Annotated in this window: 45 protein-coding genes (1 of these 45 only partly in view); 30 read left to right on the top strand and 15 right to left on the bottom strand. The window is 63.0% G+C overall.

What is annotated here, in order from left to right; genetic code table 11:
* A protein-coding gene (locus tag ACUSIJ_RS04835; RefSeq protein WP_449307235.1) for an SH3 domain-containing protein crosses the window boundary here: on the bottom strand, positions 1–115 show its beginning. It extends 347 nt beyond the left edge of the window; 115 of the gene's 462 nt are visible here — the first part of the coding sequence; its start codon is at positions 113–115; its stop codon lies beyond the left edge, outside the window.
* A gap of 700 nt (positions 116–815) precedes the next feature.
* On the opposite strand from ACUSIJ_RS04835, the gene ACUSIJ_RS04830 reads away from it, so the two are divergent.
* Entirely contained in the window at positions 816–2,375 is a 1,560-nt protein-coding gene (locus ACUSIJ_RS04830) for a glycosyltransferase family 4 protein (RefSeq protein ID WP_449307234.1), read from the top strand.
* Between the two features lie 172 nt (positions 2,376–2,547).
* Positions 2,548–2,670, top strand: coding sequence for a hypothetical protein (locus tag ACUSIJ_RS04825; RefSeq protein ID WP_449307233.1), 123 nt, complete (start codon positions 2,548–2,550; stop codon positions 2,668–2,670).
* 248 nt (positions 2,671–2,918) lie between these two features.
* Here ACUSIJ_RS04825 and ACUSIJ_RS04820 read toward each other — a convergent pair whose 3' ends face one another.
* Positions 2,919–4,286, bottom strand: a complete 1,368-nt coding sequence (locus ACUSIJ_RS04820; protein ID WP_449307232.1) for an aminotransferase class I/II-fold pyridoxal phosphate-dependent enzyme — start codon at positions 4,284–4,286, stop codon at positions 2,919–2,921.
* A gap of 364 nt (positions 4,287–4,650) precedes the next feature.
* On the opposite strand from ACUSIJ_RS04820, the gene ACUSIJ_RS04815 reads away from it, so the two are divergent.
* The 7 genes from ACUSIJ_RS04815 to ACUSIJ_RS04785 all read left to right on the top strand — a co-directional run bounded on the left by ACUSIJ_RS04815 (position 4,651) and on the right by ACUSIJ_RS04785 (position 10,298).
* A complete protein-coding gene (locus tag ACUSIJ_RS04815; RefSeq protein WP_449307231.1) occupies positions 4,651–5,394 on the top strand; it encodes an ABC transporter permease in 744 nt (247 codons plus the stop codon).
* Complete coding sequence (locus ACUSIJ_RS04810; protein WP_449307230.1) at positions 5,391–6,158, top strand: ABC transporter permease; 768 nt, start codon at positions 5,391–5,393, stop codon at positions 6,156–6,158. Before ACUSIJ_RS04815 ends, ACUSIJ_RS04810 begins: the two co-directional genes overlap by 4 nt.
* The gene (locus ACUSIJ_RS04805) at positions 6,155–6,943 is read left to right on the top strand and encodes an ABC transporter ATP-binding protein (RefSeq protein ID WP_449307229.1); all 789 of its coding nucleotides are present in this window, start codon (positions 6,155–6,157) and stop codon (positions 6,941–6,943) included. Before ACUSIJ_RS04810 ends, ACUSIJ_RS04805 begins: the two co-directional genes overlap by 4 nt.
* Positions 6,944–6,972: 29 nt before the next feature.
* Positions 6,973–7,950, top strand: a complete 978-nt coding sequence (locus ACUSIJ_RS04800) for an ABC transporter substrate-binding protein (RefSeq protein ID WP_449307228.1) — start codon at positions 6,973–6,975, stop codon at positions 7,948–7,950.
* Positions 7,951–8,043: 93 nt separating this feature from the next.
* Entirely contained in the window at positions 8,044–8,379 is a 336-nt protein-coding gene (locus ACUSIJ_RS04795; RefSeq protein WP_449307227.1) for a YdhR family protein, read from the top strand.
* A 23-nt stretch (positions 8,380–8,402) separates the two neighbouring features.
* Entirely contained in the window at positions 8,403–9,767 is a 1,365-nt protein-coding gene (locus ACUSIJ_RS04790) for an NtaA/DmoA family FMN-dependent monooxygenase (RefSeq protein WP_449307226.1), read from the top strand.
* A gap of 45 nt (positions 9,768–9,812) precedes the next feature.
* On the top strand, positions 9,813–10,298 hold the full coding sequence (locus ACUSIJ_RS04785) for an OsmC family protein (protein WP_449307225.1): 486 nt from the start codon (positions 9,813–9,815) through the stop codon (positions 10,296–10,298).
* A gap of 245 nt (positions 10,299–10,543) precedes the next feature.
* On the opposite strand, the gene ACUSIJ_RS04780 is transcribed toward ACUSIJ_RS04785, so the two are convergent.
* Complete coding sequence (locus ACUSIJ_RS04780) at positions 10,544–11,530, bottom strand: zinc-dependent alcohol dehydrogenase family protein (protein ID WP_449307224.1); 987 nt, start codon at positions 11,528–11,530, stop codon at positions 10,544–10,546.
* 102 nt (positions 11,531–11,632) lie between these two features.
* On the opposite strand from ACUSIJ_RS04780, the gene ACUSIJ_RS04775 reads away from it, so the two are divergent.
* Positions 11,633–12,535 (top strand): LysR family transcriptional regulator, encoded by a 903-nt coding sequence (locus tag ACUSIJ_RS04775; RefSeq protein WP_449307223.1) that lies wholly within the window; start codon positions 11,633–11,635, stop codon positions 12,533–12,535.
* 378 nt (positions 12,536–12,913) lie between these two features.
* On the opposite strand, the gene ACUSIJ_RS04770 is transcribed toward ACUSIJ_RS04775, so the two are convergent.
* Entirely contained in the window at positions 12,914–13,516 is a 603-nt protein-coding gene (locus ACUSIJ_RS04770; RefSeq protein ID WP_449307222.1) for a short chain dehydrogenase, read from the bottom strand.
* 109 nt (positions 13,517–13,625) lie between these two features.
* Here ACUSIJ_RS04770 and ACUSIJ_RS04765 point away from each other — a divergent pair, with 109 nt between their 5' ends.
* The 8 genes from ACUSIJ_RS04765 (at position 13,626) to ACUSIJ_RS04730 (ending at position 21,589) form a co-directional block, all read left to right on the top strand.
* The gene (locus ACUSIJ_RS04765; protein WP_449307221.1) at positions 13,626–14,525 is read left to right on the top strand and encodes a LysR family transcriptional regulator; all 900 of its coding nucleotides are present in this window, start codon (positions 13,626–13,628) and stop codon (positions 14,523–14,525) included.
* Positions 14,526–14,780: 255 nt separating this feature from the next.
* Positions 14,781–15,611, top strand: coding sequence for a MurR/RpiR family transcriptional regulator (locus ACUSIJ_RS04760; RefSeq protein ID WP_449307220.1), 831 nt, complete (start codon positions 14,781–14,783; stop codon positions 15,609–15,611).
* A 67-nt stretch (positions 15,612–15,678) separates the two neighbouring features.
* Positions 15,679–16,827 (top strand): ABC transporter ATP-binding protein, encoded by a 1,149-nt coding sequence (locus ACUSIJ_RS04755; protein ID WP_449307219.1) that lies wholly within the window; start codon positions 15,679–15,681, stop codon positions 16,825–16,827.
* Between the two features lies 1 nt (position 16,828).
* Positions 16,829–17,785, top strand: a complete 957-nt coding sequence (locus ACUSIJ_RS04750) for a carbohydrate ABC transporter permease (protein ID WP_449307218.1) — start codon at positions 16,829–16,831, stop codon at positions 17,783–17,785.
* Positions 17,782–18,615, top strand: coding sequence for a carbohydrate ABC transporter permease (locus tag ACUSIJ_RS04745; RefSeq protein WP_449307217.1), 834 nt, complete (start codon positions 17,782–17,784; stop codon positions 18,613–18,615). Before ACUSIJ_RS04750 ends, ACUSIJ_RS04745 begins: the two co-directional genes overlap by 4 nt.
* 141 nt (positions 18,616–18,756) lie before the next feature.
* On the top strand, positions 18,757–20,016 hold the full coding sequence (locus tag ACUSIJ_RS04740; RefSeq protein WP_449307216.1) for an ABC transporter substrate-binding protein: 1,260 nt from the start codon (positions 18,757–18,759) through the stop codon (positions 20,014–20,016).
* Between the two features lie 62 nt (positions 20,017–20,078).
* Entirely contained in the window at positions 20,079–20,888 is an 810-nt protein-coding gene (locus ACUSIJ_RS04735) for a phosphodiesterase (protein ID WP_449307215.1), read from the top strand.
* Complete coding sequence (locus ACUSIJ_RS04730; RefSeq protein WP_449307214.1) at positions 20,885–21,589, top strand: HAD family hydrolase; 705 nt, start codon at positions 20,885–20,887, stop codon at positions 21,587–21,589. The genes ACUSIJ_RS04735 and ACUSIJ_RS04730 overlap by 4 nt, the downstream gene beginning before the upstream one ends.
* Positions 21,590–22,157: 568 nt before the next feature.
* On the opposite strand, the gene ACUSIJ_RS04725 is transcribed toward ACUSIJ_RS04730, so the two are convergent.
* A complete protein-coding gene (locus tag ACUSIJ_RS04725; RefSeq protein WP_449307213.1) occupies positions 22,158–23,789 on the bottom strand; it encodes a hypothetical protein in 1,632 nt (543 codons plus the stop codon).
* Between the two features lie 401 nt (positions 23,790–24,190).
* Between ACUSIJ_RS04725 and ACUSIJ_RS04720 the strand changes: the two genes are divergently transcribed.
* The 3 genes from ACUSIJ_RS04720 to ACUSIJ_RS04710 are packed head-to-tail and all read left to right on the top strand — an operon-like array spanning position 24,191 to position 28,270.
* Positions 24,191–24,841, top strand: coding sequence for an ABC transporter ATP-binding protein (locus ACUSIJ_RS04720; RefSeq protein WP_449307212.1), 651 nt, complete (start codon positions 24,191–24,193; stop codon positions 24,839–24,841).
* The gene (locus ACUSIJ_RS04715) at positions 24,838–27,213 is read left to right on the top strand and encodes an FtsX-like permease family protein (protein ID WP_449307211.1); all 2,376 of its coding nucleotides are present in this window, start codon (positions 24,838–24,840) and stop codon (positions 27,211–27,213) included. Before ACUSIJ_RS04720 ends, ACUSIJ_RS04715 begins: the two co-directional genes overlap by 4 nt.
* The gene (locus ACUSIJ_RS04710) at positions 27,203–28,270 is read left to right on the top strand and encodes a lipocalin-like domain-containing protein (RefSeq protein WP_449307210.1); all 1,068 of its coding nucleotides are present in this window, start codon (positions 27,203–27,205) and stop codon (positions 28,268–28,270) included. The genes ACUSIJ_RS04715 and ACUSIJ_RS04710 overlap by 11 nt, the downstream gene beginning before the upstream one ends.
* Before the next feature lie 165 nt (positions 28,271–28,435).
* On the opposite strand, the gene ACUSIJ_RS04705 is transcribed toward ACUSIJ_RS04710, so the two are convergent.
* Entirely contained in the window at positions 28,436–29,395 is a 960-nt protein-coding gene (locus ACUSIJ_RS04705) for an alpha/beta fold hydrolase (protein WP_449307209.1), read from the bottom strand.
* Positions 29,396–29,476: 81 nt separating this feature from the next.
* Here ACUSIJ_RS04705 and ACUSIJ_RS04700 point away from each other — a divergent pair, with 81 nt between their 5' ends.
* A complete protein-coding gene (locus ACUSIJ_RS04700) occupies positions 29,477–30,169 on the top strand; it encodes a TetR/AcrR family transcriptional regulator (RefSeq protein ID WP_449307208.1) in 693 nt (230 codons plus the stop codon).
* Positions 30,170–30,561: 392 nt separating this feature from the next.
* Here ACUSIJ_RS04700 and ACUSIJ_RS04695 read toward each other — a convergent pair whose 3' ends face one another.
* Positions 30,562–31,260, bottom strand: a complete 699-nt coding sequence (locus tag ACUSIJ_RS04695) for a response regulator transcription factor (RefSeq protein WP_449307207.1) — start codon at positions 31,258–31,260, stop codon at positions 30,562–30,564.
* Positions 31,261–31,414: 154 nt separating this feature from the next.
* Here ACUSIJ_RS04695 and ACUSIJ_RS04690 point away from each other — a divergent pair, with 154 nt between their 5' ends.
* The 3 genes from ACUSIJ_RS04690 to ACUSIJ_RS04680 all read left to right on the top strand — a co-directional run bounded on the left by ACUSIJ_RS04690 (position 31,415) and on the right by ACUSIJ_RS04680 (position 43,291).
* Positions 31,415–33,472: a sensor histidine kinase gene (locus ACUSIJ_RS04690; protein WP_449307206.1), complete on the top strand. Its 2,058-nt coding sequence runs from the start codon at positions 31,415–31,417 to the stop codon at positions 33,470–33,472.
* A gap of 651 nt (positions 33,473–34,123) precedes the next feature.
* Complete coding sequence (locus ACUSIJ_RS04685) at positions 34,124–36,520, top strand: S8 family serine peptidase (protein WP_449307205.1); 2,397 nt, start codon at positions 34,124–34,126, stop codon at positions 36,518–36,520.
* A gap of 39 nt (positions 36,521–36,559) precedes the next feature.
* On the top strand, positions 36,560–43,291 hold the full coding sequence (locus ACUSIJ_RS04680) for a hypothetical protein (protein ID WP_449307204.1): 6,732 nt from the start codon (positions 36,560–36,562) through the stop codon (positions 43,289–43,291).
* Between the two features lie 295 nt (positions 43,292–43,586).
* Here the strand turns inward: ACUSIJ_RS04680 and ACUSIJ_RS04675 are convergent, their stop codons facing one another.
* On the bottom strand, positions 43,587–44,354 hold the full coding sequence (locus ACUSIJ_RS04675; protein ID WP_449307203.1) for an SDR family NAD(P)-dependent oxidoreductase: 768 nt from the start codon (positions 44,352–44,354) through the stop codon (positions 43,587–43,589).
* A gap of 136 nt (positions 44,355–44,490) precedes the next feature.
* Between ACUSIJ_RS04675 and ACUSIJ_RS04670 the strand changes: the two genes are divergently transcribed.
* The 5 genes from ACUSIJ_RS04670 to ACUSIJ_RS04650 all read left to right on the top strand — a co-directional run bounded on the left by ACUSIJ_RS04670 (position 44,491) and on the right by ACUSIJ_RS04650 (position 49,332).
* Positions 44,491–45,381: an AraC family transcriptional regulator N-terminal domain-containing protein gene (locus ACUSIJ_RS04670; protein WP_449307202.1), complete on the top strand. Its 891-nt coding sequence runs from the start codon at positions 44,491–44,493 to the stop codon at positions 45,379–45,381.
* 294 nt (positions 45,382–45,675) lie between these two features.
* Positions 45,676–46,671, top strand: a complete 996-nt coding sequence (locus ACUSIJ_RS04665; protein WP_449307201.1) for a helix-turn-helix domain-containing protein — start codon at positions 45,676–45,678, stop codon at positions 46,669–46,671.
* A gap of 90 nt (positions 46,672–46,761) precedes the next feature.
* The gene (locus tag ACUSIJ_RS04660; RefSeq protein WP_449307200.1) at positions 46,762–47,892 is read left to right on the top strand and encodes a methyltransferase; all 1,131 of its coding nucleotides are present in this window, start codon (positions 46,762–46,764) and stop codon (positions 47,890–47,892) included.
* Complete coding sequence (locus tag ACUSIJ_RS04655) at positions 47,889–48,869, top strand: class I SAM-dependent methyltransferase (RefSeq protein ID WP_449307199.1); 981 nt, start codon at positions 47,889–47,891, stop codon at positions 48,867–48,869. The genes ACUSIJ_RS04660 and ACUSIJ_RS04655 overlap by 4 nt, the downstream gene beginning before the upstream one ends.
* Before the next feature lie 163 nt (positions 48,870–49,032).
* Positions 49,033–49,332, top strand: coding sequence for a putative quinol monooxygenase (locus tag ACUSIJ_RS04650; RefSeq protein ID WP_449307198.1), 300 nt, complete (start codon positions 49,033–49,035; stop codon positions 49,330–49,332).
* Between the two features lie 245 nt (positions 49,333–49,577).
* Here ACUSIJ_RS04650 and ACUSIJ_RS04645 read toward each other — a convergent pair whose 3' ends face one another.
* The 7 genes from ACUSIJ_RS04645 to ACUSIJ_RS04615 all read right to left on the bottom strand — a co-directional run bounded on the left by ACUSIJ_RS04645 (position 49,578) and on the right by ACUSIJ_RS04615 (position 57,237).
* Positions 49,578–50,780 carry an acyl-CoA dehydrogenase family protein gene (locus ACUSIJ_RS04645; RefSeq protein WP_449307197.1) on the bottom strand — a complete coding sequence of 401 codons (1,203 nt, stop codon included), beginning with the start codon at positions 50,778–50,780 and terminating at the stop codon, positions 49,578–49,580.
* A gap of 33 nt (positions 50,781–50,813) precedes the next feature.
* Positions 50,814–51,608, bottom strand: coding sequence for an SDR family NAD(P)-dependent oxidoreductase (locus ACUSIJ_RS04640; RefSeq protein ID WP_449307196.1), 795 nt, complete (start codon positions 51,606–51,608; stop codon positions 50,814–50,816).
* 62 nt (positions 51,609–51,670) lie between these two features.
* The gene (locus ACUSIJ_RS04635) at positions 51,671–52,054 is read right to left on the bottom strand and encodes a YybH family protein (protein ID WP_449307195.1); all 384 of its coding nucleotides are present in this window, start codon (positions 52,052–52,054) and stop codon (positions 51,671–51,673) included.
* 106 nt (positions 52,055–52,160) lie between these two features.
* Positions 52,161–53,021: a helix-turn-helix domain-containing protein gene (locus ACUSIJ_RS04630; protein WP_449307194.1), complete on the bottom strand. Its 861-nt coding sequence runs from the start codon at positions 53,019–53,021 to the stop codon at positions 52,161–52,163.
* A 1,099-nt stretch (positions 53,022–54,120) separates the two neighbouring features.
* Positions 54,121–55,278: an iron-containing alcohol dehydrogenase gene (locus ACUSIJ_RS04625; RefSeq protein WP_449307193.1), complete on the bottom strand. Its 1,158-nt coding sequence runs from the start codon at positions 55,276–55,278 to the stop codon at positions 54,121–54,123.
* A gap of 125 nt (positions 55,279–55,403) precedes the next feature.
* The gene (locus tag ACUSIJ_RS04620; RefSeq protein ID WP_449307192.1) at positions 55,404–56,699 is read right to left on the bottom strand and encodes a TRAP transporter large permease; all 1,296 of its coding nucleotides are present in this window, start codon (positions 56,697–56,699) and stop codon (positions 55,404–55,406) included.
* A 16-nt stretch (positions 56,700–56,715) separates the two neighbouring features.
* On the bottom strand, positions 56,716–57,237 hold the full coding sequence (locus ACUSIJ_RS04615; RefSeq protein ID WP_449307191.1) for a TRAP transporter small permease: 522 nt from the start codon (positions 57,235–57,237) through the stop codon (positions 56,716–56,718).
* Positions 57,238–57,554 lie beyond the last annotated feature (317 nt).

Here is a 57,554-nt window from a genome sequence, read left to right as displayed (position 1 = left end):
TGCGTGAGTTGGTAGAGGGAGAGGCGCGGAGCCTCACGGCGGTGGTCGTGTAAAGAGTCCGCTGCGCAGGCTCTGACGGGGCGGCGACTGGCGGGGAAGGGGATTGGCTCGTCATTTGCCGCTCCGGCGTCTGCGTTACAGCGGGCGGTGGCGTCGATGGTTGCTCGGTGCCCGGTAAGGTCGCCGTTGGCAGTAACGGCGGCGAGCGTTCTTTGCCTCGATCTGTGATCCAGCCAATTAAGACTAGACCCGCAAGACCGTACCCGATAAGCGCTTTCTTGTTCATTCATGCCCCCAATGAAGGAGCGAAACACAAGCAGAGCTAGGAGTCGATTCAGTCTTTCTGGTGAAATGGCGGTGCGGTTATTTGATAACCGCGAGGTTGCAAGGATGAGCTGACCGTCACGGGCGGCAAGGGCAAGCACCGCCTGTGTTCTATATTTGTTCTGTATATCGTTGAGCGGATCGAAAGGCGGCAGCAGCAAGTCAAGCTTGGCAGTGCCTAGATAAGTCGACTTGGCTCTCCGCGGGGAGAGCAGCTGTGAGGCAGGTTGAGCACCATAGGATCACGTATACAGCTAAGTCGATATCGCTTGGCGATGTTATTGATGTGCTTGCAGCGCATCAGAAACTTTTGCACGAGGGAGCAATAATAATCTCGCGCAACAGTTCAAATTTGCCACGAACTACGGCCCACCATCGATCATGATGACGCGCACTAGTTGGTTGTCGAGGCGAAAAGTTCCAGTTCGTTGTTCCTGTAGCGCGACTGTGATAGGTATCGCATAGATAAGTATCACGTGGATAAGTGTCTTATGATCACGCGCCCGCCCCGTCGCATCCTGCTGACCAATGTCCGTCTGGATGGGCGCTCCGGCACCGAGATTGCGACGATGGAGATCGCGCGCGGCCTGATCAGCCGGAGCCACTGCGTGGCGGTCTATGCAACATCCGCTCTGGGGGAAGTGGCCAGGGAGATGAGTCAGTCCGGTGTGATCGTGACGAACCGGATCGAGGCGCTTGAGGGTTTCAATCCCGACATCATCCAAGGCAATCACAGTTCGCCCTTCCTGATTGCCCGCGCCCTGTTCCCCGACTGCCCCGCACTCTGGTTCTGCCACGATGTCCTCTCGTGGCATGATGAACCAGCGGCTCTGCCGGGAACGGCTCTTTTTGTCGCGTACTCCCCTGCGATCAGGGCGCGCCTTCTGACGGTGCCGGGCATCACCGAGGACCGGATCGCCATGCTGCCCAACGCATCCGGACTGGAACCGGCCGAGGGGCCGCCACCTGCCCGGCTGCGTTGCGTGCTTGTCGTCGCAAAATACCATGCGAAACATGTCTCCCCGGTTCTCGAGGCCTGCAGGCGTCTGGACTTGGCGGCCGAGGTGGTTGGCGGTGGAGTGGGCGAGGTCGCAAATGACCTGGCCAAGCGCATGCGTGCCGCCGATCTGGTGGTGGCGACCGGCAAAGCCGCGATGGAGGCAATCGTCCTGAACCGGCCTGTTCTGTGTGCCGACGAGCGCGGCCTTGCCGGGCTCGTCACCCATGACGTGGCTTCCGCATGGGCCACACGCAATTTTGGCGGCAGCCTCCTGCGACAAAAAGTAGAGGCGGATTCGGTCATGGCCGAGATCGGCCTCTATGACCCCGACGATTTCACCCGCACGCGTGAGCGGATCCTGGAGCGGTTGCTGATGCGCCGCTATCTTGACGAACTGGAGGCGCTGCACGACCGGGTTCTCGGGCATCGCTTCGAGGCGGACCGAAAGGCTTTTGCCGTCGCTCTGGAGGCGGCGATGCCCAGCTACCGGCCGGGCGGGCACTATCCGTTCCAGGCCTATGATCTGAAGCGCAAGGCCGAGGCGCGCGCAGCCGAGTTTGCCGGGGACCTGTCTGTGCTGCGGCTGTCGCAGTTCGACTTCGGGCCGGGACCTGATTTCAGCAAACTGGAATTCACCGCTGGTGCTGCCGGAGCGGCCTTGTTGGGCACGGGCTGGCGCGACGGCAGCTGGCTGCAGGATCGTGGCCACCTGGTTCTGCCCGTCACAACCGGCTGGAGCAGCGGGAGGGGATTTAAGGTCGAAGGCAAGCTGGCTCTGCCCGAAGCCGCTACCCTGCTGGGCGGCGCGCTTCTTCCTATCGCGGTCCGAGTCAATGGCCAACCGGTCGAAATTCACACTACACCGGAGCACCGCGGGCGGCGCCGGGGCTACGTCTATTTCTGGTTTGACACCCCGCTGGAGGTCGACCCCGGGGCGGACGTCACGCTGGAATTCGCTCATCACGGTTCTGACGGGCCAGAGTATCCCGCATCTGCGCCGGGTTTTTTCCGCCTGGACGGCTTGACCTTGGCGCGTCGTCTGGCCGCGTAGACGCTGGTGTCTACATCTCGCAGATCGACGCCGGAAAAAGGGTGATCCTCGGCGCGGCAGCGTGAGGGGCTTTGTTAAGGCTCGGCGTGTCGCGTCGAGGTCAGTCGCGGCCGACATAGTGCAACGGGGGCGTGGTCTTTACCGCGCCCTTTTTCTTATGGAGATGATCGGTATGACCAGATATGCATTCTACGATGAATTGTGGACTGACGAGGCGACGGTTCGGGTGCTGAACATCGTCGACGTCATGACGCGAGAATGCTCGGCCGTGATCGAGGCCAGATGGAAGGTATAATTTGCTCATCTGCCCGTTATTCTCCAGTTCATGCAGTTTCGTTGGCTGCATATTTCTCAATAATTGCACATTATATTTTAGTATTAATAATTAATAATACAACATAAACATGTTTTAATCCGGCAATATTAATTGAGTCAAAGTTTATAAAATGTCTCATACAGTTCGCGCGCCCAAGATCGGCTATCACTCCAGCCTAGGACATCAATCGTCAGACTAAAGCCCAAATTTCTACAAGTCTGCGCACTTCAAGAAGTGCTGATTGCCTCGGCAATGATCGCCGCCAGCCTTCTCAACTGACTCGATTGATCGGGCATCAGGCCGATTGCGATCCGGACGTGATGGGCGGCTGGCGTCTCGAAGAAGCACCGGGTGCCGGGAGACGCCGGCACACCCTGCGAGTCCAGCCTGGCAAGAGCGGCACGCTCGTCCTTGACGGGAACCCAAAGTTCCAGTCCTTCTCCTTCGTCGCTCAAGCCGTTGATGCCGCATCGCCTCAGGGCTGCGACGAGCGTCCTGCGCCTGTCCAGATATGTCCTGCAGGCCTCGGCGAGGATCAGGTCGGCGTCCTTGCTCGTTACCAGATAGGCGAGGGCGCCTTGCAGAATGCCGCTCGTTACGCCGATGCCCCTGAAATGGTGCCTTCGTGTCCGCGCGATGATGGAGCCGGCACCGCCGATGATGCCGACCCTCAGATCTGTTCCGTAGGCTCGACCGTACATGCGAACGAGAATGGTGCGCGAAGGAAGGTGCACGCCGATGCTTGCCGGCCTGGCAGATGACAGGGGTCCAAGGCCGTCGTCTTCGATGATTGCGATGTTCGGCTTCATGCGCAGGATGTCCGCGAGCTGACGCGCGCGCCTTGCCGATATCGCATGTCCAAGAGGGATGTGGCCGCAGGGTTGATAGAGGAGTGCCCTCGGATCATGCTTGAGCACACGCGCGAGTTCGTCCGGCAGGGGGCCTTCGCTGTCGCAGGCGATGGGCAGAGGCCGAAGGCCCAGCCTGGCGATGATCTCGACAACACGTGGGCTTGTCGGCTGCTCGACGGCGATGGCTCCTTCCGGAGGGACTGTCGCCTCCACAGCCAACAGGAGGCCCTCCGTGCCGCCTCCGACTGCGACCCAGGCTTCAGGCCTGAAAGGCCACGTCGGCGCAACGGCATCGACGAGCGGCTCGATGATGTAGCCCTGCGGTTCGGCATATTGTGCACGCATTTGAAGCCCGGCGAGGATCGCAGCCTCCAGCGAGGGTTGAAGCTTGGGATCGGCCGCGGCAAGGGCGGGGCTGCGCTCGGGCCAACTGTCAGTGCTGTTGCCGCGGTTCCAGGAGCGGACGATGCGGATTGCTGCGAACGTTCCTCCGCGCCGGCGCGTCTCGATCAATCCTTCCTCGCGCAGGCGCCCCCAGGCGGCGGCGATGGTGCCCGGGCTGACCGACATACGACGGGCGAGCGTGCGTACCGTCGGCAGACGTGCGCCCGAAGGAACGCGGCCCTCGTAGATCAGGCTCGCAATCGTATCCGCGACCGAGGCGCCGCTTTGCTCAAGGCAGCGTTCGGCAAGCCAGGCCGCATCCACCTCCGTCCATGCCTTCGACATTTCGGCCTTCGACATTTCGCGCGCTCCTGAACATATAATCTTTTGTGTCAAAAAAAGAATTTGACGCTTTGTATTATCAGATTATTATTTCTATAGAAATAGAATTTTAATTATCGCCCTCTCCGAAGGCAGAGTTCGGTCTGCGAGTATGCGCGAGAAAAGAGAAACGGATGCCTCCCTCGTCGATCATGGAAAGCGGTACCGCACGTATCCGGTGGTTGCGCTGCGGGGTCACGCGATGACGAGTCTGCCTCCATCCGGCGCGTTCGTCTCGGCACCTTCAGAGGGAGCGGCGCGGTTTAGTGCCTCATGGGCTCTCGGGATGATGCGTCGGCCTGCTGCGTTCTTGTCCGGCGCGTTCCGGCCGCGAAAGGCCGTCGTGGCCCCCGCCGCGGCCATCCTGGCCCTGGCCGTGGGGCAGGAACTGGCGCTCGCCGCGGACCTGCTCGACGCTCATAGATTTCCCGCATTGAGAACGATTCTCGGCGAGTTTGTCGCGCAGATTGCGAGCGGCGCTATTCGTGCACCGCTGGAGCGCACGCTTCTGACCTGGATCTCCTCCCTGATCATCGCGTTCCTGATCGCCATCGCTCTTGGAATACCGATCGGGCGAAGCCGCAATTTCCGCGCCCTCACGGCGCCGCTCATCGAGTTTCTGCGGCCGATACCATCCACCGCGTTGATACCGCTCGTGATCCTGGCAATCGGCGCCAACATTCAGGGCGCGCTCACGCTCGTCGTCTTCGCGACAGTATGGCAGGTTCTGCCGATGATCATTCGCGGCTCAGCCACCGTGGACCTGATGGCGCTCGATACCGCGCGGGTCTTCGGACTGAGCGATTGGCAAAGGCTCAAATGGGTCATATTGCCGAGCATGGAGCCTTATCTCCTGACCGGTTTGCGGATCGGAACAACGATTTCCCTGCTCGTTCTCATCAGCATGGAACTGTTTGTCGGCGTGACGGGAATTGGCCGTGTCATCGCGATATCCTATGCGGGCGCGAACATGCCGGTGATGTACACCTACATCATCATTGCGGGGCTCCTCGGCGCTACGGCCAATCTGATCCTCATCAGAATCGTGAGGCTTCGGTCGAGGGCCTTGAAAGGGGCGCCGCAATGACCGAGCGTGTCTACCGGTTTGTCCTTGGCAGCGCCGGCCTCGTTTTGGTCATTGGCGCCTGGCTCACGCTGAGCTGGAACTCGACGGACCCCTATTTTCCGCCCCTGCGGAACATGGTCCCGGCCGCGATCGACTACTGGAGTTCGGAAAGCGGCATCGACAGCATCGTATCCACGGTCAGAAATCTGATCATCGGTCTCGTGATCGGGATTGCGGCCGGCGTATTGATGGGCTTGATCATCGGGCAGATCGAAAGCCTCGACATCACACTCACCCCGCTCATCGAGTTTCTTCGCGCAACCCCCAAGACCGCGCTGCTCCCCGTCTTTGTCGCCATGTTCGGCGTGGGCGCCGAGATGAAAGTATTCAGCATCGCGTTCGGCATCACGTGGCTTCTGCTCATCAGTACCGTGGATGGCCTGAAAAGCATTCCGTATCAATGGAGAGACACGGCGAAGATATATGGTCTCACACCGTTCCAGGAGCAGGTGGGCGTCGTCATTCCTGCCGTCCTGCCGCGCATTCTTGCCGGCATTCACATTGCCATCCCCACCAGCCTGATCTTTGCGGTCACGAGCGAGCTGATCGGCGGAAGCACGGGCATCGGCGCGGTTATTCTCAATGCCCAGTTCACCTATGAGGTCGATCTGATGTGGTCCGGGATCCTGCTCCTCGGAATCATCGGATGGATCATGGCCACGCTGTTCTCCTTCGCTCAAAGACGCCTGAACACCTGGGATACCGCGGACGAGAAACTGCTATGAGCGCGATACTCGAAATCCGACATTTCAAGAAGTACTATGAAAGTGCGGTCGGCATCACGCGCGCCGTCGAGGACATTTCGTTCACGGTTCGGAGGTCGGAGTTCGTTTCGATTGTCGGGCCGTCGGGCGCCGGCAAGACGACGTTGCTCCGCGCGCTGGCCGGCCTCATCCGGCCGACCTCCGGGAGTATCCTCTACGAAGGGCAGGAGGTGCTTGCGCCGCAGCAGGACTTCGCCGTCGTGTTCCAGGACTACTCGCGCTCCCTCTATCCGTGGTTCAGCGCGGAGAAGAACGTCCTCCTTCCGCTGGTCAACAAGATACCGGATGCGGAGAGCAGACGGCGGATCGCCCAGCAGACGCTCGAGAAGGTCGGCCTCGGAGATCTGGGAAAGAAGAAGCCTCCCCAGCTTTCCGGCGGCCAGCAGCAGCGGGTGGCGATCGCCCGTGCTCTCGCGTTCGCTCCGAAAGTCCTGATCATGGACGAGCCCTTCGCGTCGGTCGATGCGCAGACGCGCGCGGATCTGGAAGATCTCGTGCTGTGGCTGAAGGCAGAGCACGACACCACGATCCTGTTCGTCACGCATGACGTGGACGAGGCCGTGTACATGAGCAATCGGGTTATCGTCATGACCAAGTCGCCGAGCGTCGTTGCCGACGACATCGCCATCCAACTTCCGAAAGAACGGGATCAGATCGCCACCAAGGCGCTTCCCGAGTTCGCATCGGCGAGAGCCGCGATTCTGACCTTGGTGAGAAACGCACTGGCGCCGGTGGCGGCGGCCTGATCCTTCAAGCTTAGCAGGAGACAAATACGATGATTCATTCCTGGACACCGACACGTAGGACCGTAGCTTCGCTGCTTGCCGCATCTCCCTTCATGCTGGGACGGACAACGGCGAGGGCAGAGAGCCAGGTGGAGACGATCTCGATCTCCATGCTGCCCATTCTGGACGCCGGCCCGGTGCTGCTGACGCAGAAGCGCGACATCTTCGAGAAGCACGGGCTTGATGCCAATGTGAGCACGGGCGGCAATGGCGCGACGAACATCCCGCTCGTTTTGAGTGGGCAGTTCGATATCGCCTATACGAATGTCGTCAGCAGCCTTCTCGCGGTCGACAAGAAGCTTCCGATCGTTCTCGTACATCCCGCCTACGGTCACGTCAGCGATCCGTCCAAGGATCCTTATCGAGTCTATGTCGATCCCAACGGACCGATCCAGAGGCCGGAGCAGCTTGCCTCCGCGAATATCGGGACGGCTTCGCTGCGCAGCCTGTCCTACTGGCTCATCAAGAAGTCGCTGGACAACCTGGGCGCCACCGATCACAGCAAGCAGCAATGGACGAGGGTGCAGCACGAGGACGGAATTATCGCCGTCAAGAACGGCCAGATCGACGGGATTTGGCTCGCCGAGCCGCATGGCGTGAGAGCGGTCCGCGCCGGCCTCGTGCCGATTCTGGCGACCAATGCCGGCTCGCTGCCGGGAGCAGTCGGCGGATACTTCATCGCCAGCAGCACCTACGCGGCAAAGAACCCGTCCGTGCTGCGGAAGTTCAAGGCGTCGCTGTCGGAAACGTATGACTTCATTGCTGACAAGCCGGACGTCATTCGCGATGCGGTGATCGAATCCCTGAATTTCGACAAGGATCTCGTCTATGCGGCGAATCTGAACGTGTACCCCAACGAGACCGATCTGGCGAAGTTCCAGGTGATTGCCGAGGATCTGGTGCGCTACGGTCTCATCAGTGCGGCGCCGAACCTTGCCGATCTCTTCTGGAAAGACCCCGCGGTCTGATCTCGTCCGCAGGGCCGCCGAGCGTCAGGGATCGGACGCCGGCGCCGGATACCACCCCTATCCACGAACCCAACAGATGGCAGGAGACGACCGATGTCTGTGGCCTTGATCGTGAATTACAAGTGGAATGTCGACTGGGAAACGGCGAAGTATCCCACGCCCGAGGAAGCCGCCGTGACCGCCAGGGGACCCGGCATTCAATGGAAGCTCTGGCTGCGCGATGAGAAGAACAAGCGAAGGGGATCGGTCTATCTGTTCGTGGACCGGCGGTCGGCGGAAGCGTGGCTTGCAAAGGTCATCGATCGTTTCCTGGAGCGCGATCCGGATTTCGTGCCGTACATATTCGATGTCGATGAAGTCAATAGCCGCGTGACCAGAGCGCCCTTGGACGTCCAGCCTGAGACGTTTCTTGAGGCGAGTGCAAGCTGACGGTTCCGGGGAGTGCCCAAGACATGTCGAGTGGAAGAAGAAAGCGGCTGATATTTTCTGCGTTCACGGAGAACAAGCACGGAGGATACTGGGCCGGCCTGTGGCGACACAAATGGGGCTGGACGCTCGATGCCAACGATCTGGACGACTGGATCGCCTATGTGAAACTGCTGGAGCAGGGCAAGTTCGACTTCCTGTTCCTGGCCGATGTGCTGGGCGTCTACGATGTCTACGGCGGAAGCATGGATGGAGCGCTCAAACACGGAATCAGCATTCCGGTGAACGACCCGGCCGTCTTGATGAGCGCGCTGGCCGCGGCCACCAAGGATCTCGGCCTGGTCTTCACAAGCGCCCCGATGCAGTCGCCTCCCTACGATTTTGCGAGAAAGCTGTCCACGCTGGACCATCTCTCGAAGGGGCGCGTCGGCTGGAACATCGTTACGGGGTTCACCCACAGCGGTGCCCGAAATTTTGGCGCCGAGCGGCAGCTGGATCATGCTGACCGCTATCGCCTCGCGGATGAGTATGTCGATGTTCTCTATCGGCTCTGGGAGGGAAGTTGGGAGGACGATGCTTTCGTGCGCGACGCCGGACAGGGCGTCTTCGTCAACCCAGCAAAGGTGCATCCCATCGACTTTTCCGGCGCGTTCTACAAGGTGGCGGGACCGCACCAGACCTCTCCTTCTCCGCAGCGTACGCCGTTCCTGTGTCAGGCTGGCGCCTCGGAGGCGGGGCGGGCATTTGCTGCCCGCCATGCCGAAGCGGTTTTTCTGCCGACACCTTCGCAGGAAAGCACGAAAGCGCGCATCGACGATATCAGGCGACGCGCGCAAGTGGACTATGGGCGGAAGGCCAGCGACATCGTCTTCTTGAAGGGCGCCTGGTTCGTGATCGGTGGGACCGAGGCAGAGGCCAGACGAAAGCATGCCGACATTCTTGAAAAGGCTGACATCGAGGCTTTGCTCGTGGACAGCAGCGGAAAGTCCGGAATTGACTTCAGCCAGATCGACCTCGACGCCGATCTCGCGGATATCAAGACTGATGGCATTCAAGGCGTCCTGCAGTCGTTTCTCAACGACAATCCCGGCCGCAGCTACAAGTTCAGGGACTATGCGAGGTACAAGCTTACGCGCGTCTTCGTTGGCACCCCGGATCAGATCGCCGATCAGCTCGAAGAGTGGTCGGATACCGGCCTCGACGGGTTTCTCGTCTTCGGTTTGCCTTCCACCGAGGCCATCAAAGACTTCGTCGAGGGGCTGTGCCCTACGTTGCAGGAGCGTGGATTGATGCAGACCCACTATGCGGAGGGAACCCTGCGCGAAAAGATATTCGGGCTCGATCGGTACCTGCCCGATACGCATCCGGCAAGATACTATCGCCGCCGTTGAGGCGAGTTGCGGTCGCCGAGTACTGGTATTTATCAGGGGTTGTCGATGTCTTCCGGAATCAGCGTTGAACAGGTGAAACCAAAGCAAGTCGAGATTCGTAGCACGGACGTTCATGGGCGCTACATCGTCGATGTGGGTCATGCGGTTTTTGTTGCCGATTCCACGGCCGGGAAAAATCCCGCCTTCGATGGAACCGCGAAAGCGCCATTGCCTTCATATCTCCTGCTCGCAGCATTGGGCGTCAGTGCCTTCGGCCTCATCGAGAAGCGGGCCAGGGAGCTGGGCGTGACGTTGATTGGCGGCAGGATAGGCGGCACCGTGAGGCGCGACGATGAGGATTGCACGAGATACAGCAGCATCAAGCTCGATATCAGTTTCGACCGGATTGATGGTGAGTTCTCTAACGAAATCGTGGATGCCTTTGCGAAAACATGCCCTATATATAATACCATCGCTCGCGTTGTAGATATTTCTACATCGGTTACAGTAGGCGGAAAAGAATTATGTTATACTAGCGGCCTCTCCGATTGATTTATTAACTGTTCCTTCATCGGGTATGTCGTGATCGATCTGCGTATTGCCAGATACTGCCTTGAGCGCGGCTGGCACGTGATCGCAACAATACGTACACCACGGGAAGACATGGGAAACGTAAGGCAGGCGTGATTGCCGAACACCGCCGATTGCCGCCTATCGCCGCGGGCTTCCGCACGAGCATCATCGCTGTTGGCAGTTTCTTGCGCTGCGCCCGCGAAGCTGGCCAACTTTCGCATCTTTCAGATTGTTACTACGATCTTTCCGAACTGCTCATTGGACTCCAGATACCGGTGCGCATCGATAATCTCGTCGAAAGTGAAAGTTTTCGAGATGGTCGGCCGGAGTTTTCCGCTTGTCAGCCCGTCGAGGATAAAGCGCTTAGCCGTCTCCAGACGCTCGGGGGTGCCCGTGATCTCATGGACGAGATAGCCACGAAGCATCAGGCTCTTACCCAGCACGGCCGGAAGCGGGAACGGTGTCGGCTGCCCGCTGAGCCCACCATATTCGATGAGGATGCCGCCCCGTGCCATGGCTTCGGTGAGCGGCTCGAAGATCGGCCCGCCGACGGGATCAAGCACGACACGGACGTCCGCCGAACCAGCGATCTCCCGCAAGCGTAGCGCCAGGTCTTCCTCATCCGTGGCGATCACATGCGCAGCGCCGGCACCGAGCAACGCCTGCCGCTTGGCGGCTCCGCGCGTGACCGCGATCGGGACCGCCCCGATCATGTTGGCTATCTCGATCGCCGCAAGTCCCACACTGCTGGACGCGGCGGTGATGACCACCACCTCGCCGCAGCGGATTTTCGCGATGTCGATGAGGGCGCCGAAGGCCGTCAGATACTGCATCCAGACAGCCGCAGCGTCCTCCCAGCTCAGCGTCGGCGGATGCTTGACGACGCGTTCCGCCGGCACGCTGATGTATTCGGCATAGGTTGGCCACCGGGCCATCGAGATCGGTGGGATGATGCTGACCGCATTGCCCGGCTCGAAGCTGGTCACCCCTTCCCCCAGTCCTTCAACGATACCCGCCGCCTCAAGTCCGAGCCCCGACGGCAGGACCGGTGTCTCGATGTATGTACCCGCCCGCATCAACGCATCGGCTCGGTTGAGTCCCAATGCCTTGACCTTGATCCTCACTTCATTCGCGCGGACCGGTGCCGCCTCTGCTGTCTCGAAGCGCAGGACCTCTGGGCCTCCATGACGATGAAAACGGACCACACGCATATGAACCATCCATAATTATTGATTTCTAATTGGCTTTATCGAATCCGGAATCAGGGATAAATTCGCCGGTATGCACGACAGAATTAACGAATAGTTCTCAATATGGATCGTCTCACAAGCATGGCCGTGTTCGTCAAAGCGGTGGATCTCGGCTCGTTCGCCGCGGCTGCCGACGCCCTCGGCCTGTCCGCGCCGATGGTTGGCAAGCATGTTCGCTTCCTGGAGGAGCGCTTGGGCGTTCGTCTGATCAATCGCACGACGCGACGGCAGAACCTGACGGACTTTGGCCGCGAGTATTGCGAGCGCTGCCGTCTGATTCTGGCCGAAGCGTCTGCCGCCGATGCTCTCGCTGCCACTCAGCTCGCCGAGCCGCGCGGCAAGTTGCGCGTGACGACGCCGGTTCACTTCGGTCGGTGTTGCGTGATGCCGATCCTGATGGCGCTGATCGGCAGATTTCCCGACCTGAAGCTCGATCTCTCCCTCAACGATCGCCTCACCGATCTGGCCGAGGACGGATACGACCTAGCCGTGCGAACAGGCGATCCTGGAAACCAAGGCGGCGTTGTGGGACGCCGGGTTGCCCGCCAACGAATGATCGTATGCGGCTCGCCTGGTTACCTCGAAGCCAATGGGTGCCCAGGCGTCATCAATGATTTGAGACGGCACAACGCTATCGTCTACCGCCGGTCGGGGATCGTTCCGCCATGGCAGTTCCCTGGCCCGGAAGGCTCTCCAATCGAAGTGCTGCCGGCTTTCCGCGTCTGGATGGACGATCTCGCCGCGATCGCGGATGCCGCTACGCAAGGCGCCGGCCTCGCATGGCTTCCCTCGTGGCTCGTTCGGGAGCGGCTTGATGCAGGCTTGCTTGTCGAGCTACTACCGGAACAATCAGGTTTCCCCTACGACGTATACGCCTTATGGCTGTCGACATCTGCCGTGCTGCCCAAAGTGCGCGTCGCTATCGATGCATTGGCAAGCGAGTTGCCGAAATTCATGAGCCGATGACGACATAGACGCTCCCGGAAAACTGAGCATCGGTAAGCGGTGTCCAAATCGGCCGTTTGCACACTTCGTCAAAAGTGAACCAGCAGGAAACCACTCTGTTCGTCATGTGGTCGCAGCGCTATTTTGGAGGGGTGGGGCTATAGTGTAGACGTAGTTCTCCATTCCGTCGTTCTCGGCCCGCTATTGGCCGCCGATAACCGCATGGCTCGACGTGTCTCTGGCAACCAGTTGCGGTCGAGGTCACGCTCTTCAGGTATCGTGCGGTAGAATGGATAGTATAGACGCCGCTGAAGCCACCAACGGCGAGCCGTGTCCCAGAGCGTCAGGTGCATGGTTGTGGCACGCAGCGAGTATGATCCCATCTCTCTCAGCAACTGACTAGCCATACATCCTAATGACTCCACCCGTTTCGCTGCCCTCCACGCAACCGACATAGGCCTCGATCAGCCGATCCATCGGCACCGGCGTCATGCCCGGAAAAAGATGACCGAAATCCTTGATTGAGTCGGCGACCATCGTCGGGCTCACAGCATTGATGCGTAGGTTCCGTGGCAGTTCGACGGCAGCCGACAGGACAAAGCTGTGCAGGCCACCATTGATGACGGCGCCCCCCGTCACTCCAGGCCAGGCTGCATCCGCGAATATGCCGCTGGTCAGCGTGAACGAGCCGCCGTCCGAGAGGTGGCGTTGGCCGACCAGGACGAGATTGATCTGACCGAAGAATTTCCCGCGCATGTTCTCATGCAATGCGGCCTCGGTCAGTTCGGCAAAATTGTCCAGCGCCCCGGACGCGGCAACGCAGATGCAGGCGTCCACATGCCCCACTGTCTCGTACATCCGTTCGATGCTTTCAGCCGACGTGACGTCGACCGAGACATCCCGACCGGAACGACCGGCGGCAATCACTTCGTGACGTGTTTCCAGTTCCGCGCAAAGCGGCCGACCGATCGTACCGGATGCTCCGACGACGAGAATTCGCATCGCAATCTCCTGTTCATGCAATCACATGGGCTGGCGGATAAGATTGCCTCCTGCATTTAAGAAGAGAATGCTCTATTATGTGAAACGGCTTTGAGGAGAACGATGCATAATGCGCGGCAGCGAGTTTGCCGATCTCAAGGCGTTCGTCGCCATCGCGGAACGCGGCAGCTTCTCCGCCGCTGCAAGGATGCTGGCTATTTCGCCGTCCGCATTGAGCCAGCGAATGCGCGAGTTCGAGGCACGGCTGGGGGTGCGGCTGCTCAATCGCACGACCCGCAGCGTCGCTCCGACTGAGCAGGGGCAAGCGCTGCTCGACAGGATCGTGCCGCTCTTCGCCGGTTTCGATCAGGCCATGGCTGAGCTGATCGCCGAGCGCGCCGAGGTGGCCGGTTTGCTGCGGCTCAATCTTTCACGCGTTGCCGCCATGTATCTGCTGGCGCCGCATCTGGACGTTTTTCACCGGGCCCATCCGGCCGTGACCCTCGACGTCACGATCGACGACACCTTCGCCGACGTCGTTGCGGGACGGTTCGATGCCGGCATTCGCTTGGGAGAAACCCTCGAAAAAGACATGGTGGCGGTTCGACTGGGTGGCCGGAGGGAGTCCGTGGTGGTCGCCAGTCCTGTGCTCATCGAGCAGCTAGGCAAGCCTGAAAGCCCATATGACCTGTACCGGTTCCCCTGCATTCGTTTCCGCTGGCCCGGTGCCATGCATCTCTATCGCTGGGAGTTCGAGAAGGAGGGCGATTCCGTCGAAATCGATGTTGAAGGTCCTCTGATCGCTAATGACACCGCCATGATGCTGGCGGCCGCGGAGCAAGGGCTCGGACTTGCCTATGTTCTTGATATCGAGGTGCGTGAGCGCGTCGACAATGGCAGGCTGGTGCGGGTCTTGGCGGATTGGACGCCTCCGTTCACCGGCTTCTACCTGTACCATCCCAGCGCGAGACAGATGCCACGGCAGCTCAGAGCATTCATCGATTGTCTCAGTAGCCAAGTGGTTGCCTAAACAAGTGGCTGCCTAAAGCAGCGTCCCATAAATCTGACCTGGCGCTTCAGGCCATGGTCAGCACGAGTTCGGAGCAGATTTCAACCCGGAAGGCTGCGGTGAGGTGCCCAATTGCCTGGATCGCCCCGAAGGGGCGGCCGTTTCGGAGGCTGTGATTTTATCACCCCCCGTGTGGGGTAGCGGGCAAGTGCACTCTGGCGCATCTCTATGGAATGTCGCAATGTTTCCCGGCGAGCATTTTGGAGACATCGTATAATGGTTCAATATGGCAGCCCGCCGGCGACGACTGCGATACGGCATGGAAGCATCCTCGTCCGCCTTCAGGAGGAAATAGACCGGCTGCCCAATGCGCTTGCGAGGATCGCCAAGTATATCCTCGAAAATCCGGAAAAGGTGCTGCACCAGTCGGTAGCGGAGCTTGGTGAATTCGCGGGCAGCGGCGAGGCAAGCATCCTGAGGCTCTGCCGTCAGATCGGTTTTTCCGGTTTCCGGGATTTCAAGCTGGCTCTGGCAGCCGAGGTCGGGCGTCCAAGTCTCGCCACTGCGGGCAGTGCCGGCCCCAATGCGGCCATCCGGTCATTGCACGACACCATGGTCGAAAACCTCGTCGTCGCCCACGGTCATGTCGATACCGCGACTCTCGACAAAGTCGCTGCAGCTCTCGTTGCCAGCCGGCGGATCGACCTATATGGGTCGGGCATGTCGGGGGTGACGGCGGAAATGCTCGCCTATCGCCTGTTGCGGGCCGGCTTGACCGCCGTGACGTTTCGCAATTCCGACATGGCGCATGAAGTCGCCAATGGTCTCGGACGGGGGTGTGTCGCGATTGGCTTGTCGATCTCAGGCCTGACGGTCGACACTCTGCACTTCCTGAAAGGAGCCCGAGCCGCAGGCGCAACGACGGTCGCCATCACCAACCGCGCCCGCAGCCCGATCGGCGAGGCGGCGCATTTCACCCTTCAGGCTGCGGGCCTGAACCCGATCGGTGGCACGCTGGCGCCGATGGTCGGCAAGATCTTCCTCATCGAGTGTCTGATGCTGGCCCTTGGCCAGGAGATGGAGCGCCTCGGGCCTGAAATGAAATAAAACTCCATATCGTCATTTATATGAAATAAAACACCAGTACGCATGCTGCCGTCCAAAGGAGCTCGGGATGGCGGCGTCAGACCTTCTCATCGATGCGATCAGCAAGCGTTTCGGCGCGGTGGACGTATTGCGTGACGTCTCGCTGCATATCGCCGCGGGCGAATTCGCAACCCTGCTCGGGCCGTCCGGGTGTGGCAAGTCCACTCTGTTGCGCATCATTGCCGGGCTTGAGCGTGCCGATCGCGGCAGGCTGAGCGCCGGGGGCAGGGCGCTCGATCATGTCGCGCCGAAGGATCGCGACCTTGCCTTCGTGTTCCAGAGCTACGCGCTTTATCCGCATCTCAGCGTCTACGACAATATCGCCGCTCCGCTGGTCATGCGCGAGTTGACGAGTCTCCAGCGCCTTCCCGTCATTGGCCGTCTGTTGCCGGGCTCCAAGGCGCTCCACCGTTCGATAGAGACGCGCGTGCGGCAGACGTCGGCGCTTCTCAAGCTCGATATGCTTCTCGACCGCCGGCCGGCGGCGTTGTCAGGCGGTCAACGGCAGCGCGTCGCGCTGGGGCGGGCGCTTGTGCGCCAGCCGAAGATTTTTCTGATGGACGAGCCGCTCGCCAATCTCGATGCCGGTCTGCGCATTCATACCCGCGGAGAGATCACCCGTCTTCACAAGGAGATGGGCACGACGACACTGTTCGTCACCCATGACCAGGCGGAAGCGACCGCGCTTTCCGATCGGGTGGCCGTGATGTTCGGCGGTGAGATCCGTCAAGTCGCGGCGCCGGCCGAGCTCTATCGCAACCCGATAGATCTTGACGTCGCCCGTTTCCTGACCCAGCCGTTTCTGAATGTGCTGGCCGTGGCAGCCCCGGTCAACGGAGCGCTGACTATCGGCAGCCAGCAGATTGTTATCCGTGATGCTCTCGGCTCCGGCGAGCCCGGCACCCTGGCGTTTCGGCCCGAACATGCCGCACTGGTCGGCCCGGAGCAGCAGGCGGCGCTGCCTGCCCGGGTTTCACGTGTCGAGCATGCGGGGACTGACGCCCATGTCTTCGTCCAGACTGAGGTGGGAGCGGAGGTCGTCGTGCGTATCACCTCCGAGCGTGCCGCGACATTGCGTGCCGGTGAAGGCGTGGGCCTGACGATCGCCCCTGAGAAGGCATGGTTCTTTCCGCTGAACGGTTCGCGCCGGCAACGTGATTACAGCAAGGTGGCGTGAGATGACGGTCATCAACGACGCGCTGCGTTACCCCACGGCGGAAGCCCCACCGCATACGTTCGTGGCCGAGCGTGCGCAGGCGCGGGTCGGACTGGTTCTGGCCATGCCGGCGACCCTATTGCTCGTCGCGCTGCTGATCGGGCCGGCCGTGCTGGTTCTCCTGCTGTCCTTCACCGATGCCTCGCTCGGCCTGGCTGGCATGCGCTTTGTCGGGCTCGGCAATTATGAGCGTATGATCATGGATGCCGGCTTTGGTGTCAGTCTGCGCAACACGGCACTTTACGTCCTCATCGTCGTACCCGTATCGATCGGCTGGGGCTTGCTGGTCGCCTTGCTCATCGCGCGGCAAACGCGGTTCACTTCCTTTTACCGCACGGCTTATTTCCTGCCGGTTGCCGCCACGCTGGTCGCGCTGGCGACGGCGTGGGAGGTGATCCTTCATCCGGGTTTCGGCTTTGCCAATGCCGTGCTGGATCTCTTCGGCGTCTCTCCTGTGCGCTTCCTGTCAGATCCCGCAACGGCCATCTATGCGCTGGCGGCGATCGGCGTCTGGCAGCTTGTCGGCTTCAACATGATCCTGTTCCTGGCCGGGCTTTCCACTATCCCCGAGGATCTCTACGAGGCGGCCGCGATCGATGGTGCCGATGGCGGTCTGAAGCGCTTCCTGCTCGTGACGTGGCCGATGCTGGCGCCGGTGACGCTGTTCGTCACGGTGATGACGGTCGTCCGTGCCTTCTCGGTTTTCGAGACGGTCGCGGTGCTGACCCAGGGCGGGCCGATGAAATCGACCATGGTCATACTCTACACCTTCTATGAGGAAGGTTTCCGTTTCTTCCGTGTCGGCTACGCCTCGGCGATCGCTGTCTCCTTCCTGCTGTTCGTGACGCTCCTGTCGCTCATGCAGATACGCGTGTCCGAGCGCCGGGCAGGCGGAAATTCCGGGGAGGGCCGGCGATGATCGTAGCGCAAACGCCCGTATCCCGGTTCGTGTCCCATGGCATCCTGGTGGCCGGCGCGGCATTCACAGTGTTCCCCTTCCTGTGGATGCTGCTTGCGTCGCTGACGCCGCAGAGCGAGATCTTCAACGGCGGTCTCATGCCGAGGCCAACGCTAGGCGGCGCAATCGAGAACTACGGCACGGCGCTTTCGGCTATTCCGCTCCTGCGGTACATGGTCAATGGCGTGATCGTCTGCCTGGCGATCCTCGTCCTGCAGATCGCGATCGCCGTTCCCTGCGGCTATGCGCTGGCCAAGCTCGCCTTTCCCGGCCGGCCGCTGCTGCTCGCGGCCGTCCTGCTCGGCCTGCTGGTGCCGGTACAGATACCCACCATACCCATCTACATCGCGCTTGCCAGGCTGGGCCTTCTCGACAGCTATACCGCGCTTGTCCTGCCCTGGATCATCTCCGTCTTCGCCATCTTCCTCTTCCGGCAGTTCTTCGTCACCTTTCCGGACGAGGTGCTCGATGCCGCCAGGCTGGACGGTTTCAGCGAGCTTTCGATCGCCTGGCGGATCATGCTGCCCGTAGCCTGGCCGGCGATCGCCTCCTTTTCGATCTTCTCCATCGTGGCCCACTGGAATGATCTTTACTGGCCGCTGGTGGCGATCACCAATCCCGACATGATGACACCTTCGCTCGGCATCGCCTATTTCCGCCAGTCCGGCGAGGGTGCAGGTCAGGTCGGTGCGCTCATGGCCGGAGGCGTGCTTGTGACCGCGCCCTTGGTCGCTCTTTTCCTTGCCATGCAGAAACATTTCATCCGGGGCCTCGTGCTCGGCCGGCGCTAGAGCATGATCCGGTCATATCGGATCATGCTCTGCAAGTCTTTGATCTTGGACGAATTTCCGCCGATCAAATGACCCCGTTTGATCGAAGGGCGCTCTGCGTCCCATCCGCCACTCCATTCCATCAGAATTCAGGAGAGCAGTATGAAAATAATCCCTACGATCCTTGCCGCCGGTCTTGTCGCCTCCGGCATCGCCGTGCCCGCAGCCAACGCGCAAACCAGGCTCGACGTTTTCTATGCCTGGCCCGACCACGAGGTGTTCCACAAGCCGATCGCCGAGCGGTTCACGGCCGCCCGTCCGGACGTGACGATCACGTTCCGGGCCGCCGCGCCGAGCTATGACGAAGCCATCCAGACGCTGATCCGCCAGAGCATGGCCGGACAGCTGCCGGATGTTCACTATGTCGGCTTCAACGTGTTGCGGCCGCTCGTCGGCCGCGGTCTCATCAAGCCGATCGATGACCTGGTCGCTGCCGACGACCTGACCGCGAAGGGCTACACGCATCAGGTGCTCTCGCTCGCTAGGGTCGACGGCAAGCAATACGGCCTGCCGTTCGCCATGTCGACACCGGTGGTCTACTACAACGCCGATCTCGTGGAGCGCGCGGGCGGCGATCCCGAACAGATCCCGTCCGATTGGGACGGTTTCGTCGCTCTGGCCGGCAAGATCGGCGAGCTCGGCGGTGGTGTTTCCGGCATGTACTACGAACTTGGCTCGGACGACTGGACGACGCAGAATCTGGTGCGCAATTTCGGTGGCCAGATGATGAACGAGGCCGAGGGCGACATCGCCTTCGATGGGCCGGCTGGCCAGTCCGCAGTGAAGCTCTTCAAGCGCTTCCACACCGAAGGAGCGCAACCGCCCATCGACCAACGCGCCGCCCGCCAGCTGTTCACTTCCGGCAAGCTCGGCTTCTATTTCGCTTCCGCTGGCGGTGTGCGCGGTTTCGAAAGAGAGATCGGCGACCGTTTCCGCCTGCGCACGGCGCCGCAGCCGCTCGGTGCCGAAAACGCCACGATGCCGACAGGCGGCATGGTCGCGGTGATCCTGACGGACGATCCGGCCAAGCGCGCCGCGGCCTGGGATTTCGTCAAGTTCGCCACGGGTCCCGAAGGCCAGAGCATCGTTGTCCCCAATACAGGCTACATGCCGACCAATACGCTGGCCCTCGACAAGGATCATCTCGCCGGCTTCTACGAACAGCATCCCAACTGGTACACCAGCGTGCTGCAGACGCCGCGTGCCCGTCCGTGGTTTTCATGGCCCGGTGAAAACGGTGTCGAGATCGGCCAGGTCATTCGCGATGAGATGACGGCCATCGCTCTGGGCGCCAAGGAGCCGGAGGCGGCTCTGGCCGACATGGCGAGCCAGGTGCGGTCGCTGCTGCCCCGAACCAACTGAGCGCCCGAATTTCTCCGGGCGCCGGCAATCATTGTCGGCGCCCGTCTTCCCCGGATATTCCCATGAAACTCATCCATCTGACCGATCTTCATCTCGTGCCGACAGGCGCTACGCTTTTCGGTTTCGATCCCGCCGCGCGTCTGCGCGATGTCATTGCCCGTATCAATCGTGACCATGCGGATGCCGACATCTGCGTCATAACCGGCGATCTTGCCGACAAGGGGGAATTGGCGGCTTACGACCTGCTGCGTGAATTGCTGCGGGAACTGCGCGTGCCCTGTCGGCTTCTCGTCGGCAATCACGACAACCGCGAGAATTTCGTCCGCGCGTTTCCTGAGGCGGAACGCGATGAGAACGGCTTCATCCAGTCGGTTCATGAATGTTCCGCCGGCCGGCTCATCTTCCTCGATACGCTGGTGCAGGGCTTCGGCCACGGCGCGCTGAACGGCGGCCGGTTGGAATGGCTTGCGGATCGGCTTGCCGGGGCGCCGGAAACACCTGCCTTTCTGTTCGCGCACCATCCGCTGCAGCCGATCGGCCTGCCGCACTTCGAACCATGGAATACGGAGCGCTGGCCGGAAATCATCAGATCGATCGCAGAAGCCGGCAACGTGCGGCACATCTTTTGCGGCCACGTACACGTCGATGTCGGCGGCAACTGGCATGGGATCCCCTTCAGCGCCAGCCGGGGTGTCGCCCATCAGATCGTTCCGCATTTCGTTCGCAGGGATGCGCATTTCGTCGAAGACGCCCCTGCCTTCGACATCGCCGTGATCGGGAAAGACGGCGTTCTGATCCATCGCTTCGAGGTGAGCGACAGACCGGTAATCGCCATCTCGCCCGCAGGGCCGAAATCGGACGGTGCGCAATGAAGCGGAACCGGTCCTTCAAGCTCGTCATCTTCGATTGCGACGGCGTTCTCATCGACAGCGAGGTGCTGGCAAGTCGGATCGATGCCGAGGAACTCACCCGCATAGGCTATCCGGTCACATCCCGGGATGTCGTCCTGCGTTTCGCGGGCCTGTCGGCTGCGACCATGCGGCAAGTCATCGAGGAAGATTGGGGACGCCCGTTGCCGTTGGATTTCAACGATCTGCTCCAGCAACGGATCAAGGAGAGCTATCGAACGGAACTCAGGGCGATCGGCGGCATCGAGGAGCTCCTGCAAGAACTTGCGCTTCCGCGCTGCGTCGCGTCGAGCAGCGCTCCCGACAAGCTGAGGTTCGGGCTTGAACTGACGGGGTTATGGCCATACCTCGATCCGCATGTGTTCAGCGCCGCCATGGTTGCATCCGGCAAACCTGCTCCGGACCTGTTTCTCTTCGCGGCAGCGCAAATGCGCGTCGAGCCCGCGCATTGCGTCGTGGTGGAAGACAGCATTGCCGGTGTGCGGGCCGGCGTCGCAGCCGGGATGACGGTCGTCGGCTTTACCGGAGGAGGGCACTGCCTCGCCGATCACGGGGACCGCCTCGCGGCAGCCGGCGCGGCCACGATAGCGCGATCAGCGAAAGAACTCGCCACCCTGCTAGGGCTTCCCGGCAGAGCTCAGAATGCAGGGGAAGTTGATAGCTGAGTTGCAAGCACAAACCGGGTCCACTCGCGCGGATGGGCGCGGGCGCCTGCCTTTCGTGCCTCCCGGCACGAGCCTTTGATCCGTTCCCCCTGGTCATCCCGAAGCGTATCGCAATCCATCGCCGATCTCCAAAAAGCTGCCAAGGCTGTCGCGGAATAACGGCGGGAGTCTGAACAAAGACCCCGATCGCCGGGTTACGCCAGTGTCGGAGCGCACAGGACAAGCGTCGGGGCAGGGCGGTGAGCTCGGCGATAGCAAAGGAGAAAGTTCGATGCAATCCGTGCAAATCCGGAGCCCCGACATGGCCTGGCACATCCGCAAGCTGGCGCGCTTCGTCGGGGCCGAGTGAAAAGCTGCGACTGTTGACCGCTAGCGGAAATGTCCGGGTTGCCGGCATTACCGGGTCACTTCCGCCGCAGCAAGCACGAATGACAGGTGTCGGGAAGCGGTTCGCACAGGCCGGCAGGTATGGGCCGGGCTTCGATCCCATAGCGGACCTGCTACGGAAGCGCGCCAAGCGTTTCCACTACGCTATAGTGCAGTCCTCGCCATACATGTCTCGACGCTGCTATCTCGACGGCTCGGAGCCTCTCCCGAGCAGGTATGCCGCGACGTCCTCCGAGAACTGCCTGCGCTTGCCGGCGACGAGGACGCATTCCGGATTTTCGGGAATCCGTTGCGCCCCCGGCATACCGTGCTCGACAAGCGCCTCGGCGCAGGCCACCCAGTCGCCTTCCTCGACGGGCCGGTTCCACGAGGCCCAGCTCAACGTGCCGCACACATTGTCCCCGTAACCGTGTTCCTCGGTCCACGAGGCGCCGCATGCCAACAAGTGGCGCGCCAGCGCGGCGTCGCCGCGGAACACGGCGTGGTTGAGGGCGCTCGCGCTCCAGTCGCCGCCGCGAACGGAGATCGGCCAGCCGAGATCTGCCATCAGCTTGACCGCACCGGAGCAGCCCGCTGCTGCCAGCTCGGGAAGCATCCGCAGCCGGTCTTCGCCGAGCACCGCCGGAAGGTCCGGCCTCCGGGCCTTGATACGCCGGGCTGCCTCCGCGTCGCCCCGCGCGCAGGCGGCCACGAACAGGTCCTCCTCGTCGAGCTTCGTGGCGACGCCCGCTCTCTCCAGCACACCCGCCACCTCCGGCAGGCCGTATCGCAGCGCCTGCGCATAGGCACTGATGCCGTCCAGCGTCGTGATCATGAGATTGACACCCGCTTCGAGCAGTGCCTCGATATGGGCGGGTGAACGGCGACGGCGGATCGCCCAGAGGAGCAGCCGGCCGCTTTTCAGTTCCTCGGCGCCCGCCGCATGCGCCAGAAGCAGCCTGAACGTATCGAGATCGTCGAAATCGAGGCATCGATAGAGCGCGTTCGTGCCCGCGACGACGGCTCCGGCCCCAAGCAGGATGGGCGTGCAGACCGGCTTGTCCAGGGAGTGATAAAGGGACTCGCCGTCGTTCGGATCGGCGCCCGCCGCCAGCAGCCGGCGCGTGAGGTCCGGATCGAAGTTCACGCCGGCCGCGCCATGCAGCGCCGAGGCCCGCCATTCCCGAGGCGACGCATCTGTCGGGGTGGTCCAGCGTCTGACCACGATCCGGTTCGGATCGGCGCCAGCCTTCAGCAGCAGATCGGCCACGGTGTGCAGCCGCTCTCTGTACCCATCGACGCGAAGCAGGCTCGAATGGGTGGTGGCGACGAGAGGGGTCAGATCAAGCTGCCCACCGGCCCGGTTTACCCAGGACAGGTCCGCCTCGATCTGGCGGCGGACCGTCTCGACGTCTCCGCCTGCGCAGGCGATCCAGGGGTCTCGCCCAGGCAGGTCCCGATGATCCGCCAGGAGTCTCGCGGCGGCCTTGGGTCTGGCGCGGTTCGTGCCGCCGGCTATGTCACCGGCATAGACCAGCCTGCAGAAGGCTGCCGCCAGGGTGGCGGAATCGGCATGATGCGCCCGGCTGGCATCGACATAGGCCCTGAGGTCGGCCCATGACTCAAAACCGTATTCCCGGGCGATGCAGGACTGAGCGTCGTGCAGACGCAGTTCCAATCGGCTGATCGCGACGGCATCGCGGCCTGCGGCGGCGGGCAAGGCATCGCGGAAGCGCGCGATGGCCTCCGGCGCGCCGCGTCTGAAGTCTGCGAGCAGATCTTTCGCCTGGCGCTTCAGGTGATCGATGTCGGGCCGGCTGGGAAGTGATTTCATCAAAACCTCCGTGCATCTGACGCCGACGACTCGCAATTCGGCTGCACAAAGGCTGGGGTCTCATGTTTTCAGTGCAAGTGGGCTCTGCCCTTCCCGCGAGTCCGGATGCGGCTTGCCCGCACCGGGAACCCTATTTGAGCAGGCGGACCAAGTCAAACAGTCGAAGGAACCCTTGAAGCGCAATGTCTGAGGCCAGAGTCAAAATGTCTGAGGCCAGAGTCAAGATGAGCTATTCGGCGCGGATGCCGCAGGCTGGCTGGCGCTGGTTCCGGCCGAACCCGTCCGATGGTCGATTTGCCCCGGCCGGCTACTTCCGTTAGAACCATGCAGTGGAAATCGCGTTCCATAGCCATGGCTTGAGCTATGGCTTGGCGTGCGCGCTTCGCCGCAGAGGAGCCGACATGCTGTCGCTGACCGCCATCAGCAAGGGCTATGCCAGCTCTGAAGGCCGGGTCGCCGTGCTGGACGGCGTCAGCCTGTCGCTGGCGGCGGGCGAGACGTTGGCGCTGACGGGCGAGTCCGGCAGCGGGAAGAGCACGCTTCTCCATCTGTGCGCCGGGTTGGACGCGCCCGATGCCGGTTTGATCGAGGTCGCCGGCCGCCCGATGGGCCGCAGCGATGCCGAGCGCGCGGCACTGCGGCGGGGCACGGTGGGGCTGGTGTTTCAGCAGTTCAACCTCATCCCCTCGCTCGACGTGGCGGCGAACCTCGCCTTCCAGGCGCGGCTGGCGGAGCGGTACGATCCGCGCTGGCAGGCAGAACTCGCTGCGGCGCTGGATCTGGGCCCGTTCATGTCGCGCTATCCCGAAGAGCTTTCCGGCGGGCAGCAGCAGCGCGTCGCCATTGGCCGCACCCTTGCCGCGCGCCCCGCGCTCGTGCTGGCGGACGAGCCGACGGGAAACCTCGACGAGGCTTCGGGCGACAGGGTGATGGCGCTGATGCTGCGGCTGGTGGCCGAGACCGGCGCGGCGCTGCTGATGGTGACGCATTCGCCGCGCCTTGCCGCGCGGCTGGACCGGCGCCTGCATCTGCGCGGTGGGCGGCTGACATGACGGGGCAGATGACGGGACTTGCGGCGCTGCTGTCGCACTGGGCGCGGCACAAGGTGCAGGCGGCGATGCTGCTCCTGGGGCTGGCGCTGTCGACTGCGCTCTGGACCGGGGTGCAGGCGATCAATGCCGAGGCGCGGGCCAGCTACGATTTCGCCGCCTCGACCATGGCGCAGGACCGGCTGCCGCGGCTGGTCGCGGAGCGGATCACGTTGGCGGACTACGTCGCGCTGCGCCGCGCCGGCTGGCCGGTTTCCCCGGTGATCGAGGGCGAGACGGTGATCGGCAGCCACACCCTGCGCCTCATCGGGATCGAGCCGCTGACCCTGCCGCCCGAAAAGGTCCTTGAGGGTGATCGGGCCGATTTCCTGACCGGCGGCGGGGTGATCCTGTCGGCCGCGCCGCTGGACGATCCCCGCGCGCGCCGCGCGGAGCTGCCGCCGGGCATCGCCGTGACCGACATCGGTGTCGCGGCCGAGATACTGGGCCCGGACATCTCCTATTTGCTGCTGACCGAGGACCGCCCCCCGCCCGCGGGTTATGCGCGGATCCACCCCGCCACCGCCGATCTGTCGCAGCTGACCGAAAGCTTCCATCTGAACCTCGCCGCCTTCGGCTATCTCGCCTTCGGCGTCGGCCTGTTCATCGTGCATTCCGCCATCGGCCTCGCGTTCGAGCAGCGTCGCGCCATGTTCCGCACCTTGCGGGCGCTCGGGCTTTCGGCGCGCGCGCTCACCGGGCTGCTGCTGGCGGAGCTTCTGGCCTTTGCGCTGGTGGCGGGTGCGGCGGGCGTCGCCCTGGGCTGGCTGATCGCGTGGGTGTTGCTGCCCGACGTGGCGTCAACGCTGCGCGGGCTCTATGGAGCCGAGGTCGGCGCGGAGCTGACGCTGCGGCCGGTCTGGTGGCTGTACGGGCTCGGAATCGCGGTACTGGGAATGCTTGCTTCGGCCGGGCAAAGCCTCTGGCGGCTGTGGCGGCTGCCGCCGCTGGCCCCGGCCCAGCCGCGGGCATGGGCGCGGGAATCGGCATGGGCGATGCGCTGGCAGGCACTGGCGGGGGCCTTGCTGCTCGGCCTCGCCGCGGGACTGCTGGCCGTGCCGGGGCTCTGGGCGGGCTTCGGCGTGCTGGCGGGGCTGCTCATTGGCAGCGCGCTGATCCTGCCGATGCTGCTGGCGTTCCTCACGCGGGCCGGGCAGCGGCTGTCGCGCGAGGCGGTGACGCAATGGTTCTGGGCCGACACGCGCCAGCAGCTGCCGGGCCTGTCGCTGGCGCTGATGGCGTTGCTGCTGGCGCTGGCGGCCAATATCGGCGTGGGCACGATGGTGGGCAGCTTCCGCACGTCCTTCACCGCCTGGATCGACCAACGCCTCGCCGCCGACCTTTATGTCGAGGCGGCGGACGAGGCAGACAGCGCCCGGCTGCTGGATTGGCTGGAGCGCTTTCCGATCGAACGGAATCGTTCGATCGATCAGAATTCGCTCCAATCAAAGAATCGCAGAGCATCCGCCGATCCGACCGGATCGGCGGATGCTCCAGGTGATCGCGCCGTCGCGCTCCCGATGATCCGGACCACGGATGGCGGCGTCGAGGTGGTGGGGATGGTGGACCATCCGCTGTTCCGCCGTGCCTGGCCGCTGCTGCGCTCCCTGCCCGACCCATGGGAACGCCTTAACGCGGGCGACATCTTCGTCAACGAGCAGTTCGCCCTGCGCCATGGCCTCTCGCCTGGCGACCGGTTGGAACAGGGCGTGATCGCCGGCATCTATCCCGACTACGGCAACCCGATGACGCAGGTCATCCTGTCCTTCGATCGGCACCGTGCGCTCTATCCCCTGCCGATCCTGCGCCATGCGCTGATCACCGACATTCCCGCCGCCGAGATCCGCGCCGCCTTCCCGCGAATGGTCGTGGAGAACCGCGCTGCGATCCGCGAAGCCTCGGTCGCGGTGTTCGAGAGGACCTTCGCTGTCACCGCCGCGCTGAACGTGCTGACGCTGGGCGTCGCCGCGCTGGCGATCTTCGCGAGCCTGCTGACGCTGTCGTCGTTGCGTCTGCCGCAGGTCGCGCCGGTCTGGGCGATGGGGCTGAGGCGCAGCCGGCTCGCGCGGCTCGAATTGCTGCGAACGCTGGCGCTGGCCGCCTTCGTGTGCGTGCTGGCACTGCCAGTGGGGCTGGCGCTGGCCTGGATTCTGCTGGCAGTCGTCAATGTCGAGGCATTCGGCTGGCGGCTGCCGATGCGGCTGTTCCCGGGCGACTGGCTGCGTCTGGGCGGGCTGTCGCTGCTTGCGGCGGGGCTGGCGGCGGCGCTGCCGGTTTACAGACTGGCGCGCATCGCGCCGGCCGAACTGCTGAAGGTCTTCGCCCATGAACGTTAAGGCGATCGCGCTGATCCTCATAGTCAGTGCCGTCTCGGGCCCCGCATCGGGTCAGGGCTTTGCGGGGCAAGGCTTCGCGGGGCAAGGCTTCGCGGGGTTGGGGACCGAGGCTGCCGAGGGGTTCGAAATGCCCCGCCGGGGCGCCTTCGACTTCCCCGCCGACCACGGTCCGCATCCCACCTTCCGGATCGAGTGGTGGTATGTGACCGCGAACCTCACGGCGGCGGACGGCACGGAATACGGCGCGCAATGGACGCTGTTTCGCAGCGCGCTAGCTCCCTATGAGGCCGAGGGTTGGGCGAGCCCCCAGGTCTGGCTCGGCCATGCGGCGCTGACCACAAGCACACGGCATCTCGCGGCGGAAAAGCTGGCGCGCGGCGGCATCGGGCAGGCGGGTGTCACCGCTACTCCGTTCGAGGCGTGGATCGACGACTGGCGGCTTTCCGACCGCATGGTCGCGCAAGGCAAGGGATTCGCCTACGACCTGGCGCTGCGCGCCACCGGGCCAATCGTCGCGCAGGGCGATGGCGGTTATTCGGTCAAGTCCGCTGCCGGTCAGGCCAGCCGCTACTATTCGCAACCCTTCTACGCCGCTTCGGGCGAGATTGTGTTGGACGGTCGGCGCATCCCGGTGACCGGCACGGCCTGGATGGACCACGAATGGTCCTCGCAGCCGCTGGCGGCGGATCAGACGGGGTGGGACTGGTTCAGCCTGTCGTTCGACGACGGCGAGCGGCTGATGGGCTTCCGCCTGCGCGGCAGCGAAGATTTCGTCAGCGCCACCTGGATCGCCGCTGATGGAAATCCGGAACCGCAGCCGCCCGGCGCGCTGCGCCTGACGCCCAAGCGCAACGCCACCGTCGCCGGTCGCGTGGTGCCGGTGGAATGGCGTCTCGAACTGCCCGCCAAGGGGCTGGACATCACGACGCGCGCGCTGAACGATCACGCATGGAACGCGCTGTCGGTGCCCTATTGGGAGGGCCCGATCCGAGCCCAGGGCAGCCATCCGGGGCGCGGCTATCTGGAGATGACGGGCTATGGCGAGGGCTCACGATAGCAAGGTCGCACGATAGAAGGCGGTGCCGCGGGTGCGGTGCGTAACGCGCCCCCGAAGAAGCGGCCGTGATGTCCGTCCGGAGCGCAGCTTCCGAAGGGGTCAGGCAAGGACCGCCTCCAGCGCCAACCGTTCGCTCAGTGACCATCCGCGTGTATGGCTCTTTCCTCACTCCCTGTTGGCGGCGGTCACGAATGCCGCCAGTTCGCGTCCGAAGCGGGCAGGCTCTTCGTAAAAGGGGCTATGCCCGCTGTCGGCATAGACCGACAGGCGCGCCTTGCCGTGCAGCGCCTCGATCCGCTCCGACATTGCCACGCGGACGAGGCGGTCGTGCTGGCCGTGGGTCAGCAGGATCGGGCCGGCGTAGTCCCGGAAGACCGGTTCGAGGTCCGAGGTTTCGGTCCTGACGAAGCCTTCGCCGACCGCGCGCGACGCCATGCCGTTGACGACCAGCATGCGCTGCAGGTCGGCGCCCGCCGGCGGCTGGTGGAAGCAGGCGGCGAGAAATTCCGCCGTTGCCGCGGTCCGCTCGGCCAGGTCGTGCGATGTGGTGCTGCGGGCGTATGAGGCCGATAACGGCGTCAGGAGATCCGGCGACAATCTGGTCACCGCGTCGGCCAGATTGACCCCTGCCACTCTCGATCCGCCATGCTTGCGCAGATAGGCGCCGGCGACGAAGCCGCCGAGCGACCAGCCCACGAGCACGGGACGGCGCAGCCCGGCCTCGGCGATGACGGCGGCGACGTCATCCGCCCAGCGATCCGCGTCGGAATAGGCTTCCAAAGCGGCGGGCTTGTCCGAGTCCGCGTGGCCGCGAAGATCGAAGCGGACCAGGCGGAAGCCGGCCAGAGCCGCATCGGTGAACTGCTTGTCCCAGCTCAGGCGGCTCTGGCGCAGCCCATGGATGAACAGGACCTCCGGCGCCTGCGGATCGCCTTGCGCGTCGCCGGCGAGCAGGGTGCCGTCCGATGAACGGACGGAGAATGCCTCCCGCCCCGGAGGTCCGGCGGAAGCGGCTGTCGTGTGCGTCTGCGCAAGGACGGCTCCGGCTTCGAGCGCGAGCGTCGTGAGACCGACTGTCCCCGCGAGCGCCGTCCCCGCCAGAAATGTACGCCTTGAATGATTCATGGGAGGGTCCTTCATGTTGTTTAGCGACCGTTATTCAACCGTGCCTTGACCGAGCCTGTCAATGGTTGTTTAGTGGCCGCTATGGAAAAAGACACGAGATCACGCGGAGGCCGGCCCTGGAGCTTCGACCGCGACAGGGCGATCGAGATCGCCATGCGGCTGTTCTGGCGGCACGGTTACGAGGGGGTGTCCGTGGGCGACCTGACGAAGGCGATCGGCATCGCGCCGCCGAGCCTGTATGCGGCATTCGGCAGCAAGGCGGGGCTCTATCGGGAAGCCGTCATCCGCTACGAGGCAACAGCCGGCTGCATCGACATGGCGTCCGTCGGGTCGGCGCGTTCGCTGGCGGAAGCGGTGCGGCTGCTGCTCGAGGGCGCCGTGCGCGCCGTGACCGATCCCGACCGGGAGAGAGGATGCCTCATCTCCAGCGACATGATCACCTGTCATCCGGAACATGCCGCCCTTGCCCGTGACGCCGCGTCGCGGCGCGAGGCCATGCGCGAGCGGATCACGCAGGCGCTCCGGCCGTTTGCTGGCGTATGCGACCTGAACCACCTGGGGCGTCATCTGGCGGCGGTCATGCTGGGTATTTCCGTGCAGGCGCGCGACGGCGCGACGCCGGCGCAACTGCTGGAGATCGTCGAGGACGTCGTTTGGGGTATTGAGGCTCGAACCGCCGTGCGTGTATGCAGCGACAGGGCAGGGACAGGGGACGAAGGGGAGAAGCCGGGGCCAGCTGACGGTTCCGGGAACCGCAGTTCAGATGCACCGTGATTCGCCGATGATCTGATACGCGACACCGCTGCAGTAAATCACCAACTCCGCCGATCTCCTGTATTTGCGCGCTACGCTGCTACTACGATCGAAATTTGTTGAACCGGACTGAATTCGGGCTTTCTTAATTGTCCCCGATGCTACCAGACTGGTCGCACGGATCCGGCGACAGTGGTTTGCAAAGAGGAAGAGCATCGCCGCCATCCTCAAGGAAGTGCTGACCAATGAAGCGTCCGTTCTCCTGGACACGGCCGCGGCCAACAAGGCGGCGTTGCGAGATGCACCAGCTGGAAGAATGCCTGCGGGGAGGGGGACTTCTCGTCGTCGCTTCCGATCGCGGCCGGATCGAGGATACCTGCCTCTGTTCGCGCAAGAGCCGACTCATGTCGTCACTACGCCAGACGGAGCGGCGAGGCGAATCTGATGCCGATGGAGTGGATGACGAGCAGCGGTAGCTCGATGTGCCGTTCCGCCGCTTTTTCCCGCAGGCGGCGCAAAGCCGCGTCGAGGCCCCGGTTCTCGGGTCCGGGATTGCCATAGCCCATGGTCGCCGCTATCGAGGCGCGCGACAGGGGCTCTCCCCGCGCTTTGGCAAACTGCTCGAGGAGCATGACCTCCCGTCCCGACAGGACGATGACCGTACCGTCCGGCGAGTGCAGCAGCTTGCGGGCCATGTCGAGGATCCAGGCCGGCTGGTCGGGCCTGGCGGTCCCTGCATTCGCCTGGGCGTGCCGGACCCTGCGCGCCAGGTTGCGCACGGCGAGGAGCAATTCCTCACTGTCGACGGGCTTCGTCATATAAAGGTCCGCGCCCTCGGCGTAACCCTGCCGCCGGTCCTGGCGGCCGGTGCGCGCGGTCAGCATGATGATCCCCGGCTGGTGATCGTGTTCAGAAAGCTCCCGCGCCAATTCAAACCCGTTGATGTCCGGCAGATTGACGTCGATGATGGCCACGTCGACGAAACCGGTGCGGAAGGCGTCGCGAAATCCCATACCCGAATCCGTCTCGGTGACGTCGACGCCGTTGAGGCGCAGGTTCTCCGCGAGCCCCACCCGCAACTCATGGTCGTCTTCCACAAGTATAACGTGCACGCCAGTCTCTTCGGCCGTGGACGTTTTCGGAATAGAAGAACTGTTCACCATAGGGATATCCGAATTCCTGCTGTCGCCTCGACGGACCATCTGGTATTCCCCTCTGTCGACCTCTCTTCAAGTAGACTGATTTACTGGAGGATATATGATCGGCATGGCTCTGCGAAAGAGGGAGTGGGCTGGCGTCCTCGCCTTTACGGCGATCGTTGCGGGGCTGGTCAGCGCCGTCCTTTCGGCCTGGGGCGTGGCGCACGCGGCGGAAAGGGCAGCGCCGGCCATGACCATCGAATACCTCGTGGACCGGTCACGGATGCTCTCCCTCGACGACGTCGCGGCGGGCGACGCCAGCGACCGTTTCTCTCCTCTCGGCGGCAACAGCCTCTCGCTCGGCTTCACGCGCGACGCGGCATGGCTGCGCCTGACGATCCAGAGCCGCGGCGACGCCACCGTTTTCCTTTCGCTGGCCCCGAACTTCGTGGACGAGCTCGACGTCTATGTCATGCCTGTCCCCGGATCGGCCCCCTCGCAGTTCCTGCATTTCGCAATGGGGGACCATCGGCCGATTTCGGACGATGCGCTGTCAGGCGTGGACAATGTCGTGCCCCTCGATCTTGTCGCCGACGAAACCAAACAGGTCTTCATACGCATGGCGGCCGTCAACTCGTCGCTGACCCTCACGGCATCGCTTTATTCGCCCGCTCGCCACACGCTGCGCACAACCGTGTCCGGCCTGGCGCTCGGCGTCTGGTTCGGGGGAATGGCGGTGCAGCTGGTCATCCAGCTGGTCTTCTTCTATTTCGATCGCAAGCCCTATTTCGTGCTGCTCGCGATCTCGACCTTCACGGCCATGCTCGTCTATATGGGCACGCTCGGCCTCTCCCGTCTTTTCCTGTTTCCTGACGGCGGCGTTGGAAACGACATGTTCACGGCCGGGACGAGCTGGTTCGGGCTCACCACCGGCGCTCTCGCGGCGGCGAGCATTCTGGAACTTCCGCAGCGATTTCCCTGGCTCAATCGCATCTTCCTCGCAGGCGCGGCAATCGGGCTTGTGGGCGTCGGGTTCGCGCTGGCGGGCGCCAACCTCATGTTCGCCAATGTCGTCAACACGACCATCATCGTGCTCACAACCTTGGGCGCCTTGCAGAGCCTGCGCGCGGTCAGCGAGAACGACAGCGGTTCCCGCCTGCGGGCGGGGGCGTTCTGCGTCCTGTGGCTGGGAATAGTCGCGACGATCGCCCAGCGCACCGGCATCGGCTCGCTGCCTGACTGGGTTGCGCATGGCTATGCGGTGAGCTGTCTCATCCATACGATCCTCCTCACCGGTGCGCTGGGCGTTCGCCTGCGGGCGGCTGAAACGATGAACCGCATCATGCGCGAGGAAGCGCTCGTCGCAGCCCAGGCGGCGGAAAAGCACGCGAACATGCTGGTGGAGGAGAAGACCAGCGAACTGGCCACCGCCAAGCAAGTGGCCGAGGAGGCCCTGCGCGCGGAACTCGCGTCGCAGCAGGAGCAGGTCCGCTTTATGGAGGTCATCAGCCATCAGTACCGCACACCCCTGGCCGCAATCCGCTCGCATGTCGACAATATCGATCTCAGTCTGGCCAAGGAGGACAATGCCAATCGGCGCCGTATCGACCGCATCCGGCGCGGCATCGCAAGGCTTGTGGAGGTGCTGGAAGTCAACCTGTCGCGCAGCCGGCTGCAGGGTCCCTCGTTCCGCCCCGAGCTCGTCCGGCAGTCGCCCGCCGCGATCGTCACGGCGGCATCGGCCCGCGCACGGGATCTGTTGCAGAGCGAGATCGTCACCGAGATCGATCCAGAGGCCAGGCAGGCACAGCTCCTGGCCGACTTTGACATGCTGGAGATAGCGATCATCAATCTCTTGGAGAACGCGGTGAAATACGCCCGGATCGGCAGCAGGGAGCCCGTTGTCCTGCGATGTTTCCTCAACGGACCTCATGCCGTAATCCTCGTCAAGGACAACGGTATCGGCATTCCGGCCGGGGAACTCGGAACCATCCTCGCCCATTCCGTGCGCGGCTCGAATGTCCAGGCCATCGACGGCACGGGAACGGGGCTGTCGCTGGTCTCGCGCATCGCCGCCGCTCATCGGGGACGGGTCAAGATCCAGAGCGTGGAAGGACAGGGCACAACCGTAAAGATTATCCTGCCCTTGCTGCGGAACCGAGCGACGGCGCCCGCACCGGCATGACGAAATAGGTCCACGCGGAAAGCGCCACGCCCGCCACCATCATCCCGGAATGCCCAGGCAGAGGCTGGCTCCATGGCGCGCAGAACAATCGGCGCGTTATGAAGGCTCTCCTCATTCACAGATCCGGCACCTGCTCCACCAGAACGTGCCGGCTGAATGGCATCAGCGCCGCCGGCTCCTGCCCCCACGCGCCTGTTCGGCAGGTAAACAAAGACGGCCCTCATCGTTGACCGACGGTTGCCTCGCCCTGTGTTCCGATTGAGGAACGCGCCGTCAGATGAATCAGAACCAATGTTTCGCGCCATTCCGGTGCTGTGTCCGTGTCAATCGCGCCCAATGCCTTTTCCCTCTGCGGCAATTCCAGCTCTCCATTTGTAACGCCACGTAACGAAAAGTAACGCTATGGAACGAAAAACGTGTTTCCATCGCAACAGCGCGCATAAACCGGAATAGACAAGTATCGCGGGGCAGAATGAATCTGGATCATTCTGTGGAGCTGGAGTAATAAATATCGCCATGTTCCGATACAAGCTGTGATTCCGCCGCAACATAAGGATAAAAGTACAGATTACGGAGACAATTGGTGTCCACAAATTTTGAGCGTCGTACTTCTTCAGTGCGCAATTTCCATTCCTATCATGGGGTTTCCCAATGTCAGCAAATACTCCGAATGATCCGCTTTTCCGTTATCAGTGGTTTCTTCATAATGTCGGTCAGTCTCGTGGTGGCATTGGCAACGACATCAATGTTCTTCCCGTGTGGGAGGATTACACTGGAAAGGGCGTGCGTGTTGCAGTGGTCGACAACGGCGTCCAGCTCGATCATCCCGATCTGGCACACAACATCGACATCGGCTCAAGCTGGGACACGAGAAACAACACGCAGGGCGGTGGCCCTATCTCCTCGCTCGACAATCACGGCACCGCGGTCGCGGGGCTGATCGGCGCCATTGCCAACAACGGTATCGGGGGATCGGGCGTCGCGCCGAATGCCACGTTGATCGCCTACAGGGTCGATTTCAGTGCCAATCCTGCGTCTCCGGACACTAGGTTCTTCGATCAACTGCTGGCCTTCAGAAAAGCGCTCGAAGACAAGGCCGATATCGTCAACAACAGCTGGGGTGCCACGCGCGCGTTCATCGACAATCGCAATTCTTCGGACAACGCTGCCATCCTCGCCGTGGAAGCGCTTGGCGCGAACGGGCGGGAAGGAAAGGGCTCAATCGTCCTGTTCGCGAACGGAAACTACAACGCCCAGGGCTTTGACAGCAACCTCAACAGCTTCCAGAATAACCGCTACGTCATTGCGGTCGGTGCGCTGAACGACGATGACACGTCTTCCTATTACAGCTCCCACGGCGCCAACATCCTCGTTTCTGCGCCCGCCGGCGCCGATATCTCCCAGATCGAACACCAACCTGGCTCAGGAGTTCTCACCACCGATCGGACGGGAAGCGACGGCTACAACGTCAAGCAGGGTGAGGCGGGCGATTATGCCTACAACTTCAACGGCACCTCGGCGGCGACACCCATCACCAGCGGCGTCGTGGCGCTGATTCTCGAAGCCAATCCCGATCTCGGATACCGCGACGTTCAGGAAATCCTCGCCCAGTCCGCCCGCTTCGTCGATCCGGCCGCGCAGTCTTGGACGACGACGCACAGCGGAACATGGAACGGCGGCGGCGCCCTGTTCTCGCGGGAATACGGATTCGGAGGCGTGAACGCCCATGCCGCCGTGCGGCTGGCAGAAGTCTACCCCTTTATTCACGACGCGCCGCGCGATGACAGGAACCTGGTTACGGACACCACCTGGGGAGCGATCGCCGAAGGCATAAGCACGCTGGTGCTGAACGTCGATCTGAACAAGGACATCGACCTTAACCATATCGACCTCAATCTTGATGCGAAAATCGCTAATCCCTCGCATCTCAGCGTTTTTCTCGTGTCCCCCTCCGGCACGCGGATCGCCCTGGTAAGCCACCCGCAGAATACGCTCATCATCGATACGGAAGATCTTGAGGTGACCGCGCTGCCCTGGCCGGAGGAAGGTTTTACCCTGGGCACGAAGGCGTTCTGGGGCGAACAGAGCCGTGGCACGTGGAAGGTCATCATCGAAGGGCTCAACCCCGCGAACGGCGACCGGTTCGACGGCATTTCGCTGACCGCCTACGGGGACGCTCACTCATCGCAGAAGACGTTCGTCTATACGGACGATTTCAGCAACATTATCAATGCTGACGCCTGGAATGACGGTCGCGCGTTGCGGACCACGCTCTCCGTGAAGACCGGCGAGACTGCCGTCATCAATGCCGCGGCCGTCTCCGACGATGTCATCATCGATCTGGCGGCAGGGCGTGCCGAGATCACCGGCCAGCACATCGCCATCGCATCGGGCACCAACGTGACCAAAATTCTGACCGGGGATGGCAACGACCGGATTGTCGGCGACGGCAACGACAATGCGATTTACGCCGGGCGCGGCGAGAACGTCATCGACGGCGGCGACGGCGTCGATACGCTGCTCTACCGCGGCAGCCGCTCCGATTACAATGTCTGGTTCGACGAAACCGGCAAGTTCGCTGTCAGTGCTCGGTTCCTGTCGGACATCGCCGTTAATGTCGAGAAAGTGACCTTCGAGGAGGGAACGATTTCGATCAAGGCCGCGACAGATACCGGTCTGGGGGTTGGTGCGCTGTATCAAGGGCTGCTGTTCCGGGAAATCGACGCAGACGGGTATGCCTACTGGACGGAAGAAGCATACATGGGGCTCGACTTGTCGGCGATCGCAGACGATTTCCTTTCCTCGGACGAATATGCGAACGGCGTAGGCCGCGTCGATAACGCCGAATTCGTCGCCGGGCTCTATACAAACCTGCTTGCTCGCGAAGCTGATGCCGAAGGTGCCCGCTACTGGCAATCTCTGCTCGAGGAGACTGGCGCAAGCCGCGCTGACCTGGCGATTTCGTTCAGCCAGTCCATGGAATATCAAAGCACGCAGCTCACGGGACTGTTTGCCCAGATCGAAAATCTAGGTGATTTGTGGGCGTAGAATATACCTGAGGGCGTAAAATATAGGGGAGGTTTCGCGATGCACGCCGATGATCAATGCGCTTCGAACAACTTGAGGTTCGCGCGGCTGAAATCCGCTTTGCATGGAGGGATCAGCATCGCGGCCCTCTCAGTTGCCTTCGTGGTGGGCGCCGGTACGGATGCCGGCAGCCAGGCCGTTGGCGGTGATGCTGCGCCCAGGTATATCGTCGACAACAAGGGCAAGAACGGCGCGGATGCCCGAAATGCCAACGAGCCGGCAACGACGGCGGAAAATGCCGCATCGATCGACGTCACCATCAAGGAGCGCATCAGCGGCGACGGCACGCTGATCGGCCTTTCCAGCACCGGCGGCTCCGGCGGCAAGGCTTATGGCACCGCCTATCCGCAGGAAGAGGCTCCCTCCTCGGCCGGCGCGAGGGGCGGCAACATCAATTTCGTCTTCGATGGCGAGTTGGCGCCGAAGAGCGACGACCACACGACCGCCACGCCCCTGATCCTGTTGCTGTCGAAGGGCGGTGCGGGCGGCGGCGGCACGTTCTATTCCAGATCCTACGGCATGAACTCCGTCACCTTCACGGTGCCGGGGAGCGCCGGCGGCGCGGGTGGCGACATCCTCGCGCGGATCCAAAAATCGCTGCACACATCGGGCGAGAGGTTCGCGGCCATCCGGGCGACGACGCAGGGTGGCAATGCGGGCGACTACGTTCTCGGCAGGGCGACGCAAGTCGGCGGCGCGGCAGGGTCGGTGAATCTCGCGGTTACCAGCGCGGCCACCATCTCCACCGACGGCTTCTTCGCGCCGGCCGTCATTCTGGAAGCGCTGGGAGGGGCTGGCGGCAACGCCTCGATCGGCGCGGGGCTGGCGGGAAGCACTGGCGGTGCCACCGGTCGCGGCGCCGACGGAAGCGAGAAGGACGCCGTCGTATTCAGCAATGCAGGCACCATCCACACCAGCGGCGGTTCCGCGCCCGCCGTCGTCCTGCAAAGCATCGGCGGCACGGGTGGCGCAGGAGGCTACTACGACCAGACCACGGGAATCGGCACCGGCGGCGGCGGCGGCGGGCAGGCCGGCAATATCCGTTTCGACAATCTCGGGACCATCAAAACCGAGGAGGCCAGCAGCTTCGCCGTCGTCGCGCAGTCCATCGGCGGATCGGGCGGCAAGGGCGGCAGCGCGGCAACCTTCGGCGGCAAGGGCGGCTCGGCCGGGCAAGCCGGCGATGTCGATATCGTCAATCGCGGCACCATTACCACGGACGGCGACAATGCCACCGCCATCGTGGCGCAGAGCGTCGGCGGCGGCAACGCGCTCGACGCCTTCCGGTCTTACGAAACGACGTTCGACAAGACTCACGGTACCGGCACCGGCGGTGGCAGCGGCGGCAGCGCCACTTTCGGCGCGTTTTTCGGCGGCGGCGGCGATGGCGGCACCGGCGGCGACGGCGGTGCGGTGAACGTGGCCAACACCGGGACGATCGAGACGCAAAGATCGGGCGCATTCGGTGTCCTCGCGCAAAGCATTGGCGGCTCGGGCGGCAGCGCGGGCAACGCATCCTCCAACGCGCTGCTGTTCTCGATCGCGCTCGGCGGCGCGGGCGGCGGCGGCGGGCACGGCGGGCCCGTGAGCGTCAGCACCGTAGCGCTGCGGACGGCGGACGGCACCCCGGTAACGAAGGAGGTCGGCAGCATCACCACATGGGGCTACAAGTCGGATGCCATTGTCGCACAATCGATCGGCGGTGGCGGCGGTGTCGGCGGGTCGGCGACGGCGCGCTCGGCGGGCGCGGTACTTTCGGTGGGAGTCGCGATCGGCGGATCGGGTGGTGCAGGCGGCGACGGCCGGCTGGTATCGGTCGAAAACACCTCCGCACTCACAACCCACGGCGATGAATCGACCGGCGTTTTCGCACAGAGCGTCGGCGGCGGCGGCGGCCACGCGGGTGATGCCAATACCTACACATTCTCGGTGTCAACGACGTTTCCCGCTATCTCCGTGCCGGTCACCATCGGTGGCTCGGGCGGCGGCGGCGGGCACGGCGGCTATGTGGAAATCGATAACTGGGCGTCGATCAAGACCTACGGCCGCAAGTCGGCCGGTATCGAGGGCCAGTCCGTGGGCGGCGGCGGCGGCAAGGGCGGCAATGCGGTCGGCTATGCCTATGCGGTCAATGCCGGCGTGGTGGGCGCGCTCGACGTGCCGGTCACGATCGGCGGCACGGGCGGAGACGGCGGCAACGGCGGGAAGGTCTCGCTGGCCAATGCCGGAAGCATCCTGACCACCGGCGACCTGTCGCCCGGCATGCTGGCGCGCAGCATCGGCGGCGGCGGCGGCGACGCCGGCAGCGCGACGTCGAATTCCAGCATGCTGAGCGCCTATCCCCAGATCGCGCTCTCGGTGACCATCGGCGGCACGGGCGGCAAGGGCGGGCACGGCGATGATACGAGCGCCATCAACGCGGGCAGCATCAACACCAGCGGCGAAGCCTCGCACGGCATCAAGGCGATGAGCCTCGGCGGCGGCGGCGGCGACGGCAACAGCGCCAGCAGCGACGCGGCGGCCGGCGTCAGCCTTGGGTGGATGGAGAAGGGCCACGTGCGCGACGGGCTGGAGACGGTTATCAAGACCATCTCCAGCACGATCCTGCCCATCGGCGACAGCTTCTCGGCAAGGCTGCAGATCGGCGGTTCGGGCGGCGACGGCGGCAACGGCGGCACGGTCACGGTGGGCAATTCCGGTTCCATCTCGACCGCGGGTGTCAACGCGTCCGGCATCTTCGCGCAGAGCGTGGGCGGCGGCGGTGGCGACGGCGGCGGCTATAACGGGGGCGGAGACGGCGGCGGCGGCGACACCACGGCGGCGCTCAACATGAACGTCGGCGGCAAGGGCGGCAAGGGCGGGCACGGCAGCGACGTCACCGTCAGCAACACCGCGGCCGGCGAAGAGATCGGAAAGATCGCGACCACAGCGTCGGGATCACACGGCATTTTCGCGCAGAGCGTGGGCGGTGGCGGCGGCGTGGGCGGCTCGTTCACCGGCGACCGGGCGCAGGGCATCAGCCTCAGCAAGCTGAACAGCCTGGACGACTGGCTGTCGGCGGCGGTGAAGCTCGGCGGCGAATTGCAGCGCGTGAACAAGGCCGGGCAGGCGACGCTCGGCACCGACAAGCCCAAGGACTGGGAAGACCCGAACAATCCGGGCAAGTGGCGTGATCCCGACGAGCAGAAGCTCTATGAGTCGAACTACTTCAACACCGGCAATCCGCTGCAGGACAAGGCTGACTATCTGAAGAAGATCATGCCGTCGGCGAAGGCGCTGGCCAACAAGAAGCAGGACCTAGCCGAACGGGTGCTGAAATCGGCCGGCTATGCCGCGCTGGAGGTGTTCAAGCATAAGCACGCGGCGCAGATCAAGAGTACCAAGGATGCGGTCAAGCAATGGGCGACGGGCGGCACCAAGCCTCCGGAACTGCCCAATGTGGCCATCAACGCCACCTTCGGCGGCACGGGCGGCGGCGGCGGTAACGGCGGCGCGGTCGCCGTCGACAATGCGGGCATGATCTCGACGCGCGGCCAGATCGCCTACGGCATCCTGGCGCAATCGATCGGCGGTGGCGGCGGCGCGGGCGGCGCGGCCTATGTCAACGGCAACAACTACATGAACCTGAACGTGACCCTGGGTGGCAAGGGCGGCGAGGGCGGCCACGGCGGCACGGTCACGGTCGGCAACAGCGGCTCCATCGCCACCTCAGGCGCGGCCTCCTACGGCATTCTGGCGCAATCGATCGGCGGTGGCGGCGGTGTCGGCGGCGGCGCAACGAGCAGCAACACGATATCGGCCTCGTTCAATACCGATGTCGGCGGTAGCGGCGGCAAGAGCAGCCACGGTGGCGCGGTGACGGTCAACAATACGGGCACCATCACCACCGAGGGCCAGGATTCCCACGCGGTTCTCGCCCAGTCGGTCGGCGGCGGCGGCGGCGTCTCCTTCCTGAACTACTACAACGAGGATGCGGCATTTGGCTTCGAGACGCTAGACCTGCCCGCAAAGGTGCTGGAATCGGTTCAGGAAGCGGTGCTCCTGACCAACGATTTCCTGCGCGCGATCGGGATCACGCCGGAGAGCGGCGATGCTGGCGTCGACAACGACACCACCATTCTGCCCAAGCCGGCCCTGAACCTAAGCGTGGGCGGTAACGGCGGTGGCGGCGGCAACGGCGGAAAGGTCGCCGTCAATCACTCCGGCACGATCACGACCAAGGGCGCGGGCGCCTTCGGCATCGTCGCCCAGTCGGTGGGCGGCGGCGGTGGCGTTGGCGGCAACGCCACCAAAGGCGGGCTCGTGCTGCAGGGGAATGTATCGATCGGCGGCAAGGGCGGCGTTGGCGGCAACGGCGGTGAAGTCACTGTCGCATTTGGCGAAAATGGGCCGACGCATATCGAGACAAGCGGCACCAGCGCCCATGCGGTGTTTGCCCAGTCGATCGGTGGTGGCGGCGGTCTCGGCGGTTTCGCCGAATACAACATCCTGGGCAAGTTCGTGCGTGACGACAGCGCTTCCGGCAACGGCGGTGCCATCACCATCACAACGAGCGGCGATTATCGGGACAGCGCCACCAGGCAGCCCCGGATCGTCATCAGCACCACGGGCGACGGCGCGCACGGCATCTTCGCGCAATCGCTCGGCGGCGGCGGCGGCACGGTGGCGAGCCTCAAGGGCACGGCTATCCCGGTGACGCTCAGTCCGGAGGCGAGCGCACGCAAGTCGAGCGGCGACGGCGGCAAGGTCACGATCGACACGCGGGCCGACATCCATGCCACCGGCAAGGATGCCTTCGGCATCTTCGTGCAGAGCGGCAGGCAGGCGACGGACGGCTCCCTGTCAATGCCGGCGACGACCTTCTGGCCGTGGTCGGACCCCAACTACGACGGCAAGCAGATCTCCATCAACCACAACGGCAACATCACCGGCGGCTCGGGCGAAGGCGCGGCAATCCGCGTGGATGGCGGCTCGTCCGACAACATCATCAAGCTATGGTGGGACAGCACCGTGCAGGCGCTGTCGGGCACGGCGATCATCGGCACCTGGGGCAATGAGACGATCGAGAATCACGGCACGCTGATCGGCAACCTGAAGCTGCACGCCGGACACGAGAAGGAATTCAACGCGGTCCGCAACACCGGCACCTACCGCACCTCGGAAAACGGCGTGATCAATCTCGGCCATCACGAGAAGAGCGTGTTCGTCAACGAGGGCCACTTCGACATCGGCGGTGTGGGGCGCGCCACCACCGCGACCCTGACAGGCCACCTGGAAATGGACCGCGGCAGTGCCCTGCTGGTCGATGTCGGCGCGGCGTCCCGCGCTTCCGGTGCGCCGACCAATGACCGTCTCGACGTCACCGGCAAGGTCATTTTCTGGAGGGGCGCGAACATTCATGCCCATGTCGGCGGATTCCTGGACCCGGGCGGTTACCACGTCCTGTCCGCGACGGATGGCATCGAGGGCACTGCCCCCACGGTGAGCGGCACATCCTCGGGGGTGGTGCCGATCAATTGGAGCGTGCACGGCCCATGGACCCAGCAGGTGGCCAACGTTATCGGCGATGCGCCGCCGCGCCAGCTGGGGGACCGGAACAACCTCTACATTGCGGCTAGTGCGCGGTTCACGCAGCCGGTCGGGGTGACGCTGAGCAACAACCAGCGTTCCGTCGCCGAACGGGTCGAGCGTTACTGGGAGAACAGCGTGGAGCCCGGAGCGCTATTCAACACCCTGTTGAGCCTCCCGACCGGCGCGCAATATGCGCAGGCGCTCGATGAGGTGTCGCCGGACGCCAACGCCGAGGCGGCCGTTCCGCATTATCAGCATATACGGGTGGGCCTCGGCATGCCGCTGAGCTGCCCGGCGTTCGGCGCCAGCGGCACGCTGATGCAGGAAAGCGACTGTGTGTGGGGGCGCGTGCAGGCCGAACACGCTCGGATGAGCGAATCGTTCGGCACGAGCCATTACACCCGCAACGTCCTTGCCTATCGTGTGGGCGCCCAGCGCGAGGTAGCACCGGGCTGGTTCGTCGGTCTTGCCGGCGCCTATATCACGGCCGAGCATAACGACCGCGACGGCATCACCCGTTCGGACACCGACGGCTTCGAAGGCGCCCTCGCCGTCAAGCGCGAGATCGGCCCCTGGCAGTTCGCCGCCTCGGCTATGATCGGCAAGAGCTCCCATGAGGGCGTGCGCCATATCTCGATCGGCAAGTACGGGATCGGCGCACGCAGCGAGTCGGAAACGGTCTACGGCGGCGCGCGCCTGCGCGGCAGCTACACGTTCGCCTTCGACAACTGGTATGTGCGGCCGTATGTCGACGTTGATGTCCTGCACCAGCGCAGCCCGAGTTTTTCGGAGTATGGCGCGCCGGGCTTCAACCTGCATGTGCTGAGCAACAGCAGCACGGTCTACAGCTTCACTCCTAACCTTGAGATCGGTGGCCGCTTCGATATTTCGGACGGCGTCTGGCTGCGTCCCTACGGCACGGTCGGCTTCGCGCTGCTGTCGCACGACAAGCACACGTTGCGCGCCAACCTGCTCGACGATCTCGGCAGGGTGGATACATTCGAGACCTCTGCCTACATGCCGGATAAACTGGTGGATTTCGGTATCGGCGTTCAGATCTTCTCGGACAAGGGGGTCGACTTTACGACGGAGTACAAGGCGACCAAAGGACGCCATTACCTTTCCCACACGGGAAGCGCCAAGTTGTCGGTGCGATTCTAGAGAGGTTTGCATTCACGTTGAAACAGATTTTGTCGTGCAAACCCCTCTGAATTTCATGATTTTCCGCAACCTGCGTTTAATTCGGTGATCGAATTAAACGCAAACTGCTCAGAGAATGTTGTTTTTTCATGGAAACGGCAACAATCCGGGTTGGCCCAGGCTTCCGGTTTGGGCCAGCGCCTGGCGAGCGGCGAGGCTGCGCCGGCCAAAGCCGGCCGCCATCAGGATATTGCCGCGCGAGCAAGATGACCTTGGCCGGAGGGACCTCCAGCCAGGGGTCCATGTCGGCGGTCGCTCAGATACCCTGACCGCCGGAAACCTCGATCCGTTGGGCATTCACCCAGCGATTGTCCTCAGTGAGCAGGCCTGAAATCATCGGCCCGATGTCGTCCGGCACGCCAACCCGGCCGAGGGTGGTCATGTCAGCGAACTGTCTGTTGAGGTCGGGTGTGTCGCGGACGGCGCCGCCGAGGAAATCGGTCTCGATCGCGCCGGGTGCCACCGCGTTCACCGCGATGCCGCGTCCGCCCAGCTCCTTCGCCATATAGACGGTGAGCACCTCGACCGCGCCCTTGGCGGCCGAATAGGCGGCGAAACCGGGTGCGACGACCCGGGTCAAACCCGAAGAGAGGTTCACGATGCGGCCCCCATCGGCCAGCAGCGGCAGCAGCGCCTGGGTCAGGAAGAACACGCCTTTGAAATGAACGTTCACCAGGGCGTCGAACTGCGCCTCGGTCGTATCGGCGATCAGGGCATATTCACCATGACCGGCATTGTTGACGAGATGATCGAACGTGTCCCGTCGCCAGGTCTGGTGGAGCGTTGCTTTGAGCCTCTCCGCGAAGTCCGCAAAAGTCGCGACGGCGCCGGTGTCAAGCTGCAGGGCGACTGCCTTGCGACCCATTGCCTGAATCTCCTCGACGACAGCCTGAGCGTCCCCGGCACGGCTGTGATAGGTGATAACGACGTCGCCTCCCTTGCGTGCGATGCTGAGAGCCGTGTTGCGACCGAGGCCGCGGCTGGCTCCCGTGACGATGGCAATTTTCGGGGCGATCTTTGTCATGGTCAGTCTCCTTTGCTTCTCGTGACGAGACCAATCTGCCCTGCGGACGCCGCTCGGAGTTGCCGAAAGCTCGACGTTTCTTGCTTGATCCTCCAAATCGGGTGCGCGGACAACCCGCTTCTGTTAGAGTTGCCGCATGACCAAGCTCCTCGACGCCGTGCGTCGCCATGCCGACGCTCATGCTGATCGGGACGGCATCGCGCCAACCCCGATCCCCGGCTTGTCGGCCATACGCGCGACGATGCCCAGCGATCTCGACCATGCCATTTCGCGGCCGCTGGTCGCGTTGGTCGTCCAGGGCGCGAAGCATGTGGCGATGGGTGCGGACAGCTTTTCCTTTTCGGCCGGCGCCTCTCTTCTCATCACGGCGGACGTGCCGACCGTCAGTCAGATCACGCGTGCGAGCTTCGCCGAGCCATACTATTCGCTCGTGCTGGAACTCGATCCAGCAGTCATTGGCGAACTTTCCGTGCAGATGAAAGCCGTGGCCGCATCGGACCGGGCGCCGGTGCGCGTGAGCCAGACCGAAGAAGAGGTTGCGGACGCGGCCTTGCGTCTCATGAGCCTGCTCGATCGCCCATCCTCGCTTCCCATCCTTCAGGGCCAACTCGTGCGTGAAATGCACTACTGGCTGTTGGCCGGCCGGCATGGCGATGCGATCCGCCGTCTCGGATTGCCCGACGGCCATGTCAGGCGTATCGCGCGAGCCGTCGCGGTGCTTCGGGCGGACTATGCGCACCCCCTGCCGGTCGAGCGGCTGGCCGCCGTCGCCGGGATGAGCGTCTCATCCTTCCACCAGCATTTTCGGGCCGTAACCACGCTCTCGCCGCTCCAGTTCCAGAAGCAACTGCGTCTGATCGAGGCGCGGCGGATGATGATGTCTCTCGGCGTATCGGTCAGCAGCGCGGCTTTCGCGGTCGGCTATGAAAGCGTGCCGCAGTTCACCAGGGAATACGGCCGCTTCTTCGGACTGCCGCCGGTCAAGTATATGAAGGCGGCGAAGAACGGGACGCAGATGGTCGCCTGAGCGACCGCCGGAAGGCCCGCCAGCCTGCGGGGCCTCGTAACATCTTATCAGAGAACAGGCTCTGGCATGACCGAATCTGGCCGTTTGCGAACGGTCGGCTTTCAGGCGCGCGAAAGTAAAGGCGGACGTCCCGGCTCGTTGTTGTTTCACCCTCGCGGCGCGGCACTGCCAAGCAATTGAACCTTCAGGTGCGAACGTGCAAAAGTTGCCGGGGGAAGAGATGCCGGGGTGAGTTGAGGTCTTACATGTTCGTGCGCGTTCAGGCGCTCCGGAGAGTGCCGTCGTCGAGCAGGCATGGCGCTTCGAAGCAACGCCCCTTGCCGAAATGGACGGCCTTGTGCACGATTGACGACGAGGGGGGCGCCGGTCAACGAGGTGCCTATGCCAGGGTCTGATCCGCAGGCGGATGCGTCGATTCATTTTGTCGATCCTTCCAGCATGATCGTCGTGCCTCAGGAAGCGGGTACGGCGCGAGTGACAGTCCAATCCAGCCCGACCGACAAATATGGCGTCGCAGTCGCACGCATCTCATACGGCAGCGCGACGTCAATCAGCGGTACGACGACGCATCACATGATCGGGATCGGGTGCTCGAAGCCGGTGCGCGCCGAACACATGATCGAAGGCAAGCGTCTCAATCATCATTCCGGCCCTGGCTGCCTGTGCGTCTGTCCGGCGGGCGCGCGGCATTTCACGGCATTCGACGGTCCGATGGAGGGTGTCGTTCTGCAGGTGTCGCCCGAATGCCTCACGCTGGCGATGGCGGATCTCTCCGCTCATACCGGCACGCTCGTCGAGCGAATGGATGGGCAGGACCCGGTCCTGACGCGGATCGCGTGCGCTCTGGAGGCCGAAGCCGCGGCGAACCATCCGAACGGCATGCTGTTCTGGAGCAGCGTCACCGATGCCTTGCTCGAACATTTGGCAGCGCACCATCTCTCCACTGCGTCCGCACCGCCGCAAGGGCGGATGCACGCCGCGGCGCTGAAGCGTCTTGAGGATTTCATCCAGAGCAATCTTGCGGAGCCGCTCGATCTCGACAGCCTTGCTGCTGTCGTCGGCTGCACCCGCTTCCACTTCGCTCGCCTTTTCCGGGCAACAGTGGGCGTAAGTCCCCATCGCTATGTCGTTCGCCGGCGTCTTCAACGCGCGCGAGCGCTGCTGCGTGCCGGCGAGGACTCGCTGGCGCAGGTCGCTGCCGCAACCGGCTTCACCGATCAGAGCCATTTGAGCAGCTGGATCAGGCGCGTTTACGGCACCACGCCGACGCGGTTGGCCGCCGGGCGCTGACATTGCGCAAGAATCTCCAAGATCGCTGCCTCCGCTCTGACTAGAATCGCCCCGATTGCTTGCATGGCGATCACGCGTAAGGAGCATCGGATGGAGCAGTCATCGGCAGCGGGGGCTCAACCCACCGGAAGTTTGGCATGGGTTCGGAACGGGTCGTCGCCCGACGATTTCGCCCGCGTCCATGAGTTGACGGCTATCCTCGACCTGGTGACCGGGCGTTGGCGCAGCCAGGCCCTGTATGCGGGCGTCGCGCTGGGCATCTACGATGCCCTGTCGGCATCGCGCTCATCGCCCGTGAAGAACGTCGCCGTCGAGATCGGCGCGGACGAGGCGCTGCTCTATCGGCTGATGCGGGCATCGGCGGGGCTTGGCTTGCTCGTGGAGGAAGAGGCCCGGTTTCGCCTCAGCGGCGCCGGTCAGCTGCTGCGTAGCGATCATCCGCAATCGCTGCGCAGCATGGCGCTTCTGGAGGAAGGGCCGGAGCTTTATTCCGCCTGGCGCCACCTGCCGGCGCTGGTCCGTGACGGGGAGCACGATGGCTTCAAGCGCGAATTCGGCCGCGGCATCTTCGACCATGCGCGCGAGAGTCCGGCCTTCGGGAAGGTGTTCCAGAACGCGATGACCTCCTACTCCACGACGGAGGCGGAAGCGGTGCGCGCAGGTCTGGAAGGACGACATGCCGGGCCGAAACTCTTCTGCGACATCGGCGGCGGCCGGGGCTACCTGCTGGCGGCGCTGCTCCGCGACCGTCCCGAGGCAAAAGGCGTCGTCTTCGACCTGCCGGAGGTGACGGCCGCGAGCGACGCCGGAATCACGGGGAAGGACGGGCTGGCCGGTCGGATAAGCCATCGGGGCGGCGACTTTTTCGACGCCGTACCCGAGGCCGACATCTATCTCATGAAACATATCCTGCACGACTGGAACGACGACGAATGCCGGCGGATCCTGCGCGTCGTTCGGAAATCGGCGCGGGAAGGCGCGCGCCTGTTGGTCATCGAATGGGTGGTGCCGAGCTCGAGCGAGCCGCATTTCGCCAAGCTTTTCGATATTCACATGCTCTGCGTGAGCACCGGGCGCCAACGGACGCGGGCCGAGTTCGAGACGATCGGCGCGGATAGCGGCTGGCATGTCGCCGATGTCCGGGACGTGCCGGAGTCACCGCTGGCGATCGTCGAGCTTGCTCCCGTCTGGCGTTCATCCCGAACGGGGGGACGATCGTGACCCTGATTTCTCGCAGAGACGTTCTCGTGGGCGCGGCGGCCACGGCTGCGCTCGCCGTGACGGCGGGCGTAGCGGCTACGACCGCACGAAAGGAGCATCGGATGCAACAACCCTCGGCAGCAGTCAATCAGCCAACCGGAAGCGCGGGCGGGATTCCGGACGGCCCGTCGCCCCTCCCGCCTCCGCAGATGACCCTCGACTTTGCCCGTGTTTATGAGTTGACGGGCCATCGCATCACGGGACCCGTCGCAGTGGAAGCTCTCCGCCGCGTCGGGCTCGTCGGTTTCGGCTCGCGTGTGCTCGATATCGCCGCCGGCGCAGGGGCTCTGGGCATCCCGGCAGCGTTCAGCGGCGCGTCCGTCCTCGGCATCGACATCGCCCCGGGCATGGTGCAGCTGCTGTCGGAGCGTCTGGCGCCGTTTCCCGACGCGCGGGCACGCGTGATGGACGGGCAGGCCCTCGAAATCGGGGACGGCAGCTTCGACGCCGCCTTCTCGATCTTCGGCGTCATATTCTTCCCGGACTGGCGGAAGGGATTGCAGGAGCAGTTCCGGGTGGTTCGCCCGGGTGGCAAAGGGTGCGTTGCGACCTGGCGCAGGCCGCCGGGGGGTGGACCTTTCGTGATCATGGCCCAGGCATTGCGCGCGGTGTTTCCCGATCGGGCGCCGCCGCCGGCGCCGGAGGGGTTCATCGCCTTGTCCGATCCGGCGCGGCTCGCCACGGAGCTGCAATCGGTCGGGTTCGTCGATGTCAGAGTGGAGGAAATCCAGGCTGTCTGGCGGGGGCCGGCCGGTCGTGCCTACCTCGACGAGCTGCATGACCTGCATCGCTACATGCCGCCCTATGCCGCGCTTGATGACCAGGATCGACGCAAGGTCGACGACGCCATTCTGCGTATCGTCGACGACGTCGCCGAGGGCGATCGGGTCCGGATCGTCTCGCCGGTTCTTCTCGCGGTCGCTACCCGGCCTGCTTAGTGAATGGCGGTTGCCTCAGCTGGTGACAACACGTGCAGATGAAGTACGGCCCAGGTCAGCCAATCCCGTCAGCCAATCTCGGCGATTACAACCGCCGGAACTCGAAAGTATCCCGGGTGTCCGCCCGGAATGCCGGTTCCCACGAAAAAGAAGGCAATTTCTCATGTTCATCACCGTGACGCAGATCAAGTGCCGTCCAGGCAGACGCGATGAGGTTCTCGCCTTCTGCCAGGGTCTGCTGGCACCGACCCGCGAGGAGAAGGGGTGCCTCGATTTTCGACTGTGCCAGGACGATGCCGCGAGCGAGGTTCTTGTCCTCGTGGCGTCCTGGAGAAGCAAGGCCGACTGGCAGACGCATATCGACTCTCCCCGTCAGCGTGAGCTTGCGGCTCGGTCCGAGAGCGAAGAAGGAAAGGCGCTTGTGGAAAGCCTGTCGTCGCAGCATCTGCACGAACTTGCGTAGTGGCGCGGGTGGTTGAGCCCGTCGGTCGCTATCCGAGACTGGCTGGGCTGCATCGGCGCGAAGACGCTCTATCCAGGCCGGATTGGGGCTTGAACAGCGCCGGATCGAACGTTGGCTTGCAGGCAACGAAGGTCAGCTTGCGACAGGCGACATCCGTTAAGATGCCGATCGACATAGGCCCTCACCAGCGCTGCGCCGATGCCCCGCAAGGTCGCCGGTGATGCCGGCGACCTTGCGCCCGCCGCTCATGACGCTGCGCTCGCGTTCGACAGGCGCGCGAGCACCGCGTCGCCGGCCGGGATGTACTGCCGCGGATGCACCGACACATGCGTCGAGGCGGCATGAAGATCCCTGAGCCGCCGCTGCAGCGGCGAGCTTTCGTAGACCGCCCTGCTTCCGGCAAGCTCGAGGCAGCCTTCCGCGACACGGACAGCGGCCGCGGTGACCCAGACCACCGTTTGCAGCTGCCCCACCACACGGGGGATGCCCGTCCCCGTCCGGGGTTCGGGATCTCTCCAGACGCGGGCGAGTTCGGCCTCGAACAATGCGCGTGCCGCCTTGAGCTCGGCGTCGAGCCGGCCGAGACCCTCCCGGAAACGCTCCGTCTCCACGAGCGGCGTGGCCGCGAACATCTGGCGGACGCCCGATGTCGCCAGCGCGGCAAGGTCGGCGATGGCGCCTTCGGCGACACCGACGGCAAAGGCGCCGTGCACGAGCATCATCATCTCGGCGAACCGGGTGAAGGTCCGGTCCGGAGCACAGGAGGTTCCGAACGGGAACTCGACGAAGTTCGCGTCCGGGACGAAGGCGTCGGTCAGCGTGACGTGGTGGCTGCCGGTGCCTCTGAGGCCGAACGCATGCCAGGTGTCGAGGATCTTCCAGTCGCCGGCCGGCAGGAGGCAGGAGCGGACCATCGGGCCCTGACCGTCCGGCGACGCGACGGGCGCGCCGCCTTCCATCATGATGCAGGCGCCGCCGATCCACTCGGCATCCTGGCACCCGCTGGCGAACGGCCAGGATCCGGTGACGCGCCAGCCGGCGGGGACGCGTTCGGCCCTGCCGGCCGGCTGTGCCGAACCGGCGATGAGGCGATACTGCCCGTCGCGGTGGACTTCCTCGCAGAGGGCCTCGGTTCCCAGAAACGGAACGAGGGCCGCGAGATGGCCGTTCATCGCATTCCAGCCTACCGACCCGTCGAGCCGGGAAAGCGCCGTGATCGCCCGGAAGCTGCTCGGCGCGTCGAGTCCGAGGCCGCCGTAGCGCCGGGGCACGACCATGCCGTAGATACCGGCGGACTTGAGCGCGGACACGATCGGTTCCGGCAGCCGCCGGCCTTGCTCCATCTCGGGCGTCAGCTGGGCGATCATCGGCGCGAGCCCGGCGATGTTCGAAAGGATCTGCTCCAATGAGACCGTATCGGATCGGCTTATATCGGATAGCTTGGTCACCGGATTATTTCTCTTTTTGAATCAACAAGATGATCAAAAAATCGTCTCGATAATGCCGCCATCGGCGCGCAGGGCGGAACCGGTCGTCGCGGAGGATTTGGTCGAGCAGAGATAGACCACGAGATTGGCCACCTCCTCCAGCGCATGAACGCGCTGCGTGATGGACGTCGGATAGCGTGCCGTCACCGCCGCGTGGGCCGCTTCCTCGAAGCTCTGCCCGGCTTGTTCAGCGAACCCCTGGATCATCGCCTCGATCCACTCGGACATGGTGACGCCGGGCAGCACCGCGTTGACCGTCACGCCCGAGCGACCGGCGAGCTTGGCGAGCCCGCGCGACAAGGCCAGCACGGCGGCCTTGGTGGCGCCGTAGTGCAACGAGTCCACCGGCACATTGATGCCGGCCTCCGAGGCCAGAAATACGATCCGGCCCCAGCCCGCGTTCATCATGGCGGGCATATAGACGCGCGAAAGCCGCACCCCCGACAGGACGTTGATCTGGAACAGCCGCTCCCAATCCTCGTCGGAGGTCTCGAAGAACGGCTTGGACTCGAACACACCGAGATTGTTGACCAGGATATCGCAGCAGGGTTCGGCCTCGACCAGCGCCGCGCAGCCGGCGGCGGTCGCGAGGTCTGCCGCGATGGTGCGGACGGTGGCGCCCGAAACCGCCTCGATCAGCCGGTCGCGCGCGCTGGCCAGCGCGTCCGGCTTGCGCGCCGCGATGACGACGGCGGCGCCGGCTTCGGCAAGGCCGCGCGCGCATCCCAACCCGATCCCGGCTGACGCGCCCGTAATGATGGCTGTTTTGCCCTCAAGGCCGATCTTCATGGCTTGAACTTCTCTGTGTCGCCCATATTGGAAGGAAAGCCCTCCTTGCCGGAGGACGCGTGTCACATGTCCAGGACGGACGGACTGCTGTCGATCAGGTCTTTCCAGCTTCCGTCCGGCTGGCGTCGGAAAACGATGGTTGCGACATAGGTTCGCGGCTCTTTCTCTCCGAAGCTCAGGCTCAACTTCGACGTGAAGAGCGCTATTCCGTCCGCCTCCACGACATGTGTCTTGATTTGCTTGACGGTGAAGAGCCCGGGCCTGAGGAGGCCTGCGTACATCTCGCGTAGGGCCTGCTTTCCCCGTATCTCCGTTCCATCTGCGGCTACCACATAATCGACCTGGACTGCGGAATCGTCATACAAGCTCATGAGAGCTTCAACGTCCGCCTCCTGGAAGGCTTTGTCGATCAGCTCGATCGCATGTTCCGGGCTTTGCGCTATCATTGCTTCTCCTTTCAATGAAACTGGCAATAGTTCCTCGCCCGCCTGCCTGTTTTTCTGTCGGGAGCGGCGAGATTTCATGTCCAGAATAGTCGATAGAAAGTGATGCCTACGAGGAATATCTTGCTGTTTTGCGATAGATCCCTGGTTTCACAAAGAAGTGCCGCCGAAACTGTTGCGCAAAGTGCGATTGGTCGAAAAAGCCGGTTTCCTGGGCCACATTGCCTACATCGAGTCCTTGGGCGAGCAACGTCCTGGCATGAGCCAGGCGCAGCTGCGTCTGATAGGCATGAGGAGGCACGCCAACAGTCTGGCGAAAGACGCGAGCAAGATGAAACGGACTGAGGTAAGCCACATTGGCCAGCTCCTGCAGGGGCACTTCCTCGGCGTAATGCGCTTCAAGATACTCCTTCGCGCGCTTGACGGCCGGGTGTTCCTTTCCCGACCGAGGACTTTCTCCAGCCACTTCGGCATGCCCGAGCAAGCGGGCAAGCAGGCGCAAGAGCATCTCTTCCTGTTGCAGACGGGAAGCCGGAGCAAGGGAACTGGCGGCGAGATCACGCAAGGTCCTGCTCAAAGCCGGATCAAAGAGGCACCGGCTGGGAAAATGGGGCAGGGAGCGCTCCCTATGAAGCATCCCCGCAGCGGCTTCCTGCAGCCAGGCAGGCTCGACAGTGAGCGCCTGGAAGGTGGCGTTGTTGGGCTGACAGACCCACGCCTCCTCGGGCTCGAAAACACGGAACATGCCCTCGCGCCCCTGGTCACTTGTATAGCTATTTCGATACTGGTTGTCCGATATGCCTGCGTGTATGGAGACAAGCATAAAATAGCCCCGCGAAAAATGCCGACGAGGGGGAGCGGAGATTGCAGTCGCATGGAAGAATTCGAACTGCTTGAGCTGCCACGGCCGCCATACTCGTGTGCGATCCTTGGCTGCTTCAAGTCCTTCGAAAGTTTCGACAGGTTCCATGGAAGCCTCTCTCCTTGCAGTTGGCCAGGAAACATCGTTGCGGTAGACGATGTGCTTTCCTCCACAGAATCTGCAACGAGCTTCACCAACCCAGCAATCCGCCGTCTCAATGTGGTGAGCCTTCTGCACGCTGACTAGGAAATTCTTGCGGTTCTCGCGTCAGCACGGGACGGCGGCGCGTTCTTGCGGGCTCGTTCGTGAGCTAACCCGTCCAAAACGCGATGCCATGGTGGCAGCGATTACCTTGGCGAAAATTCGCCTCTGCGGCGGTTTGGGCTGGTCGAGGATCGGCATGGCGGCGCCTTTGCGCCAGGGTTTCAGCTGGTGCGAGAGCAGAGGCGGGAAGGGAGAGCGTTTGGGTCTGTCCTCCTTTCCGGCGGACGTGCAGCCGCACATGGTCACGTTCCGCCAGTTTCAGCCATGGCGTCGCGTTCCTTGTGGCCGCGAACTGAGAATTCGTTGAACTGAAGCATCTGGTTGGTCAGGACGGTTGCTCTCTGACCAGTAATTGCGAATTAGGTGCCGTGCTCATAATTGCATAGAAAAAATTGTATAGTATCATAAGCTTATAGAAAAATGGAAATGTGCCGCCGAAACTACACCACTGCTCGTACTAACCCTCTGGCGTCCTTGGAAGTAAGCCGTTCAAGGAGGTACCGATACGTCGAGAAGAATCGCAAGTAAAGATGGTTGCGCCCCCCCTCCCCCCCCCCCCCGCAATTAAAGATACAGACAAACCCTCAGCACACGCTGAGGGTTGTGTCGTTTTACCTGTCTTGCCAATCTTCCGGGCGTAGATCATCGATGCGCTCGGCAGTAGCGCCGACATCGCATCCGGAACATCCTGGAGGAGGGTTGTCAGCTCGGACTTCCGCGCCTCAAGATCCGTCATCTCTCCTTCATCGACGGATGGTACATGCTGTCGGCAATCGCCTCCACAATCTGCGATTCTTCGGCTACCGGCGAAGATGTCTTCCCGGGGCCCGTTTTTCAGTTGAAGTCAAGTGTTTAATGACTGAAACTGTTGGATCCCTCAAACAAAAGCTTTTGTTACCTATGCAATTTAACCCGATACGATTTATCCTGCCTTTCGTGTGCCTTACCAGGCGAGTTCAAGAATTTCCTTGATTTCCGCCGGTGAATGGACCTTCTTCGGATTGTTGTGAACCCAGTGGGCGCTGAAACAGCGCTCGGCCATGTCGTCAAACTGCTCGCGAGTCACGCCCACCTGGCGCAAGCTGTGGGGGAGGCCAAGGTCCTTGACGAGTGCGCGGATGAGTTCATGGGCGGGCCTGTTTGGATTGCCCAGGGCGGTGCTGAGGTCAGCCTGCCGCTCGCTATTTGCGGATTGGTTCCATTGCAGGATCGGCGACAACAGGACGCATGAGGTTAAGCCGTGTGGCACATTCGCAGCCGCACCCAGCACGTAGCTGATTGCGTGGCTCGCACCGAACGGCACACCCGACTGGTACCCCGTAAGGGACAGCCAGATGCCCATCATCGATTTCAGCCGGGCTTCGAGATCCTCTGGATCGCGCTTGGTGGACAGCAGGCCCGCAGACAGCAGCTTCACGGCATAGATCGACGCTGCCATCGAATAGGGATGCGCCAGAATCGAGCAATAGCCTTCGACTGCGTGATCCAGACCGCGCATGCCGGTGGAGAGCCAAAGCTCCTCTGGCGTGTGCAGCGTAAGTTCTGGGTCCAGGATAACCGCCTTCGGCATCAGATCCCGGTGGGCATAGGCCTGCTTGATCTGACGCAGTGTGTCTGTAGCGCCGGCAGTCAGGGAGAACTCGCCGCCCGAAAGCGTGGTGGGAATCGCAACAAGGGGGATGGAATACGCTACCGGCAGCTTGTTGTCGGCTTGTAATTTGAGCACGCGATCGAAATCATCGATTGAGTTCACATCGTTTGCAATGCAATGCACTATAAGCTTTCCGGCATCGACGATCGAGCTCCCACCGATGGTGACAATGAGATCCGCTTCAACCGTACGCGCTCGCTCGGTAGCGGTCAGCACGTCTTCGCGCGGTGTGTGCGCCCGAACGCCCACCTGGAAAGCGGCCAGACGGCTGCCCAACACCTCACGTGCCTTGCGTTCCAGGTCTGCCTTACCTGCCAGCGTCGTGCTGGCGAGCACCAGCACGCGTTGCGCGCCGTGGCGCTCGACCTCTCCGAGTAGACTCTCGTTCCAGCGGGAGCCGAACGTCACACCTTCCATCGGCGGATAACGGAACGAACCCTTCAGCTGCATGAAACGTCTCCTCACTCAAGCGTCATTTGGACATCAGGCAGGTGCGGCACTCGATAACCTTGAAGTTGTGGATCCTTCCACCGCCATTAAGCGGCCATGATTGGTCGATGAGCTGAATTGGCCGATCAATTGAACAAGAGATTCGGCAGGAACATCGAGAGGATCGGGAATGCCGCGATGATGAAGATGCGGATGATGTCCACCACGACAAACGGCGCAATACCTTTCAGCACTGCACTGATCGGGATTTCGGGCGCGAGGCTGCGCATAACAAACAAGTTCATGCCTATCGGAGGCGCGATCAGGCCAAGTTCGCAAAGGACGACGACGAGCACCCCGAACCATACGCCATCATAGCCGAGGCCGACGACGATGGGGAAGAAAAGCGGCACCGTGAGAAGGATCATCGAGAGCTCTTCCATCAATGCGCCAAGCACGATGTAGATCAGGCAAATGAAGAGGATGACGGTGAATGGCGAGAAGCCCGAGCCCTGCACAAATTCCAGCAGGCTTGTGTGAGCACCTGTGTAGTTGAGGAACTCGGTAAAGACGAGCGCGCCAATCAGGAGGCCAAAGATGATCGCCGTCGCTTGTGCGCTGTCCAGCAGGATGTCGTGAAGGGAGCGCCAAGTCAGCTTCTTGCGCCCCACCGCAAGTAGAAACGCTCCGAATGCTCCGATGCCGGCCGCTTCGGCCGCGGTGAAGTAGCCGCCATAAATCCCGCCAAGTACCAGGCTGAACAGAACGATCACGGGCCAGGTCTGTATCAGCGCTACGCGCTTTTCGGACCAATTGACACGAACTGCGGGAGGAGCTGCATTCGGATCGCGATACACAATCCAGCGAATCGCGATCATGTAGCCGATGACGCCGAGAAAGGCGGGAATCAGCATGCCTGCATAGAGTTTGCCGATATGTGTTTCTGTCATCACGCCATAGATGACCGCCAGGACGCTCGGCGGAATGATGATGCCAAGGGTTGCTCCGGCTGCGATGGTACCCGCGCTGAGATGGTCGCTATATCCGAAAGATCTCATTGAGGGGAGGGCGACCTTGCCCATCGTCACGACGGTGGCCACGCTCGATCCACACACCATGCCGAAGCCAGCGCACGAGACAATCGTCGCATTGGCGAGACCCGCGCGCCGGCTGCCGATGAACGCCTGGGCGGCCCGATATATTTCCCGCGACACGCCGGTACCGGCGATCAGGTTACCCATCAGGACGAAGAGCGGAATGACGACCAACGAGTAGGACATCGAAGCGTCGCGCGTCGTGAGCGCGAGCATGACGGTGGATTGTTTCCAGCCGATCAGCAGGCCGAAACCGATGAAGCCGGTTAGCCCGAGAGCAACGGCGATCGGTACGCGCATGAAGATCAGAAGGAAGGAAAATAGAAATCCGGAACCGGCTGCCAACATGGGAGAAATCCTGTCGTCACACAATCCTGGGCGTTTCGGCCGATTCGTAGGACTCATCCGAGCCGGCCAATTCACGGCGCCTGTCCGACCCTGCTATCGGGATGGTCAGGAGGAAGGCGATTGCGTTGATCGCGGAGAGTATCGCCACTCCATAGAGGATGGGGCCGAGCGGAATATGAAGCGTTGGGGTTGCATCGCCGTAGCCGAATGCCTTGGTGCCAAGCGCCCACATCTGCCAAGCAACAAGCGCGAAGAAAATCGCACTCGCAAGCGCTGCAAACATATCGAGGAAAATGCGTGTACGATTGTTGATCATGCTTTCCACAAGATCAACCACAATATGTCGATTGCGGATTGCGACTTGCGGTAGCATCAGGAAGATGACAACGGCAAGCAGGATCTCGGTCAGTTCGGAGGCGCCGGGAAGGGGACGGCTGAATGCATTGCGGCCCAATACATCCAGGAAAGTAATCAGCATCAGCGCAAATAGGAGAATCGAAGCGACGATCCCAATGATTTTTTCGATTCGTCGGTACATTCCTCACCTCTGGTTTCGAAATGGCGTTGCTGCTGGCTATGACATCTCGTTCGGCGGCTGATGCTTAGGAGATACTACGGGCGCGGCCTGCCGCGGTATCATGCGCCGGCAAAGATCCGATGTTCTTTACGGAGCTTGTTGTCCGATCATAAATCCAGCCGAGACATAGCAGGTGTTCCTGTCACAACTGTCACCGTCCGTGGGGACGGGGTTGGCGACATGGTTGACAAGATTCATGCACGGCGAATGATGCATTTGTGTGCTTCGCTACAACGAAGCGGCAAACATGGGGCGTCAGATTACTGATCGCCGAAGCG

This window comes from Pseudochelatococcus sp. B33 (assembly GCF_053570585.1).
This window is presented reverse-complemented; position numbering and strand designations above follow the sequence as displayed.

What these genes read in the sequence shown, in the direction of transcription:
- ACUSIJ_RS04820 (WP_449307232.1), bottom strand. Translation starts at nt 4,286, where the DNA reads ATGTCGAAGGCCGAAATGTCGAAGGCATGGACGGAGGTGGATGCGGCC.
- ACUSIJ_RS04780 (WP_449307224.1), bottom strand. Translation starts at nt 11,530, where the DNA reads ATGCGTGTGGTCCGTTTTCATCGTCATGGAGGCCCAGAGGTCCTGCGC.
- ACUSIJ_RS04625 (WP_449307193.1), bottom strand. Translation starts at nt 55,278, where the DNA reads ATGCAGCTGAAGGGTTCGTTCCGTTATCCGCCGATGGAAGGTGTGACG.
- ACUSIJ_RS04635 (WP_449307195.1), bottom strand. Translation starts at nt 52,054, where the DNA reads ATGATAGCGCAAAGCCCGGAACATGCGATCGAGCTGATCGACAAAGCC.
- ACUSIJ_RS04770 (WP_449307222.1), bottom strand. Translation starts at nt 13,516, where the DNA reads ATGCGAATTCTCGTCGTCGGAGCATCCGGTACGATCGGTCGGCCGCTT.
- ACUSIJ_RS04680 (WP_449307204.1), top strand. Translation starts at nt 36,560, where the DNA reads ATGCACGCCGATGATCAATGCGCTTCGAACAACTTGAGGTTCGCGCGG.
- ACUSIJ_RS04825 (WP_449307233.1), top strand. Translation starts at nt 2,548, where the DNA reads ATGACCAGATATGCATTCTACGATGAATTGTGGACTGACGAGGCGACG.
- ACUSIJ_RS04670 (WP_449307202.1), top strand. Translation starts at nt 44,491, where the DNA reads ATGACCAAGCTCCTCGACGCCGTGCGTCGCCATGCCGACGCTCATGCT.
- ACUSIJ_RS04800 (WP_449307228.1), top strand. Translation starts at nt 6,973, where the DNA reads ATGATTCATTCCTGGACACCGACACGTAGGACCGTAGCTTCGCTGCTT.
- ACUSIJ_RS04715 (WP_449307211.1), top strand. Translation starts at nt 24,838, where the DNA reads ATGACGGGGCAGATGACGGGACTTGCGGCGCTGCTGTCGCACTGGGCG.
- ACUSIJ_RS04755 (WP_449307219.1), top strand. Translation starts at nt 15,679, where the DNA reads ATGGCGGCGTCAGACCTTCTCATCGATGCGATCAGCAAGCGTTTCGGC.
- ACUSIJ_RS04745 (WP_449307217.1), top strand. Translation starts at nt 17,782, where the DNA reads ATGATCGTAGCGCAAACGCCCGTATCCCGGTTCGTGTCCCATGGCATC.
- ACUSIJ_RS04620 (WP_449307192.1), bottom strand. Translation starts at nt 56,699, where the DNA reads ATGTTGGCAGCCGGTTCCGGATTTCTATTTTCCTTCCTTCTGATCTTC.
- ACUSIJ_RS04710 (WP_449307210.1), top strand. Translation starts at nt 27,203, where the DNA reads ATGAACGTTAAGGCGATCGCGCTGATCCTCATAGTCAGTGCCGTCTCG.
- ACUSIJ_RS04700 (WP_449307208.1), top strand. Translation starts at nt 29,477, where the DNA reads ATGGAAAAAGACACGAGATCACGCGGAGGCCGGCCCTGGAGCTTCGAC.
- ACUSIJ_RS04660 (WP_449307200.1), top strand. Translation starts at nt 46,762, where the DNA reads ATGGAGCAGTCATCGGCAGCGGGGGCTCAACCCACCGGAAGTTTGGCA.
- ACUSIJ_RS04805 (WP_449307229.1), top strand. Translation starts at nt 6,155, where the DNA reads ATGAGCGCGATACTCGAAATCCGACATTTCAAGAAGTACTATGAAAGT.
- ACUSIJ_RS04735 (WP_449307215.1), top strand. Translation starts at nt 20,079, where the DNA reads ATGAAACTCATCCATCTGACCGATCTTCATCTCGTGCCGACAGGCGCT.
- ACUSIJ_RS04790 (WP_449307226.1), top strand. Translation starts at nt 8,403, where the DNA reads ATGTCGAGTGGAAGAAGAAAGCGGCTGATATTTTCTGCGTTCACGGAG.
- ACUSIJ_RS04810 (WP_449307230.1), top strand. Translation starts at nt 5,391, where the DNA reads ATGACCGAGCGTGTCTACCGGTTTGTCCTTGGCAGCGCCGGCCTCGTT.
- ACUSIJ_RS04785 (WP_449307225.1), top strand. Translation starts at nt 9,813, where the DNA reads ATGTCTTCCGGAATCAGCGTTGAACAGGTGAAACCAAAGCAAGTCGAG.
- ACUSIJ_RS04765 (WP_449307221.1), top strand. Translation starts at nt 13,626, where the DNA reads ATGCGCGGCAGCGAGTTTGCCGATCTCAAGGCGTTCGTCGCCATCGCG.
- ACUSIJ_RS04705 (WP_449307209.1), bottom strand. Translation starts at nt 29,395, where the DNA reads ATGAATCATTCAAGGCGTACATTTCTGGCGGGGACGGCGCTCGCGGGG.
- ACUSIJ_RS04725 (WP_449307213.1), bottom strand. Translation starts at nt 23,789, where the DNA reads ATGAAATCACTTCCCAGCCGGCCCGACATCGATCACCTGAAGCGCCAG.
- ACUSIJ_RS04775 (WP_449307223.1), top strand. Translation starts at nt 11,633, where the DNA reads ATGGATCGTCTCACAAGCATGGCCGTGTTCGTCAAAGCGGTGGATCTC.
- ACUSIJ_RS04685 (WP_449307205.1), top strand. Translation starts at nt 34,124, where the DNA reads ATGTCAGCAAATACTCCGAATGATCCGCTTTTCCGTTATCAGTGGTTT.
- ACUSIJ_RS04795 (WP_449307227.1), top strand. Translation starts at nt 8,044, where the DNA reads ATGTCTGTGGCCTTGATCGTGAATTACAAGTGGAATGTCGACTGGGAA.
- ACUSIJ_RS04665 (WP_449307201.1), top strand. Translation starts at nt 45,676, where the DNA reads ATGGCGCTTCGAAGCAACGCCCCTTGCCGAAATGGACGGCCTTGTGCA.
- ACUSIJ_RS04830 (WP_449307234.1), top strand. Translation starts at nt 816, where the DNA reads ATGATCACGCGCCCGCCCCGTCGCATCCTGCTGACCAATGTCCGTCTG.
- ACUSIJ_RS04720 (WP_449307212.1), top strand. Translation starts at nt 24,191, where the DNA reads ATGCTGTCGCTGACCGCCATCAGCAAGGGCTATGCCAGCTCTGAAGGC.
- ACUSIJ_RS04750 (WP_449307218.1), top strand. Translation starts at nt 16,829, where the DNA reads ATGACGGTCATCAACGACGCGCTGCGTTACCCCACGGCGGAAGCCCCA.
- ACUSIJ_RS04650 (WP_449307198.1), top strand. Translation starts at nt 49,033, where the DNA reads ATGTTCATCACCGTGACGCAGATCAAGTGCCGTCCAGGCAGACGCGAT.
- ACUSIJ_RS04630 (WP_449307194.1), bottom strand. Translation starts at nt 53,021, where the DNA reads ATGGAACCTGTCGAAACTTTCGAAGGACTTGAAGCAGCCAAGGATCGC.
- ACUSIJ_RS04640 (WP_449307196.1), bottom strand. Translation starts at nt 51,608, where the DNA reads ATGAAGATCGGCCTTGAGGGCAAAACAGCCATCATTACGGGCGCGTCA.
- ACUSIJ_RS04760 (WP_449307220.1), top strand. Translation starts at nt 14,781, where the DNA reads ATGGTTCAATATGGCAGCCCGCCGGCGACGACTGCGATACGGCATGGA.
- ACUSIJ_RS04730 (WP_449307214.1), top strand. Translation starts at nt 20,885, where the DNA reads ATGAAGCGGAACCGGTCCTTCAAGCTCGTCATCTTCGATTGCGACGGC.
- ACUSIJ_RS04690 (WP_449307206.1), top strand. Translation starts at nt 31,415, where the DNA reads ATGGCTCTGCGAAAGAGGGAGTGGGCTGGCGTCCTCGCCTTTACGGCG.
- ACUSIJ_RS04740 (WP_449307216.1), top strand. Translation starts at nt 18,757, where the DNA reads ATGAAAATAATCCCTACGATCCTTGCCGCCGGTCTTGTCGCCTCCGGC.
- ACUSIJ_RS04615 (WP_449307191.1), bottom strand. Translation starts at nt 57,237, where the DNA reads ATGTACCGACGAATCGAAAAAATCATTGGGATCGTCGCTTCGATTCTC.
- ACUSIJ_RS04675 (WP_449307203.1), bottom strand. Translation starts at nt 44,354, where the DNA reads ATGACAAAGATCGCCCCGAAAATTGCCATCGTCACGGGAGCCAGCCGC.